The 57,671-nt window shown below is 63.9% G+C and carries 46 protein-coding genes and 1 pseudogene (1 of these 47 running past the window's edge); 29 read left to right on the top strand and 18 right to left on the bottom strand.

Annotated elements, in window-relative coordinates:
• A protein-coding gene (locus HV796_RS30785) for an MmgE/PrpD family protein (RefSeq protein ID WP_175231380.1) crosses the window boundary here: on the bottom strand, positions 1-1,124 show its 5' portion. The gene continues 253 nt to the left of window position 1, outside the view; the window shows 1,124 of its 1,377 coding nt (coding positions 1-1,124); it begins with the start codon at positions 1,122-1,124; the stop codon falls past the left edge of the window.
• Positions 1,125-1,156: 32 nt separating this feature from the next.
• Positions 1,157-2,584 carry an MFS transporter gene (locus HV796_RS30780; protein ID WP_175231376.1) on the bottom strand — a complete coding sequence of 476 codons (1,428 nt, stop codon included), beginning with the start codon at positions 2,582-2,584 and terminating at the stop codon, positions 1,157-1,159.
• Positions 2,585-2,867: 283 nt separating this feature from the next.
• Here HV796_RS30780 and HV796_RS30775 point away from each other — a divergent pair, with 283 nt between their 5' ends.
• The 7 genes from HV796_RS30775 (at position 2,868) to HV796_RS30745 (ending at position 11,924) form a co-directional block, all read left to right on the top strand.
• A complete protein-coding gene (locus HV796_RS30775) occupies positions 2,868-3,788 on the top strand; it encodes a LysR family transcriptional regulator (protein ID WP_175231371.1) in 921 nt (306 codons plus the stop codon).
• A 120-nt stretch (positions 3,789-3,908) separates the two neighbouring features.
• A complete protein-coding gene (gene tcuA, locus HV796_RS30770; protein ID WP_175231368.1) occupies positions 3,909-5,345 on the top strand; it encodes an FAD-dependent tricarballylate dehydrogenase TcuA in 1,437 nt (478 codons plus the stop codon).
• Positions 5,332-6,558 (top strand): tricarballylate utilization 4Fe-4S protein TcuB, encoded by a 1,227-nt coding sequence (gene tcuB / locus HV796_RS30765; RefSeq protein WP_246356127.1) that lies wholly within the window; start codon positions 5,332-5,334, stop codon positions 6,556-6,558. Before tcuA ends, tcuB begins: the two co-directional genes overlap by 14 nt.
• A 97-nt stretch (positions 6,559-6,655) precedes the next feature.
• Positions 6,656-7,984, top strand: a complete 1,329-nt coding sequence (gene tcuC / locus HV796_RS30760) for an MFS transporter (RefSeq protein ID WP_175231362.1) — start codon at positions 6,656-6,658, stop codon at positions 7,982-7,984.
• A gap of 165 nt (positions 7,985-8,149) precedes the next feature.
• Positions 8,150-8,950 carry a class I SAM-dependent methyltransferase gene (locus tag HV796_RS30755; RefSeq protein ID WP_175231395.1) on the top strand — a complete coding sequence of 267 codons (801 nt, stop codon included), beginning with the start codon at positions 8,150-8,152 and terminating at the stop codon, positions 8,948-8,950.
• 148 nt (positions 8,951-9,098) lie between these two features.
• Positions 9,099-10,607: an MFS transporter gene (locus HV796_RS30750; protein ID WP_175231360.1), complete on the top strand. Its 1,509-nt coding sequence runs from the start codon at positions 9,099-9,101 to the stop codon at positions 10,605-10,607.
• Between the two features lie 501 nt (positions 10,608-11,108).
• The gene (locus HV796_RS30745; RefSeq protein WP_175231357.1) at positions 11,109-11,924 is read left to right on the top strand and encodes a mechanosensitive ion channel family protein; all 816 of its coding nucleotides are present in this window, start codon (positions 11,109-11,111) and stop codon (positions 11,922-11,924) included.
• A gap of 143 nt (positions 11,925-12,067) precedes the next feature.
• On the opposite strand, the gene HV796_RS30740 is transcribed toward HV796_RS30745, so the two are convergent.
• Positions 12,068-12,754 (bottom strand): DedA family protein, encoded by a 687-nt coding sequence (locus HV796_RS30740; protein WP_175231352.1) that lies wholly within the window; start codon positions 12,752-12,754, stop codon positions 12,068-12,070.
• Between the two features lie 349 nt (positions 12,755-13,103).
• Between HV796_RS30740 and mutL the strand changes: the two genes are divergently transcribed.
• Both mutL and miaA read left to right on the top strand, forming a co-directional pair.
• A complete protein-coding gene (gene mutL / locus HV796_RS30735) occupies positions 13,104-15,152 on the top strand; it encodes a DNA mismatch repair endonuclease MutL (protein ID WP_175231349.1) in 2,049 nt (682 codons plus the stop codon).
• Positions 15,149-16,117, top strand: coding sequence for a tRNA (adenosine(37)-N6)-dimethylallyltransferase MiaA (gene miaA, locus HV796_RS30730; RefSeq protein ID WP_175231346.1), 969 nt, complete (start codon positions 15,149-15,151; stop codon positions 16,115-16,117). Before mutL ends, miaA begins: the two co-directional genes overlap by 4 nt.
• A 79-nt stretch (positions 16,118-16,196) precedes the next feature.
• Here miaA and HV796_RS30725 read toward each other — a convergent pair whose 3' ends face one another.
• From HV796_RS30725 to HV796_RS30710, 4 genes are read right to left on the bottom strand one after another with little or no spacing between them, the layout of a single operon-like run.
• Positions 16,197-17,825, bottom strand: a complete 1,629-nt coding sequence (locus HV796_RS30725; protein WP_175231343.1) for an efflux transporter outer membrane subunit — start codon at positions 17,823-17,825, stop codon at positions 16,197-16,199.
• On the bottom strand, positions 17,822-18,790 hold the full coding sequence (locus HV796_RS30720) for an efflux RND transporter periplasmic adaptor subunit (protein WP_246356126.1): 969 nt from the start codon (positions 18,788-18,790) through the stop codon (positions 17,822-17,824). The genes HV796_RS30725 and HV796_RS30720 overlap by 4 nt, the downstream gene beginning before the upstream one ends.
• On the bottom strand, positions 18,787-18,996 hold the full coding sequence (locus tag HV796_RS30715) for a DUF1656 domain-containing protein (RefSeq protein ID WP_175231340.1): 210 nt from the start codon (positions 18,994-18,996) through the stop codon (positions 18,787-18,789). Before HV796_RS30715 ends, HV796_RS30720 begins: the two co-directional genes overlap by 4 nt.
• 48 nt (positions 18,997-19,044) lie before the next feature.
• A complete protein-coding gene (locus HV796_RS30710) occupies positions 19,045-21,153 on the bottom strand; it encodes an FUSC family protein (protein ID WP_175231338.1) in 2,109 nt (702 codons plus the stop codon).
• Between the two features lie 398 nt (positions 21,154-21,551).
• On the opposite strand from HV796_RS30710, the gene HV796_RS30705 reads away from it, so the two are divergent.
• Positions 21,552-21,815: a helix-turn-helix domain-containing protein gene (locus HV796_RS30705; RefSeq protein ID WP_175231335.1), complete on the top strand. Its 264-nt coding sequence runs from the start codon at positions 21,552-21,554 to the stop codon at positions 21,813-21,815.
• Between the two features lies 1 nt (position 21,816).
• On the top strand, positions 21,817-23,166 hold the full coding sequence (locus tag HV796_RS30700; RefSeq protein WP_175231331.1) for a type II toxin-antitoxin system HipA family toxin: 1,350 nt from the start codon (positions 21,817-21,819) through the stop codon (positions 23,164-23,166).
• A gap of 152 nt (positions 23,167-23,318) precedes the next feature.
• Here the strand turns inward: HV796_RS30700 and purM are convergent, their stop codons facing one another.
• The gene (gene purM / locus HV796_RS30695) at positions 23,319-24,374 is read right to left on the bottom strand and encodes a phosphoribosylformylglycinamidine cyclo-ligase (protein WP_175231328.1); all 1,056 of its coding nucleotides are present in this window, start codon (positions 24,372-24,374) and stop codon (positions 23,319-23,321) included.
• Positions 24,375-24,550: 176 nt separating this feature from the next.
• Here purM and HV796_RS30690 point away from each other — a divergent pair, with 176 nt between their 5' ends.
• From HV796_RS30690 to HV796_RS30655, 8 genes are all read left to right on the top strand, one after another.
• Entirely contained in the window at positions 24,551-25,627 is a 1,077-nt protein-coding gene (locus HV796_RS30690) for an AI-2E family transporter (RefSeq protein WP_175231390.1), read from the top strand.
• 76 nt (positions 25,628-25,703) lie between these two features.
• Entirely contained in the window at positions 25,704-26,522 is an 819-nt protein-coding gene (gene hda, locus HV796_RS30685; RefSeq protein ID WP_175231323.1) for a DnaA regulatory inactivator Hda, read from the top strand.
• Positions 26,515-27,201 (top strand): histidinol-phosphatase, encoded by a 687-nt coding sequence (locus HV796_RS30680; RefSeq protein ID WP_175231320.1) that lies wholly within the window; start codon positions 26,515-26,517, stop codon positions 27,199-27,201. The genes hda and HV796_RS30680 overlap by 8 nt, the downstream gene beginning before the upstream one ends.
• Positions 27,198-28,838 carry a polynucleotide adenylyltransferase PcnB gene (gene pcnB, locus HV796_RS30675; RefSeq protein ID WP_175231317.1) on the top strand — a complete coding sequence of 547 codons (1,641 nt, stop codon included), beginning with the start codon at positions 27,198-27,200 and terminating at the stop codon, positions 28,836-28,838. Before HV796_RS30680 ends, pcnB begins: the two co-directional genes overlap by 4 nt.
• Positions 28,839-28,886: 48 nt before the next feature.
• Positions 28,887-29,492 carry a 2-amino-4-hydroxy-6-hydroxymethyldihydropteridine diphosphokinase gene (gene folK / locus HV796_RS30670; RefSeq protein WP_175231314.1) on the top strand — a complete coding sequence of 202 codons (606 nt, stop codon included), beginning with the start codon at positions 28,887-28,889 and terminating at the stop codon, positions 29,490-29,492.
• Entirely contained in the window at positions 29,489-30,178 is a 690-nt protein-coding gene (locus HV796_RS30665) for a deoxynucleoside kinase (protein ID WP_175231311.1), read from the top strand. Before folK ends, HV796_RS30665 begins: the two co-directional genes overlap by 4 nt.
• Before the next feature lie 40 nt (positions 30,179-30,218).
• Positions 30,219-31,034: a 3-methyl-2-oxobutanoate hydroxymethyltransferase gene (gene panB / locus HV796_RS30660; RefSeq protein WP_175231308.1), complete on the top strand. Its 816-nt coding sequence runs from the start codon at positions 30,219-30,221 to the stop codon at positions 31,032-31,034.
• Positions 31,035-31,194: 160 nt separating this feature from the next.
• A complete protein-coding gene (locus HV796_RS30655; RefSeq protein WP_175231305.1) occupies positions 31,195-31,332 on the top strand; it encodes a hypothetical protein in 138 nt (45 codons plus the stop codon).
• Between the two features lie 34 nt (positions 31,333-31,366).
• On the opposite strand, the gene HV796_RS30650 is transcribed toward HV796_RS30655, so the two are convergent.
• From HV796_RS30650 to grpE, 5 genes are all read right to left on the bottom strand, one after another.
• A complete protein-coding gene (locus tag HV796_RS30650) occupies positions 31,367-33,307 on the bottom strand; it encodes a chorismate-binding protein (RefSeq protein WP_175231302.1) in 1,941 nt (646 codons plus the stop codon).
• 36 nt (positions 33,308-33,343) lie between these two features.
• Positions 33,344-34,477 (bottom strand): molecular chaperone DnaJ, encoded by a 1,134-nt coding sequence (gene dnaJ, locus HV796_RS30645; RefSeq protein WP_175231299.1) that lies wholly within the window; start codon positions 34,475-34,477, stop codon positions 33,344-33,346.
• Positions 34,478-34,734: 257 nt separating this feature from the next.
• Positions 34,735-36,681 carry a molecular chaperone DnaK gene (dnaK, locus tag HV796_RS30640; protein WP_175231296.1) on the bottom strand — a complete coding sequence of 649 codons (1,947 nt, stop codon included), beginning with the start codon at positions 36,679-36,681 and terminating at the stop codon, positions 34,735-34,737.
• A gap of 133 nt (positions 36,682-36,814) precedes the next feature.
• Positions 36,815-37,294 carry a thioredoxin family protein gene (locus HV796_RS30635; RefSeq protein ID WP_175231293.1) on the bottom strand — a complete coding sequence of 160 codons (480 nt, stop codon included), beginning with the start codon at positions 37,292-37,294 and terminating at the stop codon, positions 36,815-36,817.
• A gap of 59 nt (positions 37,295-37,353) precedes the next feature.
• Positions 37,354-37,932 carry a nucleotide exchange factor GrpE gene (gene grpE / locus HV796_RS30630; protein ID WP_175231290.1) on the bottom strand — a complete coding sequence of 193 codons (579 nt, stop codon included), beginning with the start codon at positions 37,930-37,932 and terminating at the stop codon, positions 37,354-37,356.
• A gap of 397 nt (positions 37,933-38,329) precedes the next feature.
• Here grpE and HV796_RS30625 point away from each other — a divergent pair, with 397 nt between their 5' ends.
• Entirely contained in the window at positions 38,330-38,491 is a 162-nt protein-coding gene (locus HV796_RS30625; protein ID WP_166676358.1) for a hypothetical protein, read from the top strand.
• On the opposite strand, the gene HV796_RS30620 is transcribed toward HV796_RS30625, so the two are convergent.
• From HV796_RS30620 to hrcA, 3 genes are all read right to left on the bottom strand, one after another.
• Positions 38,463-38,870, bottom strand: coding sequence for an RNA-binding S4 domain-containing protein (locus HV796_RS30620; RefSeq protein ID WP_175231287.1), 408 nt, complete (start codon positions 38,868-38,870; stop codon positions 38,463-38,465). The two genes, HV796_RS30625 and HV796_RS30620, sit on opposite strands and share 29 nt — an antisense overlap.
• Before the next feature lie 184 nt (positions 38,871-39,054).
• The gene (hemH, locus tag HV796_RS30615) at positions 39,055-40,125 is read right to left on the bottom strand and encodes a ferrochelatase (protein ID WP_175231284.1); all 1,071 of its coding nucleotides are present in this window, start codon (positions 40,123-40,125) and stop codon (positions 39,055-39,057) included.
• A 163-nt stretch (positions 40,126-40,288) separates the two neighbouring features.
• Complete coding sequence (gene hrcA / locus HV796_RS30610; protein WP_175231283.1) at positions 40,289-41,323, bottom strand: heat-inducible transcriptional repressor HrcA; 1,035 nt, start codon at positions 41,321-41,323, stop codon at positions 40,289-40,291.
• 206 nt (positions 41,324-41,529) lie between these two features.
• Here hrcA and HV796_RS30605 point away from each other — a divergent pair, with 206 nt between their 5' ends.
• Together HV796_RS30605 and recN are read left to right on the top strand one after the other, a co-directional pair.
• The gene (locus HV796_RS30605; RefSeq protein ID WP_377694825.1) at positions 41,530-42,525 is read left to right on the top strand and encodes an NAD kinase; all 996 of its coding nucleotides are present in this window, start codon (positions 41,530-41,532) and stop codon (positions 42,523-42,525) included.
• Between the two features lie 106 nt (positions 42,526-42,631).
• Positions 42,632-44,305, top strand: coding sequence for a DNA repair protein RecN (recN, locus tag HV796_RS30600; RefSeq protein ID WP_175231278.1), 1,674 nt, complete (start codon positions 42,632-42,634; stop codon positions 44,303-44,305).
• 58 nt (positions 44,306-44,363) lie between these two features.
• Here the strand turns inward: recN and glnE are convergent, their stop codons facing one another.
• Complete coding sequence (gene glnE, locus HV796_RS30595; protein WP_175231270.1) at positions 44,364-47,156, bottom strand: bifunctional [glutamate--ammonia ligase]-adenylyl-L-tyrosine phosphorylase/[glutamate--ammonia-ligase] adenylyltransferase; 2,793 nt, start codon at positions 47,154-47,156, stop codon at positions 44,364-44,366.
• Positions 47,157-47,345: 189 nt separating this feature from the next.
• Here glnE and HV796_RS30590 point away from each other — a divergent pair, with 189 nt between their 5' ends.
• From HV796_RS30590 to HV796_RS30565, 6 genes are all read left to right on the top strand, one after another.
• Positions 47,346-51,554, top strand: coding sequence for a YhdP family protein (locus HV796_RS30590; protein ID WP_175231267.1), 4,209 nt, complete (start codon positions 47,346-47,348; stop codon positions 51,552-51,554).
• Positions 51,555-51,782: 228 nt separating this feature from the next.
• Positions 51,783-52,640: a carbon-nitrogen hydrolase family protein gene (locus HV796_RS30585; protein WP_175231264.1), complete on the top strand. Its 858-nt coding sequence runs from the start codon at positions 51,783-51,785 to the stop codon at positions 52,638-52,640.
• 175 nt (positions 52,641-52,815) lie between these two features.
• Entirely contained in the window at positions 52,816-54,282 is a 1,467-nt protein-coding gene (gene tldD / locus HV796_RS30580) for a metalloprotease TldD (protein ID WP_175231261.1), read from the top strand.
• A 367-nt stretch (positions 54,283-54,649) separates the two neighbouring features.
• On the top strand, positions 54,650-55,723 hold the full coding sequence (aroG, locus tag HV796_RS30575; protein WP_175231257.1) for a 3-deoxy-7-phosphoheptulonate synthase AroG: 1,074 nt from the start codon (positions 54,650-54,652) through the stop codon (positions 55,721-55,723).
• A gap of 187 nt (positions 55,724-55,910) precedes the next feature.
• The gene (locus HV796_RS30570) at positions 55,911-56,255 is read left to right on the top strand and encodes a type II toxin-antitoxin system RelE/ParE family toxin (protein WP_175231254.1); all 345 of its coding nucleotides are present in this window, start codon (positions 55,911-55,913) and stop codon (positions 56,253-56,255) included.
• A complete protein-coding gene (locus HV796_RS30565) occupies positions 56,252-56,584 on the top strand; it encodes a helix-turn-helix domain-containing protein (RefSeq protein WP_175231251.1) in 333 nt (110 codons plus the stop codon). The genes HV796_RS30570 and HV796_RS30565 overlap by 4 nt, the downstream gene beginning before the upstream one ends.
• Before the next feature lie 91 nt (positions 56,585-56,675).
• Here HV796_RS30565 and HV796_RS30560 read toward each other — a convergent pair whose 3' ends face one another.
• Entirely contained in the window at positions 56,676-57,233 is a 558-nt protein-coding gene (locus HV796_RS30560; protein ID WP_175231248.1) for a cob(I)yrinic acid a,c-diamide adenosyltransferase, read from the bottom strand.
• A 238-nt stretch (positions 57,234-57,471) separates the two neighbouring features.
• Here HV796_RS30560 and HV796_RS30555 point away from each other — a divergent pair.
• Positions 57,472-57,671, top strand: a pseudogene (locus tag HV796_RS30555) (2-hydroxy-acid oxidase); the annotation flags it as partial.

The raw sequence follows: 57,671 nt of genomic DNA, 5'->3' as shown, positions 1-57,671 counted from the left end.
CGGCTGTCGTCGACAAAGGCAACGCGGCCCGCGAATGCGCGCAACGCCGGGTCCGCGGCGCTGCTGTCGCTGAACTCGGCGAGACCCGCGCGGCCCGTCGCGAGCACGACGGCGACGCTATGCTGCGCGCTCACCTGTGCCTCGCGGCCGCTGCGAATGTCGAGCCGATCGGTTCGCTCGCGCAGCAGCGGATGGCCGACCAGTTCGACCCGTTCGATATCGGCCAGCGACCAGTGCCTGTCGCGTGCCAGATCGAGGCACGCTTCGATCACCGGGTTCAGCACGACACCGCATGGGTACGGCTTGTAGGTATTCGCCTGCAATGCCCAGACACTGCCGAGCCCGGCGGTAAGCGCATTGAAATCCGGTTTGTCGGCGGTGACGCGCAGAAAGCCGCGCTCGCCTTCAATGGGTCGCGCAGGGCCGCTCAGGCCATCCGCGGCGAGCCACGCGGACAGCATGCCGTGTTTCGCCGCATTGCCGACACTCACGCTCTTCGCCATCGTGCCGAGCGTTTCGACGAGTCCTCCCGCCTGCGCGGATGCGTGGCCGAACGCAGCGGCAATCTGGCTGTTATCCAGCTTGATGATTTTCGCCGCGGCTGCCGCCGCACCGAATACGCCGCAGGTCGACGTAATGTGCCAGCCGCGCTGATAGTGCGAAGGCGAGACCGCGTTGCCGATCCGACATTCAATTTCAACGCCCACCACGAACGCGAGCAGCAGCGCCTCGCCGGTCATGCTTTTGCTTTCGCTGAATGCGAACAGCGGCGCAGCGACTGGTGCGGTCGGATGAATGATGGTCGGCAGATGAGTGTCGTCGAAATCGTGCACGTTCGCGGTCATCGCATTGAGCGCGGCCGCGTTCAGCATGTCGGTGCGCTCCGCGCGCCCGATCAGGCTCGCTTCGTAGCCGGCGCGCAAACGCCGGTACACCTGCACCGCTTTGCCGATCGACGGGTCCGCGCAACCGGCGAACCCCACCGCGAAGTAATTGACAAGCGCGCGCTTCGCCTCATGCCGCACCGCTTCGGGGATATCGCTCCAGCGCGTGCGCTCGACGAATTGCGCGAGTTGCCGCGTCGCAGTGACAGGTTCGTCAGCGGAGGTCGTGCGGGGTTGCATCGGCTATCGCTCCTTGCTTGGGTCGTGATGGATCACCGGCTGACCGCGGCCGCGGCCCGTTCGCCCGCGTCGCCGCGCGTCGCATCGCCGGTTTCGGCGGCAATCGCCTCGAGCGAGCGGTGCTTGGTCTCCGCGCCGAGCACGCCGACAATCAACGCCTGCAACAACAGCGTCGCGACAATCAACGCGATCACACCCGAAATGCCGAAGCCGGCGAACGCCGCCGCAACCGCATAGGGCACGACGATGCTGACCGCGCGGCCGATCGTGTTAGCAAGGCCCGAGCCGCGCAGACGCAATTCAGTCGGAAAGAGCTCAGGCACATAGCTCGCGACGCTAAACGACGACAGCACATAAATGCACGCAGTGATCGCAAAGCCGAGCAGCGTAATCATCGCCGCCGATTGCGCGAACGGGTACGCCACACCGAACGCAACGCAAACCAGCGAAAAAGCGACGATGCCCCATTTACGACCGACCCGTTCGGCAAGTGCAAACGCGATCAGCGAGCCAACCGGGCCGCCCGCGAACATCAGCGCGGTGAGGCCGAGCGAGTTCGACATGCTGTGCCCCTGTTTGACGAGAAAAGTCGGAATCCAGCTAACGAATGCGTAGTTCACGATAAAAAGCGCGACCAGCACGGTGATGGCGGTGATCGTGCGGGTCAACAGGCGCCGCGAGAACAGTTCGCTCATGCGTGCTGCGGCCGGTGCGACGGTCTGGGCCGCGTCGCGGGTCGCCTGCCGTGCTGCACTCCGCGCCGCTTCTCGCGCCACGGCCGGATCGACGCCGCACGCGGTCTCGATGCGGGCGACGATTTGCTCCGCTTCGTCGGTGCGCCCGCGCGCCGCGAGCCAGCGCGGCGATTCGAGCATCGACTTGCGCAGGATCCAGACGACGAGCGCGCCGCACCCGGCGATCACGAACATCCAGCGCCAGCCGTAATGCGGCACGATCAACCAGCCAAGGAAAGTCGACAGGAACAGCGAAGTATTGATGATCAGATTCAGGATCGTGCCGAAACGGCCGCGCCACGCAGCCGGAATGAACTCGCTCAGCGTCGCGTAGCCAACCACGATTTCCGCGCCCATGCCGAGCCCCATCACCAGCCGGAAGAAAATCAGCCAGTAGATGGACGGCGCGAGTGCGGCGGCAATCGACGCGAAACCATAGATGCCGAGATTGATCTGATAGGAAAAGCGCCGGCCAAAGCGGTCGCCGAGCACGCCGGACAGCCATGCTCCGACCATCATGCCGATAAAGGTGACGGATACGAAGGTCGCGTTCAGCTTCAGCGTCGATTCGCCGCTATGAATCAGTGCGGCGAGCACGGTGCCAGCAATATAGATATCGAACGAATCGAAGTACATGCCGGCTGCGATCAGGCCGAGCAGACGCCAATGGAATCCGGACAGTGGAAGCCCGTCCAGACGTAGGCCGATCGTGGATGAATCGCGCATGCTGAGTGTCTCCGCTCTGCTATGGACGGGCCGCTCGTTCACGGCTTTCGTTGCGGCCACTGCATGGCATGCGCGGCAACCGCGTTTTCCGGATCATTCCCGCTCACGAGATCGATGATCCGTTTTCGAGATTATTATATTCCTGTCATACAATCCGTCAAGAAGATCATCCGCGAACAGTCTCACCCTCATTGGCTGAGCTCATTTGCTGAGATCCCCCGCATTTGCGTTTTCCGACCCCACTCCGGACAATGCCGCTCACGGCACCGAGCGGGGAACCCGAATGGAATTGCGTCAGTTGCGATATTTCGTCAGCGTGGTCGAACACGGCAGCATGGGCAAAGCAGCGCTCGAGCTGGGCGTCGTCACGTCCGCGTTAAGTCAGCAGATCAGCCGCCTCGAAAGCGAGCTCGCGACACGGCTGTTGCAGCGTACGTCCAGCGGTGTGGTGCCGACCGATGCGGGGCTCGCGTTCTGGCGCCAGGCGCAGCTCGCGCTGCGCCACGTCGACGATGCCGCGCACGCCGCGCGGCAGGCGCGTCTGTCGGGCCATGTCACCGTCGGCCTCGCCACCAGCACGAGCGGCGTGCTGGGGCTTGCGTTCATGCGTGCGATGCGCGAACGCTACCCCGACGTGCGGCTGCGGATCGTCGAGACATTGTCAGGCTACCTCGCGTCGATGCTCGGCGCGCGGCAGATCGACCTTGCAATTCTCTTTCACGAAGAACCCGCGCAGCGCTGGAGCGTGATGCCGCTGCTCGACGAACGTTTATTCGTGATCGGCGCGCCCGACCTGCCCGGCATGCCAACAACAAAACGCGTGCGACTTGCGAAGCTCGGCACGCTGCCGCTGATTCTGCCGAGCGGCCCGCACGGCCTGCGCACGACGCTCGCCACATCGTTCAAACGTGCGAAATACGAGCCGCGCATCGTCGCCGAGGTGGACGGCCTTGCGATGCTGATGGATGCGGTGCGCGGCGGCCTCGGCGCGACGATCCAGCCCGGCGCGGCGTTGGCGCGGGCCGAGAACGCGGCGCTCGCCAGCGTGCAGATTTCGGACGCTGATGCGGTGCGGCCGAACCTGCTCGTCAGCGTGTCGGACGACGAACTGTCGCCCGCGGGACTCGCCGCGCGCGTGGTGCTCGCCGATACGGCGCGCGAGCTGGTGAGCCAGGGACGCTGGCTCGGCGCCCGCCTGCGCTAGCGATGTTTGGCCGGTGTTCAACGAAGGTCTTCACGAAAACTGAAGACCCGTTGCGCGCCGGCTGGTTGCGGCAACGCGTCGCGCCGACTACATTTCGACCATACTAGGAGACTCCCCACCATGGTCGATGTACTCGTGATCGGGGGCGGCAATGCTGCGTTGTGCGCCGCGCTGATGGCGCGCGAAGCCGGCGCGTCAGTGCTGCTTCTCGAATCCGCCCCCCGCGAATGGCGCGGCGGCAACTCCCAGCACACGCGCAATCTGCGCTGCATGCATGACGCACCGCAAGACGTGCTGGTCGATGCGTACCCGGAAGAAGAATACTGGCAGGACCTGCTCAAGGTCACCGGCGGCATCACGAACGAACCTCTCGCACGCCTGACGATTCGCGCGTCGTCAACGTGCAGGCCGTGGATGCAGAAACACGGCGTGCGTTTTCAGCCGCCGCTGTCAGGCGCGCTGCATGTCGCGCGCACCAACGCATTCTTCATGGGCGGCGGCAAGGCGCTCGTCAACGCGTACTACCGCAGCGCCGAAGCGCTCGGCGTACAGGTGCGCTACGAAACCCCCGTCGATTCGATCGAACTCGATAACGGCCGCTTCGTCGCCGCGAAAAGCGGCAACCAGCGCTTTGAGGCGCGCGCGTGTGTGCTCGCCGCTGGCGGCTTCGAATCGAACCGCGAGTGGCTGCGCGAAGCGTGGGGGCAAAACGAGCGCGGCGAATGGCCGGCCGATAACTTCCTGATTCGCGGCACGCGCTTTAACAAGGGCGTGCTGCTCAAGTTCATGATCGATGCGGGCGCCGATCCGATCGGCGATCCGTCGCAATCGCACTGCGTCGCGATCGACGCGCGTGCGCCGCTGTACGACGGCGGCATCTGCACGCGGATCGACTGCGTATCGCTCGGCGTGGTGGTGAACCGCGACGCCGAACGCTTCTACGACGAGGGCGAGGACTTCTGGCCGAAGCGCTATGCGATCTGGGGCCGTCTTGTCGCCCAGCAGGCCGGGCAGATCGGCTACTCGATCATCGACTCGAAAGCGATCGGCCGCTTTATGCCACCGGTATTTCCCGGCACCCGGGCCGACACGCTGCCGGACCTTGCGCGCCAGCTCGGATTGCCGGTCGACGCGTTCATGCGCACTGTCAATGCGTATAACGCGGCGTGCCGGCCGGGCACGTTCGATCATACGAAGCTCGACGATTGCCGCACCGAAGGTCTCGCGCCACCGAAGACACACTGGGCGCTGCCGCTCGACAAACCGCCGTTCTATGGTTATGCGCTGCGTCCGGGTATCACGTTCACGTACCTCGGGTTGAAGGTGAACGACCGCGCGCAGGTGCATTTCGGCGGCGAGCCAAGCGACAACCTGTTTGTGGCCGGTGAAATGATGGCTGGCAACGTGCTCGGCAAGGGCTATACCGCGGGCGTCGGCATGTCGATCGGCACCGCATTCGGCCGCATCGCGGGGACGCAGGCGGCGCGCGCCGCGATGGCGAATACATCGGCGCATGCCGCAAGCGAATCAACTGGAGCTCACCGTGCAGAAGCTTGAAGCACTTGCGCGCGACGCGCAGCAACTGGCGTCGGGACTTGATGCGGCCAACGGTGGGTCCACCGGCGGACACAGGCATCGCACCATCCGCGTGCTCCCGCTAACGGAGAACGAAACCGAAGTCGCACGGCAAATGCAGATCTGCAATGCGTGCCGCTATTGCGAAGGCTTTTGCGCCGTCTTTCCCGCGATGACGCGTCGTCTCGAGTTCGGCAAGGCCGACGTGAACTACCTCGCTAACCTGTGCCATAACTGCGGCGCGTGCTACCACGCGTGCCAGTACGCCCCGCCGCATGAGTTCGCGGTCAACGTGCCGCAGGCCATGGCGAAGGTGCGCATGGAGACGTACAGCGAATATGCGGTGCCGTCGTTCATGGGCGCGCTGTACAAACGTAATGGCCTGACGCTGTCGCTCGCGCTCGCGTTCGGCCTCGCGCTCTTCCTCGTGCTTGGCGTCGCGATGAAGGCGCCGCTCTTCGGTACGCCGCTCGCGGGCAACTTCTACGCGATCTTCCCGCACAACCTGCTCGCGCTGCTGTTCGGCGTGGTCTTCGTACTCGCCATCATGTCGCTCGGCACCGGCGTCACGCGCTTCTGGAAGGACGTGTCGGCAGGCACCGCCGTAGGTGCGGCCGGGGGGGCGGCCGTTGCGGAAGCAACCCGAAACGCGCTCACGCTGAAGTATCTCGACGGCGGTCACGGCGACGGCTGCAACGAGGCCGACGACCGTTTCACACTCGCACGACGGCGCTTTCATCACTTCACGTTCTACGGCTTCATGCTGTGTTTCGCGTCGACTGTGGTGGCCACGCTTTATCACTATGCCCTCGACCAGCACGCGCCGTATCCATTCGTGAGCGTACCCGTGCTGCTGGGCACGCTAGGCGGCATCGGGCTGCTGATCGGCCCCGCCGGGCTGTTGTGGCTGAATCTCAAACGCGATCCCGCACGCGGCGACGCGGCACAGAAGCCGATGGACCGCGGCTTTATCGCGCTGCTGCTGCTCACCAGTGCAACCGGTCTCGCGCTGCTCGCATGGCGCGACACCGCGGCGCTCGCGTGGCTGCTCGCCGTGCACCTCGGCGTCGTGCTCGCGCTGTTCGCGACACTGCCTTACGGAAAATTCGCACACGGCATCTATCGCAGCGCCGCGCTACTGAAGTCGTCGATCGAGAAAAGACAAGCGAATAGTTTGAAGCTCGGTTCGGAATGAGTTAGCGTACGGGGCGCGCTCGCTCGCGCCCTCTATCCTTTCATTTCGAAAGAAAACCAGAGCAACAAAGGTTCAAACTACGCATTACGGAAACACCATGGAGACAAAGATCGTGCCCCCATCGACCGTCACGTCCGTTGCGGCGCAGCCACCTCGGTCGAAAGTGGCCGCCGTGCTGCGGGTCACCAGCGGCAATTTCCTCGAGCAGTTCGACTTCTTCCTGTTCGGCTTCTACGCCACGTATATCTCGAAGGTATTCTTTCCGGCCGGCAGCGACTTCGCGTCGCTGATGCTGACCTTCGCGGTATTCGGCGCCGGCTTCCTGATGCGGCCGCTCGGCGCGATCGTGCTCGGCGCGTATATCGACCAGGTGGGCCGCCGCAAAGGTCTGATCGTCACACTGACGCTGATGGCAAGCGGCACGATCCTGATCGCGTGCGTGCCGGGCTACGAGACGATCGGTGTGCTCGCGCCGTTGCTCGTGCTGATCGGGCGCCTGCTGCAAGGCTTCTCGGCGGGTGCGGAACTAGGCGGCGTGTCGGTGTACCTGGCCGAAATGGCGACGCCCGGCAACAAGGGCTTCTATACGAGCTGGCAGTCGGCAAGCCAGCAGGTGTCCATCATCGTCGCGGCGCTGCTCGGCTTTGGGCTGAACGCGTGGCTCCCCGCGGACGCGCTGCACGCATGGGGCTGGCGCATCCCGTTCTTCATCGGCTGCATGATCGTGCCGTTCCTGTTTCTGCTGCGCCGCTCGCTGCAGGAAACCGAAGCGTTCCAGTCGCGCAAGCATCATCCGAGCGCGCGCGAGGTTTTCCGCTCGATGCTCGCGAACTGGACCACGGTGATCGCCGGCATGCTGCTCACCGCGATGACCACCACCACGTTCTATCTGATCACCGTCTATACCCCGACCTTCGGCAAGTCCGTGCTGAAGCTGTCGACGTCGGATAGCCTGATCGTCACACTGTGCGTCGGCATCGGCAACTTCATCTGGCTGCCGATCGGCGGCGCGCTGTCCGACCGCATCGGCCGCAAGCCGCTGCTGCTGACCATCTCGCTGCTGGCGATCTTCACCGCGTATCCGGCGCTGTCGTGGCTCGCGTCGGCGCCAAGCTTCGGCCGGATGTTTATCGTGCTGATGTGGTTCTCGTTCTTCTTCGGCGTGTACAACGGCGCGATGGTCGCCGCGTTGACCGAGGTGATGCCGGTCGAGGTACGAGTCGCGGGCTTCTCGCTGGCATTCAGCCTCGCGACCGCGCTGTTCGGCGGCTTTACGCCGGCCGTGTCGACGTTCCTGATCGAGGTGCTGCACGACAAGGCCGCGCCGGGCTACTGGCTGAGTTTTGCGGCCCTATGCGGGCTGGGGGCGACGCTCGCGCTGTACCGTCGCGGCGGTGTGGCCGAGCGGATGAGAGACGCGGTCTAGGCGGCAAGCCGGTCGGAAATCGCACCGAGAGCCGAACTGCGAGCTGAAAGACGCATCGGTTAACATCGGTGTCGCCGCCGGACGAACCCTTCCTCCGGCTTTCAGATGACGCGCGCGGTCGCGCACGGTGCAGTCAGTGCGCGACACCACGCGCCGCTTTCATGGATGCGCACCGTGACCGATCCGATTCCGTTCGTGCCCGACCGTTTCAGGCATGCCGCCGCTCATTATCTGAGCGGCCGCGCGGCCTACTCTCCCCGTTTGATCCGGCGCGTCGGCGAAACCTGCGGGCTTGACGGCACTGAGCGTCTGCTCGATATCGGCTGCGGGCCGGGTCAGTTGTCGATCGCGTTCGCGTCGTGGGTCGCAAGCGGCGTCGCGCTCGATCCGGAGCCCGAAATGCTGCGCATCGCGTCGGAACTCGGGGCCGGCATCGCGCCGAATATCGAGTTCCGCCTCGGCAGTTCGTACGATCTGTCCGCCGATATGGGCACATTCCGGCTCGCGGTAATCGGCCGCGCATTCCATTGGATGGACCGGCCCGATACGCTGCGCCGCCTCGATACGCTGATCGAACCGGGCGGCGCGGTTGCGCTCTTCGCCACGTCGCAGCCTGATGGCGCGTCGGAACCGTGGATGGCGGAATATCGGAGCCTGCTCGATCAGTATGCGCAAAGCGATCCGGCCCGCGCGCGCCGCAAATCCGACGATTGGGTCGGCCATGAAGCGGTGCTGATGCAATCGCCGTTTGCGTCGCTTGAGCGGGTGTCGATCGTCGAGCGGCGCCGGGTGTCGATCGATGCGTTGATGGTGCGGCCGCAGTCGATGTCGAGCCTGTCGCGCAGCCATCTCGGCGAGCGGCTCGACGAATTGCTGAACCGCCTGAAGACGTTGCTCGATACGCATGCGCGCAATGGCTGGGTCGAGGAGTGGGTCGAGTCCACCGCGGTGATCGCGCGGCGCTAAAAGGCGCCAACGACGCACTCCGGGCGTGCCGTTCGCGCAAACCGCACCGCGCATGAGCTAATAACGAAAATAACCTTGCTGCACGCTGAAAGGCGCCGGTAGGATCACGACTTTTCACGTTTTTGCGCATATTTTGCGCGCCCGCCGTATGTCCATCCCCTTCGCTCCCGAACTCCAAGCCGCGCCGGCACAATCGACCGCACCCGCGCGAGCCCTGATCCGCTCGGCTGCGGACGTCTCTCAACTCGTCAACCAGGGCGCCGCGGCGGGCAGCGACGCGCGCATCGTCGTTGCCATCGCACTCGGCGGCGTGTTTCTCGACGCGTATGACCTCGGTGCGCTCGCGTTCGGCGTCAAAGACATCGCGCGCGAGTTCTCATTGACGCCCGCCGGCATCGGCTTCGTCGCGTCCGCGATCACGTTCGGCGCGATCGTCGGCGCATGCCTTGGCGGCTTCCTGACTGACCGTATCGGCCGTTACCGCGTCTTTATGGCCGATATGTTCTTCTTCGTGATCGCCGCGCTCGCGTGCGCATTTGCGCCGAACGCGTGGGTGCTCGGCGGCGCGCGCTTCGTCATGGGGCTTGGCGTCGGCATCGATCTGCCGGTCGCGATGGCCTTTCTCGCCGAGTTTTCGCGATTACGCGGGCGCGGCAACAAGGCGGCACGCGTCGCGATGTGGTGTCCGGTCTGGTATGCGGCGATCAGCGTGTCATATCTGCTCGTGCTGGCGTTCTACGCGATGCTGCCGGCGAGCCATCAACCGCTGCTGTGGCGTCTGATTCTCGGCTTCGGCGCCGTGCCGGCATTGGTCATTATCGCGATCCGCAGCCGCTATATCAGCGAGTCGCCGGTATGGGCCGCGAATCAGGGCGACCTTGCCGGCGCCGCGAAAATCCTGAAACGCTCGTATGGCATCGACGCGGCGGTCGCGCCGGATGCATCGCGGGCCACTGCTGCGCAACGCGCGCCGCGCCGCGCATCGTGGGCAAACTACGGCACGCTGCTGCGCGGTGTGTATCTGAAGCGCACGGTGCTCGCGACCGTGCTCGCCGTCGCGTCGTCGTTCGCGTATAACGCGGTCGCATTCGGCCTACCGGTGATCATCTCGAGTTTCCTCGCCCAGTCGATGCTGACGACCATCCTCGCGTCGCTCGTGCTCAATCTTGCGTTCGCCTTCGTCGGCGGCCTGATCGCGGTGCGCACGGTGCCGAAGACCGGTGCATGGAAGCCGACGGTGCTCGGTTATATGTTCCAGCTGGCTGCGCTGGTCGGCCTTGCGATGGTCGGCAAGCCGGCGGGCGGCGTCCAGGTCGCCCTCGCGGTCGCACTGCTCGGCGCCTTCCTGCTCGGCCAGGGTTTCGGTCCCGGCTCGCACACCATGACGTTCGCGTCGCTTAGCTATCCGACCTCGCTGCGCGGCGTCGGGGTCGGCTTTAACCAGACGCTGATGCGTGCAAGCTCGACCGTGTCGCTGTTCCTGTTTCCGGTGCTCGCCGCCGCGCTCGGCACGCGTGTGTTCTGGATCATCGCGGCCGCGCCGTTGTGCGGACTGATCGCGCTGCTCGCGATTCGTTGGGAACCGTCTGGCTATGACGTCGACGCGGAAGATTTCGCAACGGACGCGACGATCGCAACGGCTGCGATGCGACATTGACCCGATCAGAAACATCGGCCGAAGCAGGTTGAAACGACAAAGGTTCATCGGGAAACCGATGAGCCTTTTTGCATTCCGAAGCGTGTTCGGTGTGACGTCGAGTTCGGCTGCGCTGATGGATTCACCGGAGCGCTGGCGTTTGCTTCGCAGCACGGTGGCATGCGTGCCGACGCAAAGCGCGCGGCGACCACCGCCGGCGGCGGTATTCGCGCCGCTTCAGTCATCGCGCATGCGTGCGGCGGGAGGCGGCCCTGGGAGCAGGACTAGAAGCGGGAATACGACTTGCTAACGCGCACGCGGTCGGCTATAACTTCCGAAGGCCGCGGGCGACCGGCCACGCCCGCCATCACGTCGTATCGCCCTTCCTGTCAAAGCCTTTCGCGGTAGCACAGACTTAGCACAACCGAAACATCACCGTAACATCACGCAGCACCGCGCATGCGCGGCATAGGCTGCAGTCGATCCAACGAAGCACAACACCATCGATCGAGCGAGGACATCGTGGACCTTGAAACCGTACGCGTATTCCTGATGACCCGAGGCATCGACTTCGGAACCAAAGTACTTGCCGCCATTGTCCTGTGGATTATCGGGCGGTGGGTGATCGGGCTGATCACGCGCTTGCTGCGCGCGGTGCTCGAGCGCAATGGCCGTGTCGATCCGACGCTCGCGCATTACCTTGGCTCGATTCTCGGCGCGCTGCTGAATCTGATGCTGATTCTCGCGATCCTGCAGGTGTTCGGCGTGCAGACCACGTCGTTCGCCGCGCTGCTCGCCGGCCTGGGTCTTGCAATCGGCACCGCGTGGGGTGGCCTGCTCGCGCACTTCGCAGCCGGTGTGTTCATGCAGGTGCTGCGTCCGTTCAAGGTCGGCGATTTCGTCACCGTCGGCGGCGTGACCGGCACGGTCCGCGAGCTCGGGCTGTTCGGCACGACAGTCGTCACGCCGGACAACGTGACGACCATCATCGGCAACAACAAGATCTTCTCCGACACGATCTCGAACTACAGCGCGCTGCCGGTACGCCGCGTCGAACTGACCGCGAAGATTGCGAACGGCGTCGACCCGATTGATGCGGCGAACCGTCTGCGCGCGGCGGTGACGCGCATTCCCAATGTCGCGGAGAATCCGGCGCCTGATATCGAAGTGTTGTCGTTTACGCCAGAAGGACCGATGCTGTGTGTGCGGCCTTATACGCACACCGATCATTACTGGCAGGTCTATTTCGACACGAATCGCGCGATTGTCGAGACGTTCCGGGAAGCCGGCTATCCGACGCCGGAAACGCCGTTCGTGCGACGCACGGCGGCCAGCTAGACCGCGCAGCGGCGGCGCACGTAACGCGTGCGTTCCGGCAGGACCAGCAAAAAGGGCATCGCGATCGACGCGATGCCCTTTTGTCTGATGCGCGGTCCACCGCGCGGTGTGTGCCCGTCAGACCGACGAGGCGCTCACCGCCTTCATTGCCCGCCGCTTTTGGGCGCCGAGCCCTCCGGCGCTCGTCGGCGCACCATTTTCCACAGCGCACCCAATGCGACCGGCACGACGGCCGCGCCAATGCCGACCAGCACTATCACGTTCAGGTACTGGCGGATAAACGGAATGTTGCCGAAGAAGTAGCCGAGCAGCACGAGCAGCAGCACCCAGAACAGCGCACCGGTAACGTTGAACAGCTGGAAGCGCCGCACGCTCATCTGCGACGCGCCCGCGACGAACGGGGCGAAAGTCCGCACGACCGGAATGAAACGCGCGAGCACGATGGTCTTGCCGCCGTGCTTTTCATAAAAGTTGTGGGTCTTGCGCAGCGCCTCGCGATCAAGGAACCGTTCGAGCACCGGGATGTGCGAATCGAACACCTTCGCGCCGATCGCCCGGCCGATCAGGTAGTTAACCGTGTTGCCGGTCACGGCGGCAACGACCAGCAACAGGATCAGCGCGCCGAGGTTCATCGCACCGCTCGCGCAAAACGCGCCGCCGATGAACAGCAGCGAATCGCCGGGCAGAAACGGCAGCACGACAAGCCCGGTCTCGCAAAACACGATCAGGAACAGCACCGCATAGACCCATGCGCCGTACTGGCGTATGAAGTCACCGAGAAATGCGTCGATGTGCAGGACAAGGTTGACGAAATGCAGGAGCGTATCCAAAAAGACATCCTCTCAATAGCGCGAATTGCGGGGCCAAGGCTACGCGGCGCGCGACGGTCGGTTCTGATCCGACGAAATGCGGTGGCGACGACATTCGCCAGTCGGGCCAGTTGGGCGCGGCGTGCGACACGCAGCACAAACCGGCGAAACGCGCCCAAACCGGAAAAAGCGACCGCGCCATGATACCCAAAGTACCAGCCGCAATATTAAGAAAATATGATCCCGGCACCGTGCGCGCGCTCGTAGCACGCGTGAGTGTCGTCCATCCCGGGGGGCCGGCGAAGAACGTCGCGTCCAAAGCGCGTGCCCCGCTTACAGGCGCCGCGCGGCGAATCGCTATAATTCCGCCATGTCCGAATACCGCGAACCGTCAGATGGCACGGCTGCGGGCGCATCCGCCGCGCCCACGGAACCCGCCGCCGTCGCCCGTCCCGCACGCACGCCACGTGCCGCGCGTGCGCCGCGCTCGATCCAGCCATTGCCCGATCAGTTGATTAGCCAGATCGCCGCCGGCGAGGTCGTCGAGCGGCCCGCGTCGGTGGTCAAGGAACTGCTCGAAAACGCGCTCGACGCGGGCGCGGCCACGCTGCGCGTTCTGCTCGACGAAGGCGGCGTGAAGCGCATCTCGATCACCGACGACGGCTGCGGCATCCCCGCTGGGGAACTCGCGCTTGCGCTCACCCGTCATGCGACCAGCAAAATCCGCTCGCTTGCGGAGCTCGAAGCGGTCGCGACGCTGGGGTTTCGCGGCGAAGCGCTGGCATCGATCGCATCGGTGTCGGAGATGCTCATCACGAGCCGCACCGGCGACGCCCCGCACGCCACCCGCATCGACGCGCAGACCGGTGCGCTCACACCCGCCGCCGGCACGCAAGGCACGACCATCGAAGTGCGCGAGCTGTATTTCAATACGCCGGCACGCCGCAAGTTTTTGAAGAGTGAGCAGACCGAACTCGGCCATTGCCTCGAGATGGTCCGCCGCGCGGCGCTCGCCCGGCCCGACGTCGCCATCTCGGTGCTGCACAACGGCCGAGCGGTCGAGCACTGGAACGCAAGCGATCCGGCCGCGCGCGTCGCGAAAATTCTTGGCGACACGTTCGCGACCGCGCATCTGCCGCTCGACGAGGTGGCCGGCCCGCTCGCGGTGTACGGCTGCGCGGGCTTGCCGACGGCGAGCCGCGGCCGGGCCGACCAGCAGTACTTTTTCGTGAACGGCCGCTTCGTGCGCGACAAGCTGCTCACGCACGCGGTGCGTGCCGCGTACGAAGACGTGTTGCACGGCGACCGTTACCCGTCGTACGTGCTGTTTCTCGATCTGCCGCCGGAAGCGGTCGACGTGAACGTGCACCCATCGAAAATTGAAGTTCGCTTCCGCGATTCGCGCTCGATTCACCAGTTCGTGTTTCACGCGGTGCAGCGCGCGCTTGCACGCCACGCGGGCGCATCGCCGGAGACGACCGCGGGTGGCCACGCCGCGCATGTCGAACCGCTCGCGGGGCCGGCTTCGTTCGGCTCGACGCCGCTGGGTGGTTTGAATAACGGCGCATTCGCGCTGGACGGCGAGCGCCGCTTCGGAAACGGCGCGCCATCGTCCGGTGCGACCTGGATGCGCGATGCGCGCATGCGACAAGGCACGTTGCCGGTCGCGCAACCCCTTGCGCTGTACGACGCACTGTTCGGCCGCAAGGACACGGGCGCCGGCACGCCGCACGGAGCGACGACGCTGCATACGCCCGAAGCGCGCGATGTCAGCGCCGGCGCGCCATCGCCATTCGCCACGCTAGCGCCGCATGCCGCGTTCGACGTGGCCGACGAGCAGCCGCTCGGTTTCGCGCTGGGTCAGATTCACGGCATCTACGTGCTCGCGCAAAACGCGCGCGGGCTGGTGATCGTCGATATGCACGCGGCGCACGAGCGCATCCTGTACGAGCAGTTCAAGAACGCACTCGCCGAGCGGACCATCGCGGTGCAGCCGCTGCTGATTCCGCAATCGATGCCGGCCGATCCAGTCGAGATCGGCATTGTCGACGAAGAGCGCGAGACGCTCGATGCGCTCGGCTTCGACCTCGCCGTGCTGTCGCCGACGACGCTCGCGATCCGTGCGGTGCCCGCGCTGCTGAAGGACGCCGACTTGCCCGCGCTGGCGCGCGCGGTGCTCGCGGATTTGCATGCATACGGCGGTTCGCGCGTGCTGACCGAACGCCAGCATGAGTTGCTCGGTACGCTCGCGTGTCATCACGCGGTACGCGCGAACCGGCGGCTGACGCTCGACGAAATGAACGCGCTATTGCGGCAGATGGAAGCGACCGAACGCGCGGATCAATGCAATCACGGACGGCCGACGTGGTATCAGCTCACGCTGTCCGATCTCGACCGGCTGTTCCTGCGCGGACAATGAACGCGGCGAGGATCGATGCGCGCGCAACGGTTGCCTGTCTGCTCGGCCCGACCGCATCGGGCAAGACGGCGGCGGCGCTCGCGTTCGCCGCGCGTCGGCCGGTTGAAATCGTCAGCGTCGATTCAGCCCTTGTCTATCGCGGCATGGATATCGGCACCGCGAAGCCCACTGCGGAAGAACGTTCGCGCGCGCCGCATCATCTGATCGACATCGTCGATCCGGCCGACGCCTATTCCGCTTCCGATTTCCGCGCCGATGCGCTGCGCGCGATCGGCGCGATCGTCGAACGAGGCCACGTGCCGTTGCTGGTCGGCGGCACGATGCTGTACTACAGGGCGCTCACGCAGGGACTCAACGATCTGCCAGGCGCCGATGCCGCGCTGCGCGCGAGTCTCGAAGCCGACGCCATGCGCGACGGCTGGCCCGCGCTGCACGCGCGTCTTGCGGCGGTCGATCCGCTGACGGCGGCGCGGCTCGCGCCGAACGACTCACAGCGCATCCAGCGCGCGCTGGAAGTGTTCATGCTCACCAGCCAGCCGATGTCCGCACTGCTCGCGGCGCCCGCCCGCGACGATAATGCCGCGGCGCGCTATCGCTTCGCGCCGGTCGCCCTGGAACCGTCGGACCGTAGCGTGTTGCATGCGCGTATCGCGCGACGGTTCGACGCGATGCTGGCCGCTGGCTTTATCGAGGAAGTCGAACGGCTGCGTGCGCGTGGCGATCTGCATGCGGGCCTGCCGTCGATGCGCTGTGTCGGTTACCGGCAGGCGTGGGCATATCTCGACGGCGCGATCGACCATGCGACGATGCGCGACCAAGGCGTGTTTGCGACGCGGCAGCTCTGCAAGCGGCAGTTGACGTGGCTGCGCGCGATGCCCGAGCGTACGGTGATCGACTGCTGCGCAGAGGACGCGACGGAGCAGGCGCTGCATGTACTGGAACGGATCGTGGAAGGGCGGGCGTGACCTTGCGTGCACGCGTCACGTCGCGCGGTACTGCGTGGAGCGGGTGTGTTTCGCGTACGAGGCCGGAACCACGCGTCGCTCACTCGCGTGCGCGTGGCGGCGCATCGTCCTGACCACTCTTCTGCGCGGTCTGATGCACGCGTTGCTGCCCACTCTTCAGCGCAGTCTGCTGCACGCCGCCCTGCGGGCTCTGCGGCGAAGCTTCGTTCGAACCTTCTTTGGCACCGTCGGGCGCCGCTTCTTCCCACCCGCCGCCCAACGCGAGGAACAGATTGACCCGATCAACCGCCACGATCGACCGCGCAGCCGCCACCTGCGCATCGACCGAAGTCAGCGTACGCGTCGCGTCGAGATCGGAGATAAACGACTCGCGCCCGCTCACATACAACTGGTGCGTCTCATCGGCCGACTTCTGCGCGGACTGCGCAGCGGTCTGCAACGCCTGCCAGCGCGCCGTGTCTTCGCTGTATGTCGCGAGCGCCGACTGCGTTTCGCGCAACGCGTTCAACACGACCGAGTCGAATTGCGCAAGCGACGCGGCCGTCGATGCCTCGGCCTCGTGCACCCTCGCGCGCTGGCCGTTCACCGGGAACACCCAGCTGATCAGCGGTCCGATTGCGTAGCGCGCGGTCTGCGCAGTCCCCAGATCTTTCGGGAACCCGGTGAAGCCCGCGCTCGCACCAATGCTGATGGTCGGATACAGCGCCGCCGTCGCGACGCCGATACGCGCCGTCGATGCGGCCAGCTTGCGCTCTGCCTCGCGGACGTCGGGCCTGCGCTTGAGCAACGCGGCGCCGTCGCCGACCGGCACCGGCTGGCCGATCTGCGGCAGCTTCGTGCAATTTTTCGCGTCGGGCGGCAAATCGTCCGGCGCGCGCGCGAGCAGCATCGCGAGCTGGTATTGCGCGACGCGCTGGCGCAACTGAAAGCGCGGAATCTCCGCGGCGATCGTGTCCTGCTGCGTCAGCCCGCGCGTGACATCCGGCAGGTTGCCGCGGCCCGCCTGCAACAGCTGGCGCGACACGTCGACCCGCTCCCGTTCGAGCGCAAGCGAACGCTGCGCGATCGCCAGCTCCTCCGCGGCCGCGCAGTTTTCGACGTATGAACGGACGACCTCCGCGACCACCGTGACACGCACAAGGTCGAGCGCGGCTTCGACCGCGTCGTCGTCGGCCTTTGCCGCTTCGACGCCGCGTCGCAGCTTGCCGAACAGATCGAGCTCGTACGACACGTTAAAGCCGACGTCCGCCAGCATCGAGGGCGGAATCTTGTCCGTCAGAAAGGCTTGCGGCGACAGCTGCGTGTACTGCACGGCCGCCGCTGCATCTCCGGAAAAGCCGTCCTGCTCGCGCGCGAACTGCACTTCCGCGCGCGACGCCGCAAGATTCGCAACCGCGACTTTCAGATCGCGATTTTCGGCGAGCGCATCTTCGACCAGCCCGTTGAGCACCGGGTCGTCGTAGAGCCGCCACCAGTTCGGCGGCACCGGCTGCTGCGTGACAAGCGGGTCGCTCGCGCCGTCGATCGGCGCGTTCGCGAACTTCGCGTTCACGAGTGCGTCCTGCGGCAGCGCATAGTTGGGGCCGACCGTGCAGCCGGCGAACGGCGCGACACACAGCACGGCACACGTCGCGCGTAGCGCGAAAATCCGCGCGCGTGCGAGCGCGCGGCCGGGCCGCGCGTGCCGGTTCGCGCGGCGCGTGTTCATCTCAGCGCTCCGATCAACCGTTCGAGCCATAGACCGAAACGCGTTTGCGGTGTCGATGCCGCCTGCGGCGCTGACGCGCCCAGATTCCCGAACGGACCCAGCTCTGGACCGCGGATCAGCACGGTCGCGGTCCGCCCGGAGATCATCTGGAAATCCGGCGGCACTTCATCGAGCGCGACGCGTACCGGAATGCGCTGCGCAAGCCGCACCCAGCTGAATGCCGGGTCGACATTCGGCAGCAGGTTCTGCGGGCTGATCGTACGGTCGCGGTCCTCGATCCCGGCAACGATGCTGACCACATGGCCGCGCAGCAGTTTGGGTTCGCCCATCACGACGATGTCGACCTGCTGGCCAACCCGGATATGGCGCATCTTCGTTTCTTCGAAGTAACCATCGACGCGGAACGAATGCGCATCGACGATCGACAGCACCGCCCTGCCCGCCGTCGCATATTCGTTCAGACGCGGTGCGCGGTCGTTCACATAGCCGTCGACCGGGCTCACGATCGCCGTGCGATGCAAATTCAGCTGCGCGGTATCGACCGCGACCTTGGCGAGATCCATTTGCGCGCGTGCTTCCTCCACGCGCGCGTGGCTCTGCTGCGCCACCTCGAGCGCGACGAGATTGCCCAATTGCCCGTTACGCACATCTTCGCGGCGCGCTTCGTCGTACGTCGCACGGCGCTGCGCGAGGGTCGCGACCGCCTCGCGGTACGCGAGCTGATAACGCGCCTCGTCGATCACGAACAGCACCTGGCCTCTTTTCACCGGCTGGTTGTCGATGATGCGGATGTCGGTAATCCACCCGGAGATGTCCGGCGCGACCTGCACGATGTCGGCGCGCACGCGGCCATCGCGTGTCCACGGCGAGAACATGTAGTAGTCGATCACTTTCCACAGCACGACCGCAGCGACGAGGGTCGAGACCAGGGTCAGCACGACGGAGAACACGGAGATCTGTTTCACGCGCCAAACCGCTTCGTTAGAACGACCATGGCACCGAAGATAAACACGTAGAGACAAAAATCGAACGCCGCCCTATGCCAGATGAAGCGATACACCCCAAGCGCGGCGAGCAGCATCACGACGCCACGCTTGATCAGATACGCGATCAGCATCAGCACCAGCACTGCCGGTATGAAAACCCCGACGAAATTGACTTCCCCGATCATGGCTGCCTCGTGACTGCTTCTTGCGATCAAGATAAATAACGGCGCCGCTCAGACGGCGGGCGCCGGACCGGGCATCGCCGGCACGGCCGGCGCGCCCGGCGCCAACGGCGCGAGCGACAGGCGCAGACCAACGAGTGCGTGCACCGCATCGCGTAGCCGGATCTCGGTTGAAAACGTGGGCGGCGCGCCGCCGGCGCCCGGCTGCGCGATGCGCGCGAGCGCGGCGTCGATCGCTTCGATCAGCCCGCGCGGCACCGGCTGACGCCTGCGCCGCGCGACGCACAGTTCGTAATAGGTGCGCACGTTCGTCAGCACCCGGTCGATCTGCTCGCTCATCTCGGCGACGACACTATCACGGTAATGGCGCAGATCAAGCGAGTTCGTCGCGACACGCAGGTCGCGAAAGGTTTCGACCGATGGATGATGATGCGGGCCCGAGGTGGCCAGACGCGGCAGCACTTGCATCAGACGATCGAGCATTCGTGAGAAGAAGGTGCGCTCATCGGAAATCGGCGGCCCCGACACGGCCCGCACGACGTCGGCCCAGGTCGCGCGAATCAACCGTTGCGCGAAGTACTCGGCGCCGAACGGCCGGGTCACGCGCGTCCAGACGAACGCGAATACGAGGCCGGCCAGCGAAGCGCTGCTCGTATTGATGAAGACCATGAAGTTCGCATCGTACGAGCCTGCGAGACTCATGAACGTCGCGGTAAACAACGAAATGACCGCCGCTACCTGGTTAAATTTCGGATTCGCGATCAGCGTCCCGATGATGAGAAACGGCACGGCAAATACCAACACCAGCGTTTCGAAGTTATGCACCTCGGGCAACACGACGAAAAGATAGATTCCCGATGCGATTACGGCCACGAAGCACGATAGAAAAAACCGGAAGATCGCCGGCGCGGGTTCATCGAGGCCGCCGAAGAAGCAGCATGCGACCGCCGCGATAAACACCGCGTTCGCGCCGTCATGCCATCCGGAGGCAATCCACAGGCTGCACGCGACCACGATAAAGCAGATGGTCGAGATCGCGGAGAACAGCATGAAGCCATGGTCCACGAAGACCTCCTCGGCGTTCACGCGCCAATGGCGAAAGCGCGGTTCCCAGCTGCCATGATGCTGATCGATCAGTGCGCGCAATCCAAGGCAGTCCTCCCAGATGTCGATCGCCAGCTGCACGCGCCACAGCGTGTTCGACAGCAACGCGCGGTCCCACGGCGCGAGTCCGCGCGGCACAGCGACGCGCAACGCGGCGATACGCGCGCGCAAGTGCGTCGCTTCCGTGTCGCCGTCGGTGATTGGCGTGCTGCTCACGCGGCGCAGCGATGCATCGATCCATTTACAGACGTCGGCCATCAGCGGTTCGAACAGTGGCACGTGCGCGATCGCTGCCGAACTCCGCAGCGCGGCCATCGGGTCCGTCAGTGCCGACAGCACCGGCAGGAACAGTTGCATGCGTTCGCGCAGCGCGAACGCACGCGCGACAACTTCCGGGCTTGCGTGGTCGTAAGACAGCTGGCCCAACAGCACGTCAAGTGCCTTGACGGTTGCCGCCAGCCGCTGCTGGCGCGGCAACTGTACGACGGCGCCGCCGCGCGCCGCGAGCGCTTCGTGCGCAAACTGCTGGGCGTCCGCGAACCATGCGTCGGTGCGGCCGATAAGCGTCGGTCCAAGCCGGCTTGGCAAGACCAGCGAACCAACCACGCTCGCGCAGATGATGCCGAGCAGGATTTCCTCGGTACGCGCGATCGCGACGTCGAAGATCGTGGTCGGGTCGGTGACCGTCGGCAACGCGACGAGCGGCAACGTCAGGCCCGCGAGCAGAAACACATAGGAGCGCGCAGTGCGGTCCGCCAACGACATGTAAACCATCGCGCCGGTCCACAGCGCGACCAGCACACTGAACAGATAAGGCGATTCGACGAACGGCGGCACGATCAGTATCGAGGCCGCCGCGCCCATCGCCGTGCCGATCGCGCGAAACAGCGCCTTCGAGCGCGTCGCGCCGACAAACGGGTTCGACACGATATAGACCGATGCCATGGCCCACGACGGCCGCTCCAGCGGCACGGCTAGCGCGATGTACAGCGCGATCATCGCGGCCAGAAAGGTCTTGGCCGAAAACAGCCAGTCGCGCACGGACGGGTTGGTCATGGAGTCGAGCGAGTCGTTTTTGATTGTCCGAATCCCACCGCCAGGCGTGTCGAGCCCGATGGGTCTCGCAAGTCTGTTCCGTCGCGAAACAACACGCTTCCCGCCGCGCACTGCAATTTCAAATTCGCACGGTTTCTGGTGTAAGCGACGAGTAGGTTGCGAATGCCTTTCAGCACGGCCACACCCGGCTTTGCGGCCACGGTTGGGGCGCACGGCACGCTCTGTAGCGGTTCGCCCGCCGCAATCCGTCGCCGTGCGTTTGCGTCATTTCCGATCGCCTGTCCACGGTGCGCCATTTATCCGCATTGCAGATATTATCAAAATATCTGTTTTTCGGATATTTTGATAATATCTTGATTTCAGCTAAAATACGGATAGCCGAATTACGGATATCTGCTATGTCCCACAACCTGCCATCCCAACCGCTCGTGACGGCCTTGCAGCTCGGGCAATTGCTGAAGGCTGCCCGCAAGCGCCGCAAGCTCACTCAAGCAGAGGTGGCGGCCAGATTGGGCTTGAGCCAGAACCGCATCTCCTACCTGGAGCAGCACGCTGACGAACTGAGTTTCAGGCAGTTGCTGGGCTGGTGCACAACCGTCGGGCTGGAACTGTGGCTGGGCGAGCGCGAAAGTCCTGAATCGGCCAGCAAGACGGGATGGTGAAATGGGGCGGCGCTCACACAGTCAAACCCTGACGCTCTGGGCCAACGGAGAATACGTGGGCCGCTGGACCATCACGGCCCGCGGCGACATGGAGTTGCAATACGATAGCGGCTGGCTCGCCTCCGCGCGTGGACGACCCATATCCTTGTCGCTGCCTTTCCACTTCAACAACGAACCACTGAAAGGCGATAACGTCGCCCACTATTTCGAAGGCCTGCTGCCTGACAGCGACGCCATCCGCAGGCGCGTTGCGGCCCGCTTCAAGACTGGGTCCACCGAAGCCTTCGACTTGCTGGGCGCCATCGGGCGCGATTGCGTGGGCGCACTGCAACTCCTGCCAGAAGGCGAGGCACCTTCTGGTGTCGACCGCATCGACGGCGTGGTCGTGGACGACGAAGCCATCGAACGCCACCTGCTTGAAGTCGTGACTCCGGACCGCTTCGCGGGCGCCAGGGACCCTGACGACGACTTCCGGATTTCGCTAGCCGGCGCTCAGGAGAAGGACGCTTTCCTGTGGTGGGATGGCAAGTGGATGAAGCCGCGCGGTTCGACGCCCACCACGCACATCTTCAAGCTGCCGCTTGGCCTGATCGGCGGACGGCAGGCCGACTTCAGTACCTCGGTGGACAACGAGTGGCTGTGTCTTCGCCTGTTCAAGGCGTACGGGCTACCCACGGCGGAAGCTCGCATCGCCACGTTCGGCAAGCAGCGGGTACTGGTCGTCGAGCGCTTCGACCGCCTGATGTCGTCAGACGGCACGAGGCTGTTCCGGCTCATACAGGAAGACTTCTGTCAGGCCACCGGCACCTCGCCACTCGTAAAGTATGAGAACGAAGGCGGGCCTGGCCTTAAGCAACTGTTCACCCTCGTGCAGCAGTCGCTGGATGCCGGGCGCGATCTGCGTGCCCTCATGGCCTCGCAACTCCTGTTCTGGATGCTGCGCGCGCCGGATGGTCATGCGAAGAACTTCAGCATCCGGTTGCAGGCAGGGACCGCCGGACGGTTCCGGCTCACGCCGATGTATGACGTGATGTCCGCGTATCCGGTGATCGGCGACGGGCCGAACCAGTGGGCCGCGCAGGACCTTAAGCTAGCCATGGCGCTGCTGGGCAAGAACCGGCACTACCTCATGCACAACATTCAGCGCCGGCACTTCAACAGCACGGCCAAAAAGGTCGGCTATGGAGAAAACGCCGAGCCGTTGCTTCAGGAACTGGTGAAGCGCACACCGGAGGTCGTGGCGCAAGTGCAGGCTGAGCTGCCGCCAGGCTTTTCGCAGCGGGTGGCCGACAAGGTGCTAGGCGGGCTGCTGGGTGCCGCCCGGGCGCTCGAAGGCATGTCGCCCGCCTGACGCGATAATCGTGGCAACAGGGGAAGCTCACCTAAAACAAAAACGCCTCAGTTGATGAACTGAGGCGTAGGACAACCACTGCAACTAGCAACTCTTTAACCGAACGGCTAGCGCGCTGGCGTACCGTCTTTCATTGCATGTGCGCTCGACGCTCAGATCACCACGGTCTGCGCCTCGCCCGCCTTGCTTTGGCGGACTGTGCCGATCTGCCACACCTGCTCACCCGCCGCGGACAGCGTGCCGATTGCCTGCTGCACATCCTGCGCGGCGACGATCACGGCCATGCCGATCCCGCAGTTGAACACGCGGTGCATTTCGGCATCCGCGACGCCACCATGCTTCTGCAGCCACGAGAAAAGCGGCGGCAGCGGCCACGCGCGATGATCGAGCTCGGCGGTCAACCCCGCTTGCAACACGCGCGGAATGTTCTCGACCAGCCCGCCGCCAGTGATGTGCGCCATGCCCTTTACGGTGATCTTTTCCATCAGCGCGAGCATCGACTTCACGTAGATGCGCGTGGGCGCCATCAGTGCATCGGCGAGCGGACGGCCGTCGAAGTCGGCGGTGAGGTCCGGCTGCGCGCGCTCGATAATCTTGCGCACGAGCGAATAACCGTTCGAATGGATGCCGCTCGACGCGAGGCCCAGCACGATATCGCCCGGAGCGATCTTGCTGCCGTCGATAATGTTGGCTTTTTCGACCGCGCCGACCGCGAAACCCGCGAGGTCGTATTCGCCGTCCGGATACATGCCCGGCATCTCGGCGGTTTCGCCGCCGATCAGCGCGCAACCCGCGAGTTCGCAGCCATACGCGACGCCTTTGACGACCGTTGCGGCCGTGCCGACTTCGAGCTTGCCGCACGCGAAATAGTCGAGGAAGAAGAGCGGCTCCGCGCCTTGCACGAGGATATCGTTCACGCTCATCGCGACCAGATCCTGGCCGACCGTGTCGTGCCGGTTCAGGTGAAACGCGAGCTTGAGCTTCGTGCCGACGCCGTCGGTGCCCGACACGAGCACCGGCTCGCGATACTTCTTCGGCACCTCGAAGAGCGCACCGAATCCGCCGATGCCAGCCAGCACGCCGTCACGCAGCGTCTTTTTGGCAAAGGGCTTGATCGCATCGACGAGGGCGTCGCCCGCTTCGATGTCCACGCCGGCGTCACGATACGACAAACCTTGAGCGTCAGGAGCGGATTTCGGTTGATTCATAAGGGAAGTGCGAGAAGGTCGGTAAAATGCGATTTTACCTGATGCCGACCCGCTGGCTGGAATTCATCCCCGGTGTCAACAGGGGAACGAGCATGGCGACCGGAGGGGAACGAGGCATGACGCAGGCAGAACACCGGACCGAACAGAACACAGGGAAAGACGAGGAAAAGCTTATCTTGCAGCATAACGCTCCGATATTTACGCCATACCAGCGCCGCGTGCTGACGTGGTTCGCGATCGCGCTGGTCGTCGGCATTCTCGTGTGGCTGTTGAGCCCGGTGCTGACGCCGTTTCTGCTCGGTGCGATCCTCGCTTACATCCTGCATCCGGGCGTCGGCTGGCTCACACGCCGGCGCGTGCCGAAGGGCCTCGCCGCGTTGCTGATGATGCTGTTCTTCACGCTGCTGGTGACCGCGCTCGTATTGCTCGTTCTGGTTGTCGTACAAAAGGAAGTGCCGCAGTTGCGGCAGCAGGTGCCCGGGCTGATTTCACACGTGAACGGCTGGCTGCAGCCGAAGCTCGCGATGCTCGGCCTCGCCAATTCGCTCGACTTCGCGAGCATTCGCGATCTGATCACGAACCAGTTGGAAGGCAGCGCGCAAACCGTCGTGGTCTACGCGTGGACGTCGATTCGCACGAGCAGCAACCTGATGCTCGACGTCGTCGGCAACCTCGTGATGGTGCCGCTCGTGCTGTTCTATCTGCTGTACGACTGGAACGCGATGATCCGCCGCATCAAGCACTTCATTCCGCGCCGCTGGCTCGTCAAGACGATCCAGTTGTCGCACGACATGGACCAGATGCTGTCGCAGTACCTGCGCGGCCAACTACTCGTGATGGGCGTGCTCGCGGTCTACTATTCGATCGCGCTGTGGGCGGCCGGGTTCGAGATCGCGCTGCCGGTCGGCATTTTTACCGGGCTCGCGGTATTCATTCCGTATGTCGGATTTGCGACCGGCCTGATCCTTGCGCTGCTCGCCGCGCTGCTGCAGTTCGGCAGCTGGTACGGGTTCGGCGCGGTCGCGATCGTGTACGGCGTCGGGCAGATTCTCGAGAGTTTTATTCTGACGCCACGCCTGGTTGGCGAACGCATCGGTTTGCATCCGCTCGGGGTGATCTTCGCGCTGCTTGCGTTCGGCCAGCTGTTCGGCTTTTTCGGTGTGCTGCTCGCGCTGCCGGTCAGCGCCGTTCTGTCCGTCGCGTGGCGGGAATTGCGGCAAAGCTATCTGACGAGCACGCTTTACAAAAACTAACCTCAGCCCAATCGCGCTGTGGCGCCCGCTGTTGCATCGGTGGCGTGCATCGTGATGGTCTGGCCCGCTGTGACTGATGGGCCTCTTATTTTCGACTACTGTGCTGCGCCAACTTACGCTCGATCTCGGCACTCCACCGCCATCGACTTTCGATAACTTCTTCGCCGGCGCGAACGCCGAACTGGTCGCGCGCCTGCGCGGGCTCGATGCCGCGCTCGCGGCCGGCCCGGTTGCGGACCGCACGTTCTACGTGTGGGGCGAAGCCGGCAGCGGCCGCACGCATCTGCTGCAGGCGCTCGCGCACGAGACGGCGCCGCGCCAGGTACGCTACGCGGGGCCGCATAGCAGCCTCGATGCGTTCGCATTCGATCCGCGCGTCACGCTCTACGCGATCGACGATTGCGACGCGCTGTCCGCCGCGCAGCAAATCGCGCTCTTCAATCTGTTCAACGAAGTGCGCGCCTATCCGGCAAGCGCGCTCGTCGCGACAGGCAATACGGCGCCGCTCGGCCTCGCGGTACGCGAAGACCTGCGCACGCGCCTCGGCTGGGGCCTCATATTCCATCTCGCGCCGCTTTCCGATGAAGGCAAGGCCGCGGTGCTGAAGCAGGCAGCGCACGAGCGCGGCATCGCGCTCGCCGACGATGTGCCCGCGTACCTGCTCACGCACTTTCGCCGCGACATGCCGAGCCTGATGGCGCTGCTCGACGCACTCGACCGTTTCTCGCTCGAGCAGAAGCGCGCGGTGACGCTGCCGCTGTTACGCACGATGCTCGCGTCGCCATCCAGTGCCGATAGCGGCAGGCAGAGCGGCGCGACCACCCCGCAGGACTCCGGCGCCCCGCTTCCCCCATCCGGTCAGGCTGCTTCAAGTAAAATAGGCCCCCATGGCTAATCTTGCACTGTTCGATCTCGATCACACGCTCATTCCCACCGACAGCGACCACGAATGGGGTCGCTTCATGGTGAAACTCGGCATCGTCAATGCTGAAAACTTCGCGCGTGAAAACGATCGCTTCTATGCCGACTACAAGGCCGGCAAGCTCGACATTCACGCGTATCTGGTCGCGATGCTGACGCCGCTCGCGAAGCACTCGCGCGAACAGCTGAAGGCGTGGCACGACCAGTACATGCATGAGGTGATCAGGCCGGCGATCGTGCCGGCCGCGATGGAGCTGGTGCGTCAGCATCGCGATGCGGGCGACCTCTGCTGTATGGTTACCGCCACCAACGAATTCATTACCGCGCCGATCGCCGAAGCGTTCGGCATCGACAAGCTGATCGCGTGCGAAGTGGAAACCATCGACGGCCATCCGGCGTCGGCGTTCACCGGCCGCCCGGCCGGCACGCCGAGCTACCGCGAAGGCAAGATCGTGCGCACCGAAGCGTGGCTCGCTTCGCTCGGCAAGACATGGTCGGATTTCGAGCGCAGCTACTTCTACAGCGATTCGCATAACGATATTCCGCTGCTCGAAAAGGTCACCGACCCGATCGCGACCAACCCGGACGACACCTTGCGCGCGTACGCGCAAACGCACGGCTGGCGCATCCTCGAACTATTCCAGACGACGTGATCAAAAAACTCATTCGCAAGCTGTTCGGTCAGGACCGGGATGCCGCAGACGACCCGGCCGGGGACGCGCAGGAAAACGCCGCAACGGCCGCACGCGTCAAAGATACGCCATCGCGCGGCACGCCCGCCGCTCCCACCGCAGCCCCGGCTTCCGCCACCGCCCGCTCGCGTCGCAAGCCCGCACGTGCCGCGAACAAAGAAGACGCGCGAGACCCCGATGTTCCGGTGATCATTCCATCCGATATTCACGGCATTGATCCCACGCTCATTTCCCGAAATGCGATTCGCGTTACCGAAGGGCTGCAGCAAGCGGGCTTTCGCGCATTCATCGTCGGCGGCGCGGTGCGCGACCTGCTGCTCGGCATCGCGCCGAAAGACTTCGACGTCGCCACCGATGCGACGCCGGAGCAGGTGCAACGGCTCTTTCGCCGCGCGCGCATCATCGGCCGGCGCTTTCAGATCGTCCATGTGCAATTTGGCCAGGAAATCATCGAGACGTCGACCTTCCGTGCACTGGTCGATCCGCCGCCCGCCGAGGCCAGCGCCGATAGCGCGCCGCCGCGGCGCCTGAAGCGCGACGAACTCGATCGCCGCACCCATGCGGTCGACGCAAGCGGACGCGTGTTGCGCGACAATGTGTGGGGTGAACAGCACGAAGACGCGACGCGGCGCGATTTCACGATCAACGCGATGTATTACGACCCCGCGACACAGACGGTGCTCGATTACCACAACGGAATGGCCGATGTGCGTGCGCGGCTGTTGCGGATGATCGGCGATCCGGCGACACGCTTCCGCGAAGACCCGGTGCGGATGCTGCGCGTCGTGCGCTTCGCGGCAAAACTCGACTTCGAAATCGACGAAGCGACGCGCGCGCCGATCACATCGCTTGCGGATCTGGTCAACAATGTGCCGGCTGCACGTCTGTTCGACGAGATGCTCAAGCTGCTGCTATCCGGCCACGCGCTGGCATGCCTGCAGCGGCTGCGCAAGGAAGGCCTGCATCACGGGCTCTTGCCGCTGCTCGACGTCGTGCTCGAACAGCCGCATGGTGAGCGCTTTATCACGCTCGCGCTGGGCAGAACCGATGCGCGCGTCGTGGCCGGCAAGCCGGTGTCTCCGGGCTTCCTGTTCGCCACGCTGCTGTGGCACGACGTGCAGCAGCGCTGGCAGCAATACGAAGCGAACGGCGAGTATCCGGTGCCGGCCCTACATCACGCGATGGACGACGTGCTCGAGATGCAGACGGAAAAGCTTGCGATCCACAAGCGCTTCTCAGCCGACATGCGCGAAATCTGGGGGCTGCAACTGCGCCTTGAACGGCGCACCGGGCGCAGCGCGCTGAAGCTGATCGAACACCAAAGATTTAGAGCGGGGTATGATTTCCTCCTGCTGCGCTGCGAATCCGGTGAACTGGACGAATCGGTGGCGGCGTGGTGGACAGAATTCATTGACGGAGACGCTGCCGCGCGCGAAACATTGCTCGCGCAAGGTGGGAAGGACCGGACGCCCAAAAAACGACGGCGGCGCGGAGGTGGCGCCAGAAACCGCAAGGCGGGTGACGGAATGGAGGGCGGTACGTCCGCAGGAAACCGCGAAGTCAAGGATGTGAGCCCGAACGGCACACACGAAGACTGACGCGATTCCGGTGGAAGCCGTCGAACGCAAGTCGTAGGAAGTGAAGCCATGACGGTTGCCTATCTGGGCCTTGGCGCAAACCTCGGGGATGCGCGCCAGACTCTGAAAGACGCGGTGGTGTGCCTCGCACAGCAGCACGCGATCACCGTGGTCGCGAAGTCCAGCCTGTATCGCACTGCCCCCATCGACGCGGGCGGCGATGATTTTTTCAACCTCGTCGTGAAGCTCGAGACGGCGTTGCCGGTGCGGCATCTGCTCGCGCTTTGCCACAAGCTCGAACACCACTTCGGGCGCGAACGACCCTACCGCAATGCACCGCGCACACTGGACATCGATATCCTGCTTTATGGCGAGCATTGCATCGACGAACCGGATCTGACCGTGCCACACCCGCGCCTCACCGGGCGCGCGTTTGCGCTGGTGCCGCTTGTCGAAATCGAACCGTCCCTGGTCATTCCACGGCACGGCCGCGCGCAAGACTTTCTCGAGGCAGTCGCGTCACAGCGTATCGAGAAGGTGAAGGCCGCATGCCTATGCCCGTCGTTGGGCACGCTCAGTGGCCACCAGGGCGGCAATCAGGACACAGGCGCCGTCGCCCATGGCAAGCCCGGCGCCGTGTCGGGCACAGGTTCAGGTAAAGGCAGCTGTTCATGACCGCATCGCCGCTCGCCCCACTGACCGTGACCGCGCCGGCCATGCGTCCGCCATATGCGTATCTTGCGATCGAGGGGCCGATTGGCGTCGGCAAAACATCGCTCGCCACACGGCTTGCCGAGCGGTGGTCGATGCAGACGCTTTTCGAACGGCCGCAAGACAACCCGTTTCTCGAACGCTTCTATCGCGACACCGCGCGCTATGCGCTTCCCGCACAGTTGAGCTTTGCGCTGCAGCGCACGCAGCAGGTGCAGGAGATCGCCGCGCTGCACGCGGCTGGCACTTCGCTCATTACCGACTTCATCACGCAGAAGAACGATATCTTCGCGCGCCTCACGCTCAAGGACGACGAGTGGCAGTTGTACCGCGCGCTTTCCGCACGGCTCAAAGCCAGCGGGCCGGCGCCGGATCTGGTCGTGTACCTGCAAGCGAGCCCCGAGGTGCTGTTTGCGCGTATCCAGAAACGCGCGGTGCCGATGGAGCTGCAAATCTCCGATGCCTATCTGCGTGCGCTATGCGACGCGTACAACCAGTTTTTCTATCACTATGACCGCACGCCGGTGCTGACGGTCAACGCTGAATATCTGAACCCGCTCGAATCGAACGACGACCTTGCGCTGCTGGTCGAACGCATTGAGACGATGCGCGGCCGCAAGGAATTCTTCGTTAAGGGCACGTCGCTGTAGACCACCGCACGGGCCTTTGCTTTTTTCAACGGATTGCTCCATGACCTATTTGCAGGAAACGAGCCGCAGCGCGATCACCGTCCCGAAGCTTCAGGCGATGCGCGAGGCCGGGGAAAAAATCGCGATGCTGACCTGCTATGACGCGAGCTTCGCGTCGCTGCTCGATCGTGCAGGGGTCGATTCGCTCCTGATCGGCGATTCGCTCGGCAACGTGCTGCAAGGCCAGACGACCACGCTACCCGTCACGCTCGACGATATCGCGTACCACACCGCCTGCGTCGCGCGCGCGCGTCCGTCGGCGCTGATCGTCGCGGACCTGCCATTCGGCACGTACGGCACGCCCGCAGACGCGTTTGCGAGCGCGGTCAAGCTGATGCGCGCAGGCGCGCAGATGGTGAAGCTGGAAGGTGGCGAATGGGCCGCGGACACGGTGAGGTTTCTGGTCGAGCGTGCGGTGCCGGTGTGCGCGCACGTCGGGCTGACGCCGCAATCGGTGCACGCGTTCGGCGGCTTCAAGGTACAAGGCAAGACCGAAGCGGCCGCGAGCCAGTTGCTGCGCGATTCGCGCGCGGTGCAGGACGCGGGCGCGCAACTGATCGTCATGGAAGCGATTCCGTCCCGGCTGGCCGCGGAAGTCACCAAACAGTTGAAGATTCCGACGATCGGCATCGGCGCGGGCGTGGACTGCTCGGGGCAGGTGCTCGTGCTGCACGACATGCTTGGAATCTTTCCCGGCAAACGGCCGCGCTTCGTGAAGGATTTCATGCAGGGGCAGTCGAGCATTCTCGCCGCGGTGGAAGCGTACGTGCGCGAGGTGAAGGACGGGTCATTCCCGGCCGCGGAGCATACGTTCTGAATCCGACGGCGGCACGGGCCCGCGTTCGTTACGTTCGTGTATTGGAGAAATGACGTGAAGTCGGCGAAATAAGATCGCTCTGATACTCGCTGCAAATGCGCCGGTCTATCTTCGTTCTCCTTTTGCCGCGGCCTTGCCGCGAATCCGCAAGGAGACAAACATGAGCCCGTTCTGCCTGATCGACGTCGCAAGCATTCGCAATCACGAGACCGCCCCGCATGACGTGCACGAAACACAGTGGCATGCGCACTTTACCGCATGGATCGCGCGTCTCGTGCATGTGCGCGCGCACGCTTAGCCGGTCGCTTCGGGCGGGCAAGGCGAACCGCGCCTCAGCCCACAATCCGCGCCGGCAATGCGCCGCGCAACGCATTGCAGATCAGTAGCGCGTCCGCGTTAAGCACGTCGTCGCGGGTCAGCACACGTTCCGCGGCGCCCAGCTTCGCGTCGTCGAGCAGCACGGCGCGCATCACGCCTGGCAACACCCCGCACGCGAGCGGCGGCGTCCACCACTGCCCGTCGACCTTCACGAAGACATTCGACCGGCCGCCTTCAGTCAGCTCGCCTCGCTCGTTGAAAAAGAGGGTATCGAACGCATCCGTGGCCTCGGCTTCTCGCCAGCCGCGGTCGAATTCGGCGCGGCGCGTCGTCTTGTGGCGCAGCAACGGGTCGTCCGAGCGCACACTCGCAAAACCATGCTCGGGGCCGAGCAGCACGCCGACGGTTTCGTCGGCAAGCGGCACGAGCGGCGCCACGGTCAGTTCAACCGTGCCGGCCTTGTCGAGCACGAGTCTCATCCGGTGCGCCTGGCCGGTCCGCAGCGCATCGCACTGCGCGGCGAGCCGCGCGCGAATCTCGGCTTCGTCGAGCCGGAAACCGAGCCAGCCCGCACTCGCGACCAGACGCGCGAGATGACGGTCGAGATGTCGCACGCCCGCTTCGTGGCTTGCGTACATCGTTTCGAAAACCTGGAAGCCGGGATCGGCTTCCGTCAGGAAACGCGCTTTCAATCGACACTCCGCATATTCGTCGACCGCCACGCTGTCGAGCACGATACCCGCGCCGATGCCTAACGTGCCGTGGTACGCGCCGACAGGCCCGGGCGAGTTGGCGCGAGTGGACGATGGCGCGTCTGGAGCCGGGCTTGCCGGCCCCGCCGGTTCAAGCGTCAGCGTACGGATCGCAACCGACAGGCAAAAATCGCCGCAGCGCTGCGTGGCCGGCGCCATCGGCTGCGCGGGCGCGTCCAGCCAGCCGATCGCGCCGGTATAGAGCCCGCGCGGCGTGCTTTCGAGCACGTCGATCAGTTGCATCGTCTTATGCTTCGGCGCGCCGGTAATCGAACCGCACGGAAAGAGCGCCCGCAGGATATCGGCAAACGACGTGCGCGGCCGCAGCAGCGCGGTGACCGTCGACGTCATCTGCCAGACCGATTCGTATGGCTCGACCGAAAATAATGCCGGCACCTTCACCGAACCCGTCTGCGCGACCCGCGACAGATCGTTGCGCAGCAGGTCGACGATCATCACATTCTCGGCGCGGTTCTTCGGATCGTGAGCCAGAAAGTCCGCAGCCGCGCGGTCCTGGTCCGCGTCGCGCGAGCGCGGCGCGGTGCCCTTCATTGGGCGTGCGCGCAGCGCGCCGCTCTTCTTTTCGACAAAAAGCTCGGGCGAGCATGACAACACCCAGCGCCCGTCCGGCAGCGCGATCAACGCGCCGTACTGGACCGTCTGTCGCGCGCGCAGCCGCCTGAACAGCGCGGCCGGTGGCCCGAATACCTCGAAGGCGAGCCGATACGTGTAGTTGATCTGGTACGAGTCGCCAGCACGTAGCGCATCGTGAATCGAGCCGATGGCCCGCTCGAACTCCGGGAAATCCACGCTCGCCCGCACGCCGCCCGTGCCCGCGATGGTCGGCTCGACTGCACCGCTATCGCGCTGCACGAGCCACGCGTCCACTTCGTCGCGCGAGAGCTTCACGCAGTGGTCGAACAATAAAAAACGCAGCGCGCCCGATGTCGGTTGGGCGCGCTGTGTGTGCGTCGCTTTGTTCGGCGCGAGGTTGCGGCCGAACTCGTAGTCCGCTAGCACGACCGCATGCAGGCCGCGGCGTGTATCGTCGGCGGCCGCTTCGCATACCGCGTCGAGCTGCGCACCGTCCGTGCAGACACGCTCGTGACGAAAACCCGTGTAGAGACGACTCGAGCGGCGAGCCGCGGTCGAGTTGCAATCGTCGAGCAGTGCGAATCCGGCATTCGTGTCATCGACCGCCATGAGTCCCGCCGACATCAAGTTGCACTAGTTCGAAATTTAATCGAAAAAGCTCTTGACCCGGTCAAACCAGCTCTTGCTTTGCGGGCTATGGCGCGCACCGCCTTCGACGAGCGACTTCTCAAACTGCTGCAACAGCTCGCGCTGAGGCTCGGTAAGCTTGACCGGTGTTTCGACCTGCACATGGACGTAGAGATCGCCAGCAATGCTGGAACGCAGGCCCTTGATGCCCTTGCCGCGCAGACGGAATGTCTTGCCCGACTGCGTGCCTTCCGGCACCGTGAAGCTTGCACGGCCTGCCAGCGTCGGTACCTCGATCTCGCCACCCAGCGCCGCCGTCGTGAACGGGATCGGCATCTGGCAATGCAGGTCGTCGCCGTCGCGCTCGAAGACCGAGTGCGGCTTGATATGGATCTCGACGTACAGATCGCCCGACGGACCACCGTTGATGCCCGGCTCGCCGTTGCCGGCCGAGCGGATGCGCATGCCGTCGTCGATCCCGGCGGGAATCTTCACTTCGAGTGTCTTGGTTTCCTTGGTCTTGCCGGCCCCATGGCAATGCGTGCAAGGTTCGGGAATGTAGGTGCCGGTGCCATGACACTTCGGGCACGTCTGCTGGATGCTGAAAAAGCCTTGCGACATCCGCACGGTGCCGCTACCGCTACAGGTCGGACAGGTTTCCGGCTTCGTGCCGGGCTTCGCGCCCGAGCCGTGGCAGACCTCGCACGAGACCCAGCTTGGCACGCGGATTTGCGTGTCGTAACCGTGCGCGGCCTGTTCCAGCGTGATTTCCATGCTGTAGCGCAGATCGGCGCCGCGATATACCTGCGGACCGGCACGGCCAGCGCGTGCGCCCCCGGCCGCCTGGCCGAAGATGTCGCCGAAAATATCGCCGAACGCGTCGGCAAATCCGCCGAAGCCCTGCGCGCCCGCTGCCCCCATGTTCGGATCGACGCCCGCATGGCCGTACTGGTCGTACGCGGCCCGCTTCTGCGAATCCGACAACATTTCATAAGCTTCTTTGGCTTCCTTGAAATGCTCTTCCGCATCCTTGTTGCCCGGATTACGGTCGGGGTGATACTTCATCGCGAGCTTGCGATAAGACTTCTTGATCTCGTCGTCGCTCGCGTTCTTCGCGACGCCCAGAACCTCGTAGTAATCCCGTTTCGCCATATCGATTCAACGCCCTCCGCGCACTGCCACGCGGCGGCTCCTCATGAATGCTGGAGTCTAGCGACTCGTCCGGAGCCGGCCTCGCGTGGCTGTGTGCCAGCGCAAGGCCATGCCCGCCATAAAACAAATGTGCCCGGAGAGCCGCGAAGGCTCACCAGGCGCGTTTTCCGTACGGTCCCCACCGGGTTAACCGCAGGTCTTGCAGCCGGGCCGCGCGTGACTCGACACGCGCGGCCTTGGTCAGACAGCACCTCGGCTTAGTCCTTCTTCACTTCCTTGAAGTCCGCATCGACAACATCGTCGGCCTTCTCGCCCGTCGACGCATGCTCAGCGGCCGCTGCACCCGCCGCCGCGCCGGCCGCACCCTGCGCGGCCTGCATGTCGGCGTACATCTTCTCGCCGAGCTTTTGCGACGCGGTTGCAACCGTCTCGATCTTCGCCTCGATCGCCGCCTTGTCAGCGGAGTTGCTCTTCAGCGTCGCTTCGAGATCCTTCAACGCCGTTTCGATCTTTTCCTTTTCACTGGCGTCGAGCTTGTCGCCGTATTCGGTGAGCGCCTTCTTCGTGCTGTGCACCAGCGCATCGCCCTGGTTGCGGGCATCGGCCAGTTCGCGCAGCTTGTGATCTTCTTCGGCGTTCGCTTCCGCGTCCTTCACCATTTTCTCGATCTCGGCTTCGGACAGGCCCGAGTTCGCCTTGATCGTGATCCGGTTTTCCTTGCCCGTCGCCTTGTCCTTCGCGCCGACGTGCAGGATGCCGTTCGCGTCGATATCGAAGCTCACTTCAATCTGCGGCACGCCGCGCGGTGCCGGCGGGATGCCCTCGAGGTTGAACTCGCCCAGCAGCTTGTTGCCCGCCGCCATCTCGCGTTCGCCCTGAAACACCTTGATCGTCACCGCCGACTGGTTGTCGTCGGCCGTCGAATACACCTGCGCGTGCTTCGTCGGGATCGTGGTGTTCTTGTTGATCATCTTCGTCATCACGCCGCCGAGCGTCTCGATGCCCAGCGACAACGGGGTCACGTCAAGCAGCAGCACGTCCTTGCGGTCACCCGACAGCACCTGGCCCTGGATCGCGGCACCGACCGCCACCGCCTCATCCGGGTTCACGTCGCGACGCGGTTCCTTGCCGAAGAACTCCTTCACCTTGTCCTGGACCTTCGGCATACGCGTTTGACCGCCGACGAGGATCACGTCGTCGATTTCGCCGACCTTCACGCCCGCATCCTTGATTGCGGTACGGCACGGCTCCATCGTGCGCTCGATCAGATCTTCAACCAGCGCTTCGAGCTTCGCACGCGTGATCTTCAGATTCAGGTGCTTCGGACCTGATGCGTCCGCGGTGATGTACGGCAGGTTGATTTCGGTCTGTTGCGACGACGACAGCTCGATCTTCGCCTTTTCGGCCGCTTCCTTCAGGCGCTGCAGCGCGAGCACGTCCTTCGACAGATCGACGCCCTGCTCCTTCTTGAACTCGCCGATGATGTAATCGATGATGCGCTGGTCGAAGTCTTCACCGCCGAGGAACGTATCGCCGTTCGTCGACAGCACTTCGAACTGCATTTCGCCGTCGACATCCGCGATCTCGATGATCGAGATGTCGAACGTGCCACCGCCCAGGTCGAACACGGCGATCTTGCGGTCGCCCTTTTCGGCCTTGTCCAGACCAAACGCAAGCGCGGCGGCCGTCGGCTCGTTGATGATCCGCTTCACTTCGAGGCCGGCGATGCGGCCCGCGTCCTTGGTCGCCTGACGCTGGCTGTCGTTGAAATACGCCGGAACGGTGATCACGGCTTCGGTCACCGGCTCGCCGAGGTAGTCTTCGGCGGTCTTCTTCATCTTGCGCAGCACTTCCGCCGAGATTTGCGGCGGCGCGAGCTTCTGGCCGTGCGCTTCAACCCATGCGTCGCCGTTTTCAGCCTTGACGATCTTGTACGGCATCAGGCCGATGTCCTTCTGGACTTCCTTCTCTTCGAAGCGGCGACCGATCAGGCGCTTGACCGCGAACAACGTGTTCTTCGGATTGGTAACCGATTGGCGTTTGGCAGGCGCGCCGACGAGCACTTCGTTGTCGTCCATGTACGCGATGATCGACGGCGTCGTTCGGGCGCCTTCCGAGTTTTCGATCACTTTGACCTGATTGCCTTCCATCAGCGCCACGCACGAGTTCGTGGTGCCGAGGTCGATACCGATGATTTTGCCCATTTTTACTAATCTCCTGACTTTGATCGCTGCGGAAAACGTCGTTCATCTGCCGGCGTCCCGCCCCTCAATTCATACCTGCACTCAAAGTAAGTGCATCGGCCGTGTTTTCAAGACCTTTAACACGATGCGGTCTTTAATTTTTTCCTATCGCCGGCCCGGTCGCGTGACCCCGGGTTTCGCTTTCGCTTGCGTCTCGCATGGACCTGACGGCCTGGACCGCATCGCGCCCGCTGGCCGCGCGGATCTTCTCACGGGCGGCGGCCACCGCGGCCTCGAACTGAGCGAGCCCATGCCAGCCGGTCGCGCGGCCGAGGCGCTTGCCCCGATGGAAGAAAAACCATGTCGGCACGCCATGCAGCAAAAAGCGGCGACCCAGCTCGCGATGTTCGTAGACATTGCTGTGAAACCACCGCAAGCCGAGCGCACGGATCGCATCCGGCCGGGCCAGCATCGCCTTTTTCGCGATTTCGCAGTTGAAGCAGTCAAAGCCCCAGAAAAACACCACCGCCAGCTCGTCACCGGCAGATTCCAGACCGGCGTCGAACAAATCAGCGCTCAATTCCTGCATATCGAAAGTCGCGAAAGCCGATGGATCAACAGGGATACTGGCCATAAAGCGCTATTGCGAAAAACCTGGCTTCCATTGAATGACGAACCGGACGCGCGCGGCCCTTACTTCGGCTGCGCGACCGTAACCAGCGCCGGGCGCAGCACCCGATCGTTAATCACATAGCCCTTCTGAAGCACCGAGACGACGGTATTCGCCTCCTGCTCGGCCGGCACCATCGAGATGGCCTGATGGCGATGCGGGTCGAACTTCTCGCCGACCGGATTCAACGCGACGACGCGCCCTTTTTCGAGTGCACCGTTCAGTTGGCGCAACGTCAATTCGACGCCTTCGCGTACTTTCACGAGGTCATCGGACGAGTGGGCAACGGCAGCTTCCAGACTGTCGATCACCGGCAGCAGATGCTCGGCAAAGCTCTCGATCGCGAATTTATGCGCCTTCGCGATGTCTTCTTGCGCGCGGCGGCGCACGTTTTCGGTTTCGGCCTTCGCGCGCAGGAAGCTCTCCTGCAGCTCGGTGATCTTCGCCTGAGCTTCGGCGAGTGCGGCTTCTGCGCTCGACGGCTGCGCCTGCGCGTCTGCAGCGCCAGCCTGCTGCTGCGCCGCCTGAGCGGCAGCCGCGCGCGCGGCATCGTCGGCGGGCGTGGGATTCTGGCTCGTCGGTTTCTCTTGCGTGTTTTCCATGTCGCTGAAAGTCGATAAAGAATTAAAACCATCCAGGCAGCCTGCGTACTGCCCGATACTCAGGTCTGACCGCCCGCTCCAACCGGCCGGTTCAACCACCACATCGCACGTTGTAAATTCACAACATGCAGGCTGCTCAACAGCAGTGCAAATAGGGATGCTTGCACACGGTTTCAAGCCGTACGTCAGCTCTTTTCGCACCGCAACGGGGCAAAAGATGACGGGGGAAATTCGCCGTTACAACCATTACTCGCCCGCCATCATATTGAGATTGAGCGCGATTCGCGAGTGACCTAAACTCAACGTGAGCGTCAGAAAAGGCATGTTTACCCTAATCTGACGTATCGCTTACCACCGAACCGCCTGTTTCCCGTTTTGCATCTCCAAGGGGAGTACCGTGAAACTGACCTTCGCAATATCGGTGGTCGCCTTGGTGCTCATCGCGGGAACCACGACCATCTGCATGTCCGGCGCCGTCAACGACCACACCACCGAGTATGGAGGTGTGCACGCGACGATGGAAAAGCTGTTCAATCCCCACCTGAAAGTTTGTCGATAACGCGCCGGTCGCGTTTGGTCGGCCGGCCGTGCAGCGCGGCCGCCGGCTCGTGAAAATGCTTGCGGCGTTCCAGTTCGGCCTGCCGCTTCACGCGGCTTTCGTCCGTTTCCACATAGAGCGTTTGCGCCACCGAGGCCGGGCCACGCACGTCGCACACGCCCAGCACTTGCACCTGCCAGACGACCCGCTCGATTTCGATCTCAACGAGGTCGCCAACGCGCACGTCCTTCGCGGGCTTGACCGGCGTCCCGCCGATGCGCACCCGTCCCTTGTCGACCGCGTCTGCCGCAAGCGACCTCGTTTTGAAAAAACGGGCGGCCCACAACCACTTGTCGATGCGCAGCCGCGCGCCGGGTTCAGTCGAAATCCTGTGGTTCATCTATCCGTCAATCTGGCATTCAAACGTGTTGTACGCCGCAACGCGCGGAGATACACGAAGCAAGTTACCGGATAACCGACGCAGATGCCGTTCCCGCTTCGCTTCCGCTTCTGGTTGGCGCCAGCGCATCGGTTCCTTGTCGACACCGACGGGGCGCCGTCCCTCCCGCACTCTGCGCGCGGCTTCACGACGCAACCGCCGCTTGCGGGGCGCTCGCCTGAACCGGCCACCCCTGCAGATGCTGCGCGACAATTTCGCCAAGCGCGGCGATCCACGCATGCGACGCGTTCAGGCATGGGATCGCGTGGAACTCCTTGCCGCCCGCGTGTACGAATTCGTCTCGAACCTCCATGCCGATCTCCTCGATCGTCTCGAGGCAGTCCGCCGTGAAGCCCGGGCAAAACACGTCGACACGGCGCACACCCGCGGCACCCAGCTCTTTTACCGTCGGCGCCGTATAGGGCTGCAGCCATTCGGCTTTCCCGAAGCGCGACTGGAACGTGACCCGGCACTCGACCGGCGTCAGTTCAAGCGCATGAATCAGCAGCGCCGCCGTTTGCTGGCACTGCTCATGGTACGGGTCGCCGAGGTCCAGCGTACGTTTGGGCACACCGTGGAAACTCAACACCAGCTTGTCTCCAGCGGCAAAATCGGGACGCCCGTGCAGGTGCCAGTGATGATGCACCTGCGCCGCCAGCGCAGCGATATAGGCGGGATGATCCGCATAGTGGCGCACCGTGCGAATCTCGAACTGGTTGCGCATCCGTTTGAGCGCGCCGAACGCCGCGTCGAATGCGGTCGCGGTGGTCGATGCCGAATACTGTGGGTACATCGGCATCAGTAGCACACGCTCCGCGCCCGCCAGCTTCAACTGATTCAGCATGGACGGAATGTTGGGCGTGCCGTAGCGCATCGCATAGTCGACGATCACCGCGTAGTCGTTCGCGTGCAGCAGTTGGCGCAGACTCTCCACCTGCTTTTCCGTATACACCCTGAGCGGCGACCCTTCAGGCATCCACACTGCTGCATACTTCTTTGCCGATGCCGGGCCACGAAACGGCAAAATTGTCGTGCGCAGAATGATTTGCCAAAGCGCCGCCGGAATCTCCACCACCCGCGGGTCGGACAGGAACTCCGCGAGATAGCGCCGCACCGCGCCCGCCGTAGGTGCGTCGGGCGTACCGAGGTTGATGAGCAGGACCGCGACGCGGTGTGCAACAGCAGACTGCAGTGGCCGCTCGAGATCAAAGTGCATGGGCAACGGGCAAGAACAGGTGGGCGAAGCACAAGAACCGCCGAACGCGGCAACGCTTCAGGTGAGGGCCATTATAGCGGTGCGGTCTGTGGCCGTAAGCTGGCCATTCGGCAGATTGGCAGCGCAGACGCGCCGTCGCACGATGACGGCCAGGGCGAACCCGCTATTGCTGGCTCAGCGTCATCGAAAGAAGGCGCGCGGTGATATCGACAATCGGTATCACACGGCTATAAGCCATCCGTGTCGGTCCGATTACACCGAGCGTACCGACAATCTTGCCGTTCACTTCGTACGGCGCGGTCACGACGCTCATTTCCTCGATCGGCACGAGATTGGACTCGCCGCCGATGAAAATCTGCACGCCCTGCGCGTGGCTCGACACGTCGAGCAACTGAAGGAGGCTGGTCTTTTGATCGAATACATCGAAAAGCTTGCGCAGCCGCGCCATGTCCGACGAAAGGTCGGCCACTTCGAGCAGCTTGCGTTCACCCGAAATCAATACCGTTTCGCCGGTATCGGTCTCATCAGTGCTCGCCGTGACCGCGGCATGCATCAGCGTCGTCATATCGCCGCGCAGCTCATCGATCTCCTCGCGCAGCCTGCGCCGCACTTCGTCGAACGACAGCCCGGCAAAATGCGCGTTGATGTAATTCGACGCTTCGATGAGTTCTGTCGGCGAATAGTCGCGCTGGGTCGCCATCATGCGGTTCTGCACATCGCCTTCGGGCGTCACGATGATGAGCAGGATGCGCTTGTCGGACAAACGCATGAATTCGATCTGCTTGAACACGTGGCTGCGCCGCGGCGTCAGCACGACGCCCGCGAATTGCGACAGATTGGACAACACGCTCGCGGCAGCCGCGACAATCTTCTGCGGCTCGCCAGCCTGCAGCGTGTCGGCCTGCAATGTCTTTTTGACAGCCCGGGTGACGGCGTCTTCGTCGGCGACCGATTCGACAGTCAACATCGTGTCGACAAAGAGCCGGTATCCGCGCGGCGTCGGAATACGCCCAGCCGACGTATGCGGACTGATGACGAGACCGAGCTCCTCAAGGTCGGACATCACGTTGCGGATCGTGGCAGGGCTCAATTCGAGCCCGGAGAACCGCGATAACGTGCGCGAGCCGACCGGCTGACCTTCGGCGATATACCGCTCGATCAGCGTTTTGAGGAGGGTTTGTGCGCGAGGATCTAACATGGCGAAAAATTTTAGCTCAATGACGCGGCTGCCGCGAGCGTTAACCGCACCGACCAGACCGGCTCGCCGAAGTTTTGCGCCCATGCCAGATGCAAAGCACAGCGGTCATGCAGACGTGAGCGCCGGTGCGCTCACCCACGCGCCCGCCGCCCGCTGTCATCACCGCTTCACCATTCTAACGATAATCGGCCACAGGCTGGACGGCGCTGCCCACCCGCGCCAACGCCCGTCGCCGCGCAGTACCGCACGCGGCGACGGTTCTTTTCGGCACGCAGCTATGGTGTAATGCCGGCATGCAAGTTACCAGCCAGTTCAAGACCGTTGCGCTCGTCGGGCGCACCCAGACGCCCGGCATCGGCGAGCCGCTGATGCAACTCGCCTCGTGCATCGCAAAGCGCGGCTTCGACGTCGTATTCGAAGCGCACATCGCGCAGGAGATCGGCGTGACCAGCTATCCGACTCTACGGCCCGCGGAGATCGGCGCGCGCGCCGACGTCGCGGTCGTGCTCGGTGGCGATGGAACCATGCTCGGCATCGGCCGTCAGCTCGCGCCGTACAAAACGCCGCTCATCGGCATCAACCATGGCCGGCTGGGCTTCATCACCGACATCCCGATCTCGGACATGCAGAAGATCGTGCCGCAGATGCTCAGCGGCAGCTTCGAACGCGAGGAACGCATGCTGCTCGAAGCGCGCATTATGCGCGCGGGCGAGCCGATCTATCATGCGCTCGCGTTCAACGACGTCGTGGTAAACCGCAGCGGCGTGTCCGGCATGGCGGAACTGCGCGTGTCGGTGGACGGCCGCTTCATGTACAACCAGCGCTCGGACGGGTTGATCGTCGCGACACCCACCGGTTCGACCGCCTACGCGTTGTCGTCGAACGGGCCGATCCTGCATCCGCAACTCGAGGGCATCGTGCTCGTGCCGATCGCGCCGCATGCGCTGTCGAACCGGCCCATCGTGCTGCCGGACCATTCGAATGTCAGCATACAGATCATTTCGGGTCGTGACGTCAACGTGAATTTCGACATGCAGTCGTTCACGTCGCTGGAACTGAACGACACGATCGAAGTGCGCCGCTCGCAGCACATGGTGCCGTTCCTGCATCCGGTCGGCCACAGCCATTACGCGACGCTGCGCAAGAAGCTGCACTGGAACGAATACCCGTCGCACGACGACGACGAACCGGATGAAGACTGATCGGGCAAAGTGACCTGACCCGCCAACCGGACCAACCAAACGTTCCGAACATTCACCCGAACACTGAACCGCACGCTGCCGGACACACCAACTACCCGCCGACTCCATGCTTCGCCACCTATCGATTCGCGATTTCGTCATCGTCGCCGCGCTCGACCTCGAATTCGACAGCGGCTTCACGGTTTTTTCCGGCGAAACCGGCGCCGGCAAGTCGATCCTGATCGACGCCCTCGCGCTCGCGCTCGGCGCGCGCGCCGATGCGTCCGTCGTGCGCGCCGGGGAAGCGCGCGCGGACATTACCGCTGAATTCGATACGCACGCGCAAGTGGACGAGTGGCTCGAAGCCCAGGCGTTCGCCACCCAGTCCGTCGACCCCGAAACGCATGAAGGCACCGTCCTGCTGCGCCGCGTGATCGACGCGAACGGCCGCTCGCGAGCGTTCGTCAATGGCACCGTTGCGACGCTTGCGCAATTGCGCGAGGTCGGCGAAATGCTGGTCGACATTCACGGCCAGCATGCGCATCAATTGTTGATGCGTCCTGATGCACAGCGCGATCTGTTCGATACTCACGCGGGGCTTATTGAGGCGGCCACGGCAATCTCGCGCGCATGGCGCGGCTGGCGTGACGCGGCGCAGGCGGTCGAGCACGCGCAGACGCGCGACCGCGAAATCCAGCTCGAACGCGAGCGGCTCGCGTGGCAGCTCGCTGAACTGGATAAGCTCGCGCCGCAGCCGGGCGAATGGGAAGAGGTGAATACCGAACACCGCCGTCTTTCGCATTCCGCGAATCTGATCGATGGCGTGCAGAGCGCGCTGGGCGCGCTGTCCGAATCGGACGAAGCGATGATCACGCATCTCGGCGCAATCATCTCGAAGCTGCGCGATCTCGCGGAAATCGACCCTGAGTTGAATGACGCACTCGCCGCCCTCGAACCAGCGGAAATCCAGTTGCAGGAAGCGGCCTACTCGCTGTCCCACTATGCACAGCGTCTCGAGCTCGATCCCGACCGGCTCGCGCAAGTGGAAAAGCGCCTCGATGCGTTGCATTCGGCTGCACGCAAGTTCCGGCTGAAGCCGGAAACCTTGCCCGAAGAACATCGGGCGCGCCGCGCGCAACTGGACGCGCTCGATGCCGCGGCCGACCTCGACAGCCTGCGCGCCGCCGAGAGCAAGGCGAAGGACGCTTACCTCACCGACGCGAAGCAATTGTCGAAGGCACGCGCGAAGGCGGCAAAGGCGCTTGGCTCCGCGGTAACGACCGGTATGCAGGAACTATCGATGGCGGGCGGCAGTTTCGACGTGGCGCTCGTCGCGCTACCTGAAGGCGGCGCGCATGGGCTCGAGCAGGTCGAATTCCGGGTGGCCGGCCATGCGGGCGTGCCGCTGAGGCCGCTCGCGAAAGTCGCGTCGGGCGGCGAACTCGCGCGTATCAGTCTGGCGCTCGCCGTGATCGCCAGCGCCGCGAGCCCAACCCCGACGCTGATCTTCGACGAAGTCGACACCGGCATCGGCGGCGGCGTCGCGGAAGTCGTCGGAAGGCTGCTGCATCAGCTCGGCCGCGACCGCCAGGTGCTGTGCGTCACGCACTTGCCGCAAGTCGCCGCACGCGGCGACCATCATTTCCAGGTGGCGAAGAGCACGAACGGCAAGAGCGGTACGCTCAGCACCGTAACGTCGCTCGACAAGGCGAGCCGGATTGAGGAAGTCGCGCGGATGCTGGGCGGGCTCGAGATCACCGCGACCACGCGCAAACACGCGAAAGAAATGCTGACTGCATAACGCGCGCGATGCATCGAAGCCGGCGCGCGTCACGGGCGCGGGCGGCGGCCTCACTTAACTATCCGAACACCCGCTCCCAAAGCCGCAACACCGCGTCGCGCTCCGCACTCACCGTGTCCGATTCGACCCGCGCCTTCTCCATCCCGTCGAGGCGCAATTTGTGCTGCAGCTTGCGATACCGCCGGTATGCCGCACCGACCGTTTCCGCTTCGTCGCCGCTCATTAACCCGAAGCGCGACACTTCGCGCAACAACGCGATATTGCCGGTGTTGCGGATCAGCTCCGGATCGCGCGCCGCGTGCAACAGCACCCAGTACTGCACGGTGAACTCGATGTCGACCATCCCGCCGCGGTCGTGCTTCAGATCGAAGAGCGGCGTGCGATTCGGGTGTCCTGCCTCGACGCGCTCCCGCATCTCGATGATTTCCTTCGCAAGCGGCGCCGCTTCGCGCGGCGTCGTCAGCACCTGCTCGCGAATCGCCTCGAACCGCGCGCCGATCTGCGTGTCGCCAGCGCAGTACCGCGCGCGCGTCAATGCCTGATGCTCCCAGACCCACGCGGTATTCGCCGCATCGCCTTCGCGCAGCTGATAGCGGCGAAACGCATCGAGATCCGTCACGAGCAAGCCGGACTCACCGTTTGGCCGCAAACGCAAATCGATGTCGAACAGTGTGCCCGCGCCGGTCGCGGTCGTCAGCCACGAGATCAGGCGGCGCGTGAAGGTCGCATACACGTCGGGCGCAACGTCGGCGGGATCGTCGTACAAAAAGATCAGATCGAGATCTGACGCGTAGCCGAGTTCTTTGCCGCCGAGCTTGCCGTACGCGATGATCGCAAAGCGCGGCACGTCACGGTGGCGCTTCGGGAGCTGATTCCAGACGGCTTCGATTGCCACGTCGAGGACCGCGTCGGCGAGCTCCGACAAACGGTCGCTCACATGCTCGACGCTCAGCTTGCCGGCCAGGTCGATCAGGAGAATCCGGAACACCTCGGCCTGATGCGCATGGCGCAGCAGGTCCATCTGCTGTTCGACGCCGTCCGCCGCCGCGAGCCGCAGACGCAGCGTGCGCTTGAATTCAGGCCAGTCGAACGGGCTTGCCATCGCTTCGTCGTCGAGCAGTTCGTCGAGCAGTTGCGGATGGCGGATCAGATACCCGGCCGCCCAGCGCGACGCGCCGAGCACCGACAGCACCCGGCGCAGCGCATGCGGATATTCGGTCAAAAGCGCCAGGTACGCGCCACGCCGGCTCACCGCCTCGAGCAGATCAAACATACGTGCGATCGTGTCGCCGCGCCGCTGCGGCGGCTCGAGCGTGCGCGCCGCTTCCAGCGCGCGTTGCGCGACGATATCGAAACGCTCCCGGCTACGCTCAGGCAACCCTGCATAGCGCGCCGATTGCCAGACGGCGCGTAGCCGGTCCAGCAGGTCGGATGGCTCCGCAATGCCCAGTTCGACCAGCCGGGCGGCGAGGGTGTCGACGGCGCTGTCGTCTGCCAGCGCGCTGCTCCACACCCATGCGGCCGCGCCATCGTCGGGCGCCGCGCAACCGCCTTCGCCGTTCACCTTGTCGGCAAAGATCTGATCGAACTGCTGCTCGACCTGCTCGCGGTGCGCATCGAGTGTCGCCATTAACGCGGCGTAGTCGGCAAATCCCATCGACTGCGCGAGACTCGCGCGTTCGTGTTCATCGACCGGCATCGCATGCGTCTGTGCATCGTTGCGGTATTGCAGCCGGTGCTCGAGCTTGCGCAGAAAGCGGTATGCATCGGTGAGCGCCCCGCAGACGGACGGCGCGATCAGGCCGCGCGCCGTCGCGTGGCGCAGCACCGCGAGCGTGGGTCTGATCCGGAAGCCCGCGTCCTGGCCGCCACGGACCAGCTGGAATACCTGCGCGCTGAACTCGATCTCGCGTATCCCGCCGCGCCCGAGTTTGATGTCGTCTGCCTTGTCCGGCCGCATCGTCGCGCGCCGCTGCGCTTCCTGACGAATCTGCAGATGCAGTGCGCGAATCGCGCCGATCGCGCCGAAGTCAAGATAGCGGCGATAGATGAACGGTTTGACGATCGCCTCGAGCAGGTTCGCAAGGCGCCGCGCCTCGGCGCTGCCGTGCTCGGACACGACCCGTCCTTTGATCCACGCGTAGCGCTCCCACTCGCGCCCCTGCACATAGAAATACTCTTCGAGCATCCCAAGGCTGCAGACAAGCGGCCCCGAATCGCCGTTCGGCCGCAGCCGCATGTCGACGCGAAACACGTAGCCGTCGCTTGTCACCTCGGCGAGCGCGCCGATCAGGCGCTTGCCGAGCCGCGTGAAGTAGTCCTGGGTCGCAATCGCGGGACGCTGGCCGCCGGCCGTCTCGCCGTCGTCCTCGTAGACAAAGATCAGATCGATGTCCGACGAGACGTTCAGTTCGCGCCCGCCGAGCTTACCCATGCCCACGACGCCGAGCGTGATCCGTTCGCCGTCCGGACCACGCGGCTCGCCGTACATCGCTTCGAGTTCAGCGGATAGCACGGCGAGCGAGCGCTGGATTGTCGCTTCGGCGAGATCGGTCATCGTCCCGGTCACTTCGGCGACTTCCGCGCTGCCCGCCAGGTCGCGCTCCATCGCGGCGCAGAACACTTCAATGCGCAACTGCCGCAGTGCCCGTTTCAGTGCATCTTCGCTGAGCGGCGCACCGTCGGCCCCACGCAGCGCATCGCACAGTTCGTCAAGGCGCGCATCGATCCGCTCGCGTGTGACAGGCGCCGCCGCCAGCGCCGCCACGCGCTGCGCAAGCTCGGGGCGCGCCGTATACGCACGAGACGCGTAATGCGAATAGCGGGAACTCAACAACTTCGTATAGGTCATGAAAATCTGGCTCGCTCGTTGCTTGGTCCGGCAGATGCGCCGGCACCGGTCCGACGCGTTGCAAAAAGTCTGGCACGCTCGCCGCCAAGCCACGCCGGCACAGGGTTTGCCGGAAGTCCCAGTTGGCGGCTCGTGTGATACATTTCATCGCTAGTCCGCAAAACTACCATACGCCCAACTTGCCTCAGCATGTCCGAGCGAAACCTACCCGCCGACCGGCACGATGCAGGACGCGTCCGGCAACACGGCGGAGGCGATCATGTAGTGCTGCGGCACACACTGCACGTGGTGCTGGGCGTCGCGCTCGTCACCTACTTCCTCGCGTTGTTGCTCGTGCTTGGGCTGCGCTATGTGGTGCTGCCGCAGGTCGAGTCTTTCCGTCCGCGCATCGAAGCAATCATTTCCGAAAAGATCCATGCGCAGGTGTCGATCGGTAAGCTCACGCCGCACTGGGTCAGCTTCCAGCCTGGCGTCGAAGTCACCGACCTGACCATCCGCAGCCATGACGGTCATCCCGCGTTGTCCATCCCGCATGCGAGCGCAACTGTGTCATGGAGCTCGCTGTGGAAGCTCAAGCCAATTCTGTCGAGCCTCGTCGTCGACCAGCCCGATCTGCTCGTCGAGCGCAATGATGACGGCACGCTGTCGGTCGCCGGCGTGCAATTGCCATCCGGTCACAGCGGCAATGACACGTTTTCCACCTGGCTGCTGCGCCAGCAGGCGATGGTGCTGCGCGGCGGCACGCTGCGCTGGCGCGACGCGCTGCACGACGTGCCGGAGGTTGCATTGCAGAACATCCGGCTCGCAATCCTCAATGATGGCAACGAGCACCGCTTCGCGCTGCAGGCGCCCGCGGACGGCAAAGTGCTGTTTGGCCCGCTCGACGTTCGCGTCCATTTCAAGAACGCACGCACCGGGGCAATGGGCAAGCCGATCAACTGGAGCGGCAGCGCGTACTTATCGACAGGGCCCGTCGATCTGCCGATGCTCGCGCGTTATATCGACTTTCCGATCGCCACCTACGCCGGCCGCATCGACAACGCAATCTGGGTCGAGTTCGCGCAAGGGCGGATCCTGTCGGCAACCGGCGAGTTATCCGGCAACAACATCGCGCTGCGGGTGCGGCCTACCCAGCCGAAACTCGATCTGCCGGACGCCCGCTTTTCGTGGACCTTCGCGCACGAAGCCGACGAATACACGCTGCAATTGCATAACCTCGTCGCGGAGCTCGGCCAACCGCCGATGCCCGACGGTACGCCGGTGACGCGCACACTCGCGCTGTCCACGCTGAACGGCCGGCTTCGCAGGCAGAGCGTCCAGCATGGCCAGCTGGTCAGCGTCGCGGGCGATCGTGTCGACCTCGGTATCCTCGCCGAATTCACCCGCGCGCTGCCGTTGCCGCGCCGACTGCTGAACAGCCTCGTGCGCTTCAATCCGCGCGGCATCGTGTCGAACTACACGATCGAAGTCGAGCGTGAAAAACCGGAATCCGGCGAAGCAGCAGCAAACGAGCGCAGTGAACTGAGCGCCGCGCCGATTGCGCATTACACGTTCAAGGCTGATCTGCAAGGCATCAGCGTTGCCGCGCAGGAGCCACCGCCAGGACTGACCGCGCGCGGCCATCCGCGCGCCGGCATTCCGGGCTTCGAGAATCTGTGGGGCTCGGTTGACGCGAATGAAAAGCAAGGGTCGATCACGCTCGACACCGCCAACGCGGCGATCACCATGCCGGGCGTCTTCGACAACCCGCGCCTCACCTTCGACAGGCTGAAGGGCAAAGGCAGCTGGACGGTCGCCACCACCATCGCGCCCGGCGACAAGCACAAGGCGTTCAAGGTCGACGTGTCAGAGCTGACGGTCGCGAACGAGGACACCGCCGCCAGCGCGAGCGCCAGTTATTCGAACGTTGGACATGGACGCGGCTCGCTCGATCTGAGTGCGAAATTCGAGCGTGCGCAGGTATCGCGCATCGCACGATATCTGCCGACAGGCATCGCCGAAAAGGTGCGCGTGTATCTGGGCCACAGCCTGGAAGCCGGCGTGTCGCGTGGCGGGACGATCGAGATACATGGCAATCTCGACAAGTTTCCGTATGCGCTCGATCCGACCGCGGGCGTGTTCCGCATCGTCGCGCCGTTCACCGATGGCCGCTTCGATCCGACGCCGTATCCGCCTCGCACGTTCAAAAACGGCACGCCGAATATCTGGCCGGGTTTTGACGGCATCGACGGCGAGTTCCAGCTGAAAGAAAACCTGCTGCGCTTCGATGTCAACCATGCACATTACAAGCGGATTGCAATCGGCAAAGTGACGGGCAAGATCGACGATCTCGGCAATCGTGCGTCGAGCCTTGTGATTACCGGTGGTGCGCACGGCCCGCTTGCGGACATGCTCGACTATGTCGACGACAGCTCGCTTGGCATCATGTCGAAGCACTTCACACGGAAACTGAGGGCGGACGGCCCCGCCGCGGTCGCGTTGAAGCTGACCTTGCCGCGCGCGCCGCTCGACCCGAACGCGCCGCGGCCGCATCCGAGCCTCGCCGGGTCGGTCACCTTCGAGAGCAATCGCATCGCGATGGAAAAGGTGCCAACGCTGTCGCAGCTGACCGGCAAAGTGCACTTTACCGAACACACCGCCGAGGTGGACAACCTCGCCGGTCAATTTTTCGGTGGTGACATTCATGCGAACGGCGCGCTGAGGCAAAACGGCACCTACGCGCTCGACCTGAATGGCCACATCGCGCTCGAGGCAGCGCGCGAACTCGATCTGCACGGACTCGCGCCGCAGGTGCTGAGCCATATGCAGGGCGGCGCGCCGTACCAACTCAGCGTGCGCGGCGCGAAAGGGCGCCTGCCGGACGTTTCCGCCCGTTCCGATCTGACCGGCCTTGCGCTCGACTTTCCCGCGCCGTTCAACAAGCCGGCCGGCACACCGATGCCGCTCAGCCTGTCGTACCAGCCGCCAGCAAACGGCGACAGCAGCGCCATGCAGCGCGCCGACGTGACCTTGGGGCCGATCGCCGCGACCTATCTGCTGCGCGGCGAACCGCAGAAGATGCCGAAGGTTGTGCGCGGTGCGATCGGTGTGAACCGGCCGGCCGACCTCCCTTCCGAAGGCGTCACCGCCGCGGTCGACCTCGACACGCTCGACGCCGACGCATGGCGCGCGCTGTTCGTTCAGATGCGCAATGCGAATCAGGGCGTCGCGCCGGTGCCACCGAGCGAGACCGTTGCCCAGTTCGTGCCGAATCGCTTCGCGCTGCATATCGGCACGCTCACGCTGCTCAAGCGTCACTGGGAAAGCGTGGTGGTCGGCGCATCACACATCGACAGGAAGTGGCAAGCGAACATCGCGTCGAGCCAGGTATCGGGCTACGTATCATGGCTGCCGGGCGCGACGCGCGATTCGCCCGGCACGCTGCAGGCGCGGCTTGCGCGCCTCGTGATCCCGTCGGCCACCGAAAACGACCTGCTCGGACCGGCCATGCAGCAGCCCGCGCAGAACATGCCGACCATCGACCTCGTCGTCAACGATATGATCGTGCACGGCCGCAGCGTCGGCCGGCTCGAAGTCGATGCGCACAACTTCGAAGAAGATGGCGAGCCGGTCTGGCAGTTGGACAAGCTCGACATCAGCAATCCGGCCGCGACGTTCACCGCGACCGCGAACTGGCGCACGTTGCGCGAATTCGGTGCGGTCACCGACGAAAACACGCCACGCCGCACGGTGGTCGATTTCAAGCTCGATGTGAAGGATGCGGGCGCGCTGCTCGAGCGCGCCGGCCTGCCGCGCACGCTGAAAAACGGCGAAGGCACACTGTCGGGCAAAGTCGGATGGCGCGGCGGGCCGACCCGCATCGACCTTCCGTCGCTCAACGGCAATCTGTCGGTCGACCTGCACCACGGCCAAATCCTGAAGGTGGATCCCGGGGTCGCAAGGCTGCTCGGCGTGCTGAGCCTGCAAAGCCTCCAACGCGTTGCGACGCTCAGTTTCCGCGACGTGTTCGGCGAGGGATTGCCGTTTTCGAGCATTACCGGGACCGGCGAAATCAACGACGGCGTCGGCCGCACCGACAATTTCAGGCTGGTCACCGCGCCGGCTCGCGCGGAAATGCGCGGCACCGTCGACCTTGCGCATGAAACGCAGGACCTGAACGTGCGCGTGATTCCAACCGTCAGCGCGGGCGCGGGCGTGGTCGCGGCGACGATCGTCAATCCGCTGTTCGGACTCGGCGCGCTGGCTGCGGACATCGCGTTGTCGCAGTCGCTCGAGCACGCGTTCGTATTCGACTATGCGATCACCGGATCATGGGCGAAACCTCACGTCGAGCGGGTCCACGACGATCGCGGTAAGATGAATGGCGTACCGGCGGCGGAGGCGGCCGTGCTGCACTGAACGGGGCAGCAGGCGCCGCACGGCGGGCATCGCGGCAGGTGCCACGGATTGCGCGGCTGATGCTGCCGCTGTACGGCATGCTCATCGCCTTCCGTGTTGCGGCAATTTCGGCGGCAATTTCGCCGCCATTTCACCGCCGGTCAGCACTTCCGTCGCGCAGTTTTCGTCCACGTCCGGCGGCGCGCTTCGCGGTCAGCGCCGTCCCGAAGGGAGTCTATCGATACGCTCATGAGCGATCCACACGCGCAATCTCCGGCCGGCGCAGCATCGGAAAGACCGGCCGCCACGTATCGCGTCGCCGCGCTGCAGATGGTCAGCACGCCGGAGCGCGACCGAAACCTTGCCGACGCCGAAAAGCTGATCGCGCAAGCCGCGGCCGACGGCGCTCAGCTCGTCCTCCTGCCCGAATACTTCTGCTTCATGGGCTTCAAGGACACCGACAAGCTCACCGTGCGCGAGCCGTACCGCGACGGCCCGATCCAGCGTTTCCTGTCCGATACTGCGCGCCGACACCACGTATGGGTGATCGGTGGCACGCTGCCGCTCATCGCGCCGGAACCATCGCGCGTGCTGAACACGACGCTGGTATTCGATCCGCAAGGCCGCGAGGCCGCCCGGTACGACAAGATCCATCTGTTCAATTTCGAAAAAGGTGACGAATCGTTCGATGAAGCACGCACGATCCGTCCCGGCGACGCGGTGCGCACCTTCGATGCGCCGTTCGGGCGCGTCGGCCTGTCGGTCTGCTACGATCTGCGCTTCCCGGAGCTGTACCGGCAGATGGGCGACTGCGCGCTGATCGTCGTGCCGTCCGCGTTTACGTATACGACCGGCCGCGCGCATTGGGAAACGCTGCTGCGCGCGCGCGCCGTCGAGAACCAGTGCTACGTACTCGCCGCCGCGCAGGGCGGTAAGCACGAAAATGGCCGCCGCACGTGGGGACACAGCATGTTGATCGACCCTTGGGGCGAAGTTCTCGATGTTCGCGACGAAGGCGCGGGCGTCGTCGCCGGCACGATCGAGCGGTCTCGCATTGACGAGGTGCGGCAAAGCCTGCCCGCCTGGCGACACCGCGTGCTCAGTTAGCGCCGCCGCCGTTCACAATCTTGATGCACACTCAATTGATGCAAATTCAGGCAGTCCCACGTAATCGCAGGCATCCAAACGAGAACGTCCACATTGAAAGCGCATTGACCGTCACCCATATGGGTACGCAATGCGCGCCGTCCGAATCCCTTGAATCGAGCTGAACCTACTTCGCATGAACATCATCGAACCCAGCATCCGTAATCTTGCGACAGCCAAGGACGTGCTCCTCACGCCCTACGGCCTCGACGAAGCCGTCCTGACCCGCACGCTCGCCGACATCTTCACGCATCGCGTCGATTACGCAGACCTTTATTTCCAGGCGACGCGCAGCGAAGCGTGGAGCCTCGAGGAAGGCATCGTCAAATCCGGCAGTTTCAGCATCGACCAGGGCGTCGGTGTGCGCGCCGTGTCCGGCGACCGCACCGCGTTCGCGTACTCCGACGACCTGTCGCCCGACGCGATTCGCCAGGCGGCGATCGCGACGCGCGCAATCGCGAAGGCCGGTGGCGGCAAGCAGAAGATCAAGTCGGCTGCGTCGCTGACGGGCGTCGCCGGTCGCGACCTGTACCTGCCGTCCGATCCGCTGCATTCGCTCGACGCAACCGCAAAAGTCAAGCTGCTTGAGCGGATTGAACAGATGGCGCGAGGCCGCGACCCGCGCATCACGCAGGTGATGGCGGGCCTCGCCGGCGAATACGACGTCGTGCTCGTCGCGCGCAGCGACGGCGCGCTTGCCGCGGACATCCGACCGCTCGTGCGCGTGTCGGTAACGGTGATCGCCGAACAGAACGGCCGCCGCGAGATCGGCTCGGGCGGCGGTGGTGGCCGCTTCGACTACGGCTATTTCACGGACGACGTGCTGTCGCGCTATGTCGACGACGCAGTGCATGCGGCGCTCGTCAATCTGGACGCGCGTCCGGCGCCGGCTGGCGCGATGACCGTGGTGCTCGGGCCGGGCTGGCCTGGTGTGCTGCTGCACGAGGCGATCGGCCACGGGCTCGAAGGCGACTTCAACCGCAAGGGCTCGTCCGCATTTGCAGGCCGCATCGGTGAGCGGGTCGCGGCAAAGGGCGTGACCGTGGTCGACGACGGCACGCTGCCGAACCGCCGCGGGTCGCTCAACATCGACGACGAAGGCAACGCGACGCAGTGCACGACGCTGATCGAAGACGGCATCCTGAAGGGCTATATCCAGGACACGCTGAACGCGCGCCTGATGAAGATGCCGGTCACCGGCAACGCACGCCGTGAATCGTATGCCGCGCTGCCCATGCCCCGTATGACCAACACTTATATGCTGAACGGCGACAAGGATCCGCAGGAGATCATCGCGTCGGTGAAGAAGGGCCTTTATGCGGTGAATTTCGGTGGCGGCCAGGTCGACATCACGAACGGCAAGTTCGTGTTCTCGGCATCCGAGGCGTACATGATCGAAAACGGCAAGGTCACCTATCCGGTCAAAGGCGCGACATTAATCGGCAGCGGACCGGAGTCGCTCAAGTATGTGAGCATGATCGGCAACGACATGTCGCTGGACACCGGTGTCGGCGTGTGCGGCAAGGAAGGCCAGAGCGTCCCGGTGGGCGTGGGCCAGCCGACGCTGCGCATCGACCGGATGACAGTCGGCGGTACGGTCTGAAGGCACGCCGTTTCACACGCTTTGCGCATCGAACGTGCAAAGCGTGCGGATTTTCCGCATTTTTACCCGTTGCGGCTTGTCAATTCCGCCTACCCGCGGTATAAAGCCACTCACCCTTTTTGCAGAACCCATTACTCGCTTCTTTCGCCATGTCCGCCCGGTTTTATTTTTATTTCTTTTGGCATCTCAGGCCGCTGGCGGATCGAGAGGGGTGGTAGCGCATAAAAGGCAAACCCGAAATTCCCGAAAAACCGTCAGCGAGTCTGGCGGTTTTTTTTTGCCCCTGTTTTGGGCTCTTTCAACCCGTACCGGCGCCCACCCGCACGCAACGAACCGACACGCTACGAATCGCATCAGGAGAACCAACATGCCCCCACACAATACCGACGACGTCCGCATCCGCGAACTCAAGGAACTTACCCCACCCGCCCACCTGATCCGCGAATTCCCGTGCGGCGAAAAAGAATCGGACCTGATCTTCAACGCGCGGCAGGCCATGCATCGAATCCTGCACGGCATGGACGACCGCCTGATCGTCATCATCGGTCCGTGCTCGATCCACGATCCGAAAGCGGCGCTCGAGTATGCGGGGCGTCTGATCGAACAGCGCAAGCGGCTTGCGGGCGAACTCGAGATCGTCATGCGCGTGTATTTCGAAAAGCCGCGCACGACGGTCGGCTGGAAGGGGCTCATCAACGACCCGTATCTCGACAACAGCTTCAAGATCAACGACGGCCTGCGCACTGCGCGCGAGTTGCTACTGCACATCAACGAACTCGGCCTGCCCGCAGGCACCGAATACCTCGACATGATCAGCCCGCAATACATCGCCGATCTGATTTCGTGGGGTGCGATCGGCGCGCGTACGACCGAGTCACAAGTGCATCGCGAACTGGCTTCCGGGCTGTCGTGTCCGGTCGGCTTCAAGAACGGAACGGACGGGAACGTGAAAATCGCGGTCGACGCGATCAAGGCGGCATCGCAACCGCACCATTTCCTGTCGGTGACCAAGGGCGGCCATTCGGCGATCGTATCGACGGCCGGCAACGAGGATTGCCACATCATTCTGCGCGGTGGCAAAACGCCGAACTATGATGCGGACAGCGTCAATGTCGCGTGCGCGGACATCGGCAAGGCGGGGCTCGCCGCACGGCTGATGATCGATGCGAGCCACGCGAACAGTTCGAAGAAGCATGAAAACCAGATTCCGGTTTGCGCGGATATTGGCCGCCAGATTGCGGGTGGCGATGAACGGATCGTCGGCGTGATGGTCGAGTCGCATCTGGTCGCTGGCCGCCAGGATCTTCAGGAAGGTTGCGTGCTGACCTACGGCCAGAGCATCACCGATGGATGCATCGGTTGGGACGAAAGCGTGGCTGTACTCGAAGGACTCGCTGACGCGGTCAGACAACGCCGCCTCGCTCGCGGCAGCGGCAACTGATCATGCGATAAGTCAGATTCAAACCATGAAAAGCCCGGTCACTTGAGCCGGGCTTTTTATTGTTAGCCATCCGGACGAATAGTCTTCCATGTGCGACCCCGGTACCGTAAGCGTTCTTCGCAAGCATGTCGAAAAAGCTTGACTTGAAGAAACAATTGGTACAAAATTTTGTACATGAAGGGAGTCTATGAATCAGGAAAAGGAGATTCGCTGGGTTGGCTCCAGCTACGACGACCTTCTGGCGTTTCCAGACGAACCGCGTCGGCAAGCCGGCTTTCAGCTTGCCAAAGTGCAAGCCGGCCTCGACCCGGACAACTGGAAACCCTTCGATGGTGTCGGTACGGGTACGCGCGAAATTCGCATCAAGGAAGCTCAAGGTGTGTTTCGCGTGATGTATGTCGCAAAATTTGTCGAAGCCATTTATGTTCTGCATTGTTTCCAGAAGCAAACGCAGGCCACAAGCAGGCAAGACAGAGAAGTTGCCGAGGCGCGCTATCGCGCCGTGGCTAATATCAGGAAGGCAGAGCAATGATGATCGATACGAGAATCCGTCACGTCACCAAGCCGGGTGCAAACCTGTTCCTCGAACTCGGCTTCTCTATTGAAGAAGCGAAGCGTCTGCACGCCGCGTCGCAAAAGCAGATCAATGACACGCGGCTCCTGAAGGAGCAGTTGATGACCGAGCTTTCGAGCTGGATCGAGCAGCATCATCTGAAGCAGGCGGAAGCAGCTGAAATCCTGATGGTGTCGCGGCCGCGTGTGTCCGATGTCGTTAACAAGAAAACGGCCAAGTTCACGATCGATACGCTAGTCGAAATGATGAGCCGCATTGGCAAGCCGGTCAGGCTCGCTATCGGCTAAGCGGGCGCGCCAGGCCGACCGGCCAAGCGAGCGCCATCGCATGCACCGCGCACGTTTCCCCGATCTGCGCGGTGGTCGCTTCCCCTACTCCTCATTGCTTTGCCGTGCGGTCATGCTGCCACAACACATCGCTGCCGCCATTCACCCTGTTCAACACACGCGCGAGTACGAATAGCAGGTCCGACAGGCGATTGACGTAACCGCGCAACGCCGCACTCACATCGTCCAGGGTGCCGAGCGTAACGATCGCGCGCTCGGCACGCCGACACACCGTTCGGCACACGTGCGCATGCGAGGCCGCGCGTGATCCGGCCGGCAAGATGAACTCCTTCAATGGCGGCAACGTCGCGTTGTATTGGGTCAGCCACCCGTCGAGCCGACGCAGATGAACGTCAGTCATCATCGTGTGGCCCGGTACGCTCAGCTCGCCGCCCAGATCGAACAGGTCGTGCTGAATCAATGTCAGCGCGACGCGTACGTCATCGGGTACGCTCTCGCACAACAGCACGCCGATGTGCGAGTTGAGCTCGTCGATTTCGCCGATTGCGACGATGCGAGCGTCATCCTTGGTGACACGACGGCCGTCGCCGAGGCCGGTCGTGCCATCGTCGCCAGTACGCGTCGTAATCTTGCTCAAACGGTTACCCATGATGTCGTCCCTATGTCGTTGCCATGCGCTGCATTCATTCGCGCGGCAATCATTTGCGCATCCCGCATCTGATTCGGCCCGCTGCCGCCGCGCGCGTACGCACGCATCAATCAAAGCCATTATAGATTTCGCGGGCAGCCGCCTCGCTCGTCGCTACGCTGTGTCTGCGGGCGAACGATCGGCGTAAAATGATTCCAACCCGCGACAGCACAACGAATATGCCTTTCAGGAGACCCGCGTGAACCATCCTGCGCCGCCCGCTTCCGTGCGCCGCCCTTTTCCCGCTGAACTGCTCAGCGCACTGAAGGCCACATTTGGCGAGCGCGCGTCGACCGCCGAGGCGGTCCGCACCAACCACGGACGTGACGAATCGCCTTTCGATCCGCAATTGCCCGATGCGGTCGTCTTCGCACGCAACACCGAAGACATACAGGCCGT

Origin of the sequence: Paraburkholderia humisilvae (genome assembly GCF_902859855.1) — a bacterium.
GTDB lineage: Bacteria > Pseudomonadota > Gammaproteobacteria > Burkholderiales > Burkholderiaceae > Paraburkholderia > Paraburkholderia humisilvae.
This window is presented reverse-complemented; position numbering and strand designations above follow the sequence as displayed.

Excerpts from the sequence above, each read along its gene's own strand:
- HV796_RS30655 (WP_175231305.1), top strand. The coding sequence starts at position 31,195 with ATGAGCCCGTTCTGCCTGATCGACGTCGCAAGCATTCGCAATCACGAG.
- HV796_RS30665 (WP_175231311.1), top strand. The coding sequence starts at position 29,489 with ATGACCGCATCGCCGCTCGCCCCACTGACCGTGACCGCGCCGGCCATG.
- HV796_RS30590 (WP_175231267.1), top strand. The coding sequence starts at position 47,346 with ATGTCCGAGCGAAACCTACCCGCCGACCGGCACGATGCAGGACGCGTC.
- folK (WP_175231314.1), top strand. The coding sequence starts at position 28,887 with ATGACGGTTGCCTATCTGGGCCTTGGCGCAAACCTCGGGGATGCGCGC.
- hrcA (WP_175231283.1), bottom strand. The coding sequence starts at position 41,323 with ATGTTAGATCCTCGCGCACAAACCCTCCTCAAAACGCTGATCGAGCGG.
- HV796_RS30560 (WP_175231248.1), bottom strand. The coding sequence starts at position 57,233 with ATGGGTAACCGTTTGAGCAAGATTACGACGCGTACTGGCGACGATGGC.
- HV796_RS30635 (WP_175231293.1), bottom strand. The coding sequence starts at position 37,294 with ATGGCCAGTATCCCTGTTGATCCATCGGCTTTCGCGACTTTCGATATG.
- HV796_RS30715 (WP_175231340.1), bottom strand. The coding sequence starts at position 18,996 with ATGATCGGGGAAGTCAATTTCGTCGGGGTTTTCATACCGGCAGTGCTG.
- hemH (WP_175231284.1), bottom strand. The coding sequence starts at position 40,125 with ATGCACTTTGATCTCGAGCGGCCACTGCAGTCTGCTGTTGCACACCGC.
- dnaJ (WP_175231299.1), bottom strand. The coding sequence starts at position 34,477 with ATGGCGAAACGGGATTACTACGAGGTTCTGGGCGTCGCGAAGAACGCG.
- HV796_RS30710 (WP_175231338.1), bottom strand. The coding sequence starts at position 21,153 with ATGACCAACCCGTCCGTGCGCGACTGGCTGTTTTCGGCCAAGACCTTT.
- HV796_RS30705 (WP_175231335.1), top strand. The coding sequence starts at position 21,552 with ATGTCCCACAACCTGCCATCCCAACCGCTCGTGACGGCCTTGCAGCTC.
- tcuA (WP_175231368.1), top strand. The coding sequence starts at position 3,909 with ATGGTCGATGTACTCGTGATCGGGGGCGGCAATGCTGCGTTGTGCGCC.
- recN (WP_175231278.1), top strand. The coding sequence starts at position 42,632 with ATGCTTCGCCACCTATCGATTCGCGATTTCGTCATCGTCGCCGCGCTC.
- HV796_RS30775 (WP_175231371.1), top strand. The coding sequence starts at position 2,868 with ATGGAATTGCGTCAGTTGCGATATTTCGTCAGCGTGGTCGAACACGGC.
- mutL (WP_175231349.1), top strand. The coding sequence starts at position 13,104 with ATGTCCGAATACCGCGAACCGTCAGATGGCACGGCTGCGGGCGCATCC.
- HV796_RS30755 (WP_175231395.1), top strand. The coding sequence starts at position 8,150 with ATGCGCACCGTGACCGATCCGATTCCGTTCGTGCCCGACCGTTTCAGG.
- hda (WP_175231323.1), top strand. The coding sequence starts at position 25,704 with ATGGGCCTCTTATTTTCGACTACTGTGCTGCGCCAACTTACGCTCGAT.
- tldD (WP_175231261.1), top strand. The coding sequence starts at position 52,816 with ATGAACATCATCGAACCCAGCATCCGTAATCTTGCGACAGCCAAGGAC.
- HV796_RS30565 (WP_175231251.1), top strand. The coding sequence starts at position 56,252 with ATGATGATCGATACGAGAATCCGTCACGTCACCAAGCCGGGTGCAAAC.
- purM (WP_175231328.1), bottom strand. The coding sequence starts at position 24,374 with ATGAATCAACCGAAATCCGCTCCTGACGCTCAAGGTTTGTCGTATCGT.
- glnE (WP_175231270.1), bottom strand. The coding sequence starts at position 47,156 with ATGACCTATACGAAGTTGTTGAGTTCCCGCTATTCGCATTACGCGTCT.
- HV796_RS30680 (WP_175231320.1), top strand. The coding sequence starts at position 26,515 with ATGGCTAATCTTGCACTGTTCGATCTCGATCACACGCTCATTCCCACC.
- panB (WP_175231308.1), top strand. The coding sequence starts at position 30,219 with ATGACCTATTTGCAGGAAACGAGCCGCAGCGCGATCACCGTCCCGAAG.
- HV796_RS30700 (WP_175231331.1), top strand. The coding sequence starts at position 21,817 with ATGGGGCGGCGCTCACACAGTCAAACCCTGACGCTCTGGGCCAACGGA.
- HV796_RS30750 (WP_175231360.1), top strand. The coding sequence starts at position 9,099 with ATGTCCATCCCCTTCGCTCCCGAACTCCAAGCCGCGCCGGCACAATCG.
- HV796_RS30780 (WP_175231376.1), bottom strand. The coding sequence starts at position 2,584 with ATGCGCGATTCATCCACGATCGGCCTACGTCTGGACGGGCTTCCACTG.
- dnaK (WP_175231296.1), bottom strand. The coding sequence starts at position 36,681 with ATGGGCAAAATCATCGGTATCGACCTCGGCACCACGAACTCGTGCGTG.
- HV796_RS30650 (WP_175231302.1), bottom strand. The coding sequence starts at position 33,307 with ATGGCGGTCGATGACACGAATGCCGGATTCGCACTGCTCGACGATTGC.
- miaA (WP_175231346.1), top strand. The coding sequence starts at position 15,149 with ATGAACGCGGCGAGGATCGATGCGCGCGCAACGGTTGCCTGTCTGCTC.
- grpE (WP_175231290.1), bottom strand. The coding sequence starts at position 37,932 with ATGGAAAACACGCAAGAGAAACCGACGAGCCAGAATCCCACGCCCGCC.
- HV796_RS30585 (WP_175231264.1), top strand. The coding sequence starts at position 51,783 with ATGAGCGATCCACACGCGCAATCTCCGGCCGGCGCAGCATCGGAAAGA.
- HV796_RS30620 (WP_175231287.1), bottom strand. The coding sequence starts at position 38,870 with ATGAACCACAGGATTTCGACTGAACCCGGCGCGCGGCTGCGCATCGAC.
- HV796_RS30725 (WP_175231343.1), bottom strand. The coding sequence starts at position 17,825 with ATGAACACGCGCCGCGCGAACCGGCACGCGCGGCCCGGCCGCGCGCTC.
- tcuC (WP_175231362.1), top strand. The coding sequence starts at position 6,656 with ATGGAGACAAAGATCGTGCCCCCATCGACCGTCACGTCCGTTGCGGCG.
- aroG (WP_175231257.1), top strand. The coding sequence starts at position 54,650 with ATGCCCCCACACAATACCGACGACGTCCGCATCCGCGAACTCAAGGAA.
- HV796_RS30570 (WP_175231254.1), top strand. The coding sequence starts at position 55,911 with ATGAATCAGGAAAAGGAGATTCGCTGGGTTGGCTCCAGCTACGACGAC.